This is a genomic window from Variovorax sp. GW821-FHT10D07, from assembly GCF_059415325.1.
In genome coordinates, this window is the sequence record NZ_JBWKMZ010000026.1 from 1 (window position 1) to 57,671 (window position 57,671).

The following is a 57,671-nucleotide window of genomic DNA, read 5'->3' on the forward strand; positions in this document are numbered from 1 at the left end:
GCGAAATCAAGGAGGAGCCGAAGGCGGGGGACATTCGCGGAGGGAAGTACCCGCTGTCCTGTGCACGCGCCCCGAACGAACCGACCCCCAAAAACACCAGCAACCCGCAAGAAACAACGCGGTGGAGCCCTGAAATGCGCGCCCTTCAACGCTCTACACCGATCGCCCTCGCCGTGTCCGCCCTGTTCGGCGCCGCCTTGCTCGTGGCCGCCCAGCGTGCCCATGCCAACGAGGCCGAGGAGACCGCGCTGCTGCCCACGCAGGACCCTTGCGGCAGTTGCAACCGACCCATGGCCCAGGCCACCGGCGGGGTCGCGCCGCAGACCCTGCCCGCGCCGTCGCGCAACACCTCCGCCACCGGTGCCTTCAAGCTCAACGACCTGCGCCTCAATGGCGTGAAGGCGCTGAGCAACGAGGAGCTGCAGTCGATCACCACGCCCTACATCGGCCGCGACGTCACGCTGGCCGACCTCGAAGAACTCGCGAAGGCGATCACCGCGCGCTACAAGGAGCGCGGCTACTTCCTCGCGCAGGCCGTGGTGCCGGTGCAGACCGTGCGCGACGGCATCGTCGAGATCAGCGTGATCGAAGGCCGGCTGGGCCGCGTCGACGTGCTGGTGGCGCCCGAGGCACCGATGACCGAAGCGCGCGTGCGCGGCTTCCTCGCTCCGTTGCAGCCGGGCGAGGCCGTCAACGCGCCCGCCTACGAGCGTGCCATGCTGCTGCTGTCGGACCAGCCCGGCGTCAAGGTCTCGTCGGCGCTGCAGGAAGGCACGCAGCCCGGCACCACCGATCTGTCGGTCGAGGTCGCGGCCGCGCCGCGCTGGGCCTTCACCGCCGAGGGCGACAACCACGGCACCAAGGAGTCGGGCCGCTACCGGCTCGGCGGCACCGTGCGCTGGCTCAGCCCCTTCGGCATCGGCGACAACCTCGATGCGCGCGTCATGGTGTCCGACAGCAATGCGCTGCAGTACGGCCGCATCGCCTATGAGGCGCCGATCGGCACCAGCGGCCTGCGCGCCGGCATGGGCCTGGCGCGCGTGAGCTACGACCTCGGCGGCCAGTTCTCCGACCTCGACGCGCAGGGCCGCGCCGACGTGCTCGATTTTTCGCTCAACTATCCGCTGATCCGCCAGCGCCAGCAGAACCTGTTCCTGCGGCTGACGGCCGACCTCAAGGACCTCAAGGACGAGATCCGCGTCGTCGACTACGACGTGAAGAAGCGCGTGCGCGGCATCGGCCTGGGCTGGGCCTGGGAGCGGCGCGACGACGTCTTCGGCGGCGGCTACTGGGCCAGCACCGGCACCCTGTACCACGGCTCGCTCTCGATCCGCGACCCGCAGACCCTCGCGGCCGACCAGGCCTTCGGCGGCCGCCACACCGAGGGCGGCTTCACCAAGATGAGCTTCCAGCTCTCGCGGCTGCAGTCGATCGTGCCGCGCCATTCGCTCTACCTCGCCATCGGCGGCCAGTGGGCCAGCAAGAACCTCGATGCTTCGGAGAAGCTCGCGCTCGGCGGCGCGCGCGCCGTGCGTGCCTACCCCTCGGGCGAACTGCTGGCCGACCAGGGCGTGATCGGCACCGTCGAATGGCGCTGGTCGGTCAACGAGGAGTTCACGCCCTTCGTGTTCTACGACGCGGCGCGCGGCAAGCTCGCGCGCCGTCCCTCGCCCTTCGACGGCGAGAACTCGCACAGCCTGCGCGGCTACGGCATCGGCATGAGCTGGTCGCGTCCCGGCAATTTCTCGATCAACGCGACGCTGGCCTGGCGTGACGGCACACCGCGGGCACAGACCGACGGCGGCGGCCACAACCCGCGGCTGTACGTCCAGGTTCAAAAGGCGTTCTGACCATGAAGCAACGCACGTCTCCTCTTCTTCGCGCCACCGCGCGCCGCCTGCGGCTGCGGCCGGTCGCTCTCTCGCTGATCTGCGCGGGCGCCGTGCCCGCGATGGCGCAGGTGCTGCCCACGGGCTTCCTGCCCTCGGCGCTGCCGGGCAACATGGTCTCGATGACCCAGGCCGGCAACATCATGAGCATCGTGCAGGGCAGCCAGCGCGGCATCGTCAACTGGACCACGTTCTCGATCGGCGCCAAGAACATCGTCAACATCCAGCAGCCCAATGCCTCGGCGATCCTGCTCAACCGCGTCACCGGCAACGAGCTCTCGACCATCGCGGGCCAGCTCAATGCCAACGGCCGCGTGTTCCTCATCAACCCCAACGGCGTGATGTTCGGTTCCGGTGCCAGCGTCAACGTCGGCGGCCTCGTGGCCTCGACGCTGGGCCTGACCACCAGCGACGCGAACTTCCTCGGTGGCACGACCAACTTCAGCTTCGAGCGGCTGAACGCCAACGCCAAGACGGTGGTGAACGAAGGCGGCATCACGGCCACCGGCGGCCCCGTGGTGCTGATGGGCGCGGGCGTGAGCAACACCGGCACCATCACGGCCGACGGCCAGACCGTGGCGCTGGTCTCGGGCCGCAAGATCACCTTCGACCTCGCGGGCGACGGCCTCACCAACATCGCGATCGCGTCCGACTCGATGGCGACCAACGCCTCGGTCGGCAACACGGGCACCGTGCAGGCCGACGGCGGCAAGGTCGTGATGGTGGGCCAGTCGACCACCCTCGGCGAGCTGGTGGTGAACCAGGCCGGCGTGGTGCGCGCGCGTTCGCTCGGCACGAAGAACGGCGAGATCGTGCTCGGCGGCGGCGCCGACAACGAGGTGCGCGTGGGCGGCACGCTCGACGCAACCTCCACCGGCACGGCGGTCGGTGGCCGCATCTCGGTGGCCGCGGGCAATGTGCGCGTGATGGATGGCGCGCTGGTCGACGCGAGCGGGGATGCCGGCGGGGGTTCGGTGCAGCTCAAGGCGTTGAGCGGGCTGTCGATCGCGTCGGCGCCGCCTGCCGCGCTGCTGGGATCGGGTGCCGTGGTGCGTGCCGATGGCCGGACCGGCAATGCCGCGGGCGGCGAGATCCGCATCGAGCAAGCCAGCTACAGCGCGCTGCCGGGCACCGGCAGCGAGGCACCGCCCGCCACCCGGCTCGGCCTGCACCTGTCGGGCACGCTGTCGGCCAAGGGGGCGGGCTCGGGCGCGGGCGGCAACATCAGCACCAGCGCCGATGCGATCCAGGTCGGCAACGACCTCGCGCTGTCGGCCGCGGGCGGTGCGAACGGTGGCGCCAACGGCAAGTGGACGCTGAATTCCAACAAGCAGATCGTGGTGACGCCCGAGGCGCCGAACTACGACCCCGGCAGCTTTCCCAGCGCCGGCGGCATGGCCTCGAGCCCGATCAGCTCGCAGGCGCTGGGCCGCGCGCTCGGCCAGGGCACCGACGTCACGCTCGCGAGCAACGCGGCCAATGCCGAGGGCGGGCAGGAGCGCTTCGGCGTGCTGTTCGATACCGCGGCCCAGGTGGTCAAGAGCGAGGGCGGCACCGCCTCGCTGCGCGTGGATTCGGCCACCGGCATCGCGATGCTCGACCGTTCGACCCTCCAGTCGACGAGCGGCGCGTTGAACGTGGACTTCAATGTCGATGCCAACGGCACGGTGCCGGGGGCCGGCAACACCCCGATCGTGACCTCCGAAGGCGAGGGGGCCGCGCAGATCCAGATGACGAACGCGCGCATCGAGACCAACGGCGGCAACGTGCGCTTCTACGGGCAGGGCGATGCCGCCAACGGCCGCGCCATCGGCTATGCCTCCGAGTTCGGCGATTCGGGCGTGGGCGCCGGCATCGAGTTGCGCAACAGCCGCATCTCGACCTGCGGCGTCGATGCCGCCAGCTGCACCGAGGGCGGTGTCATCAACCTGCGCGGCGAGGGCCGCACGCTGTTTTCGAGCTCCACGCTCAACGGCAGCTCGGGCGTGCTGATCTCCAGCTCCGAGCTGATCACCGGCAGCGGCGCCATCACCGTCGACGGTGTCGGCGGGCTGGCCGCCAAGGGCGTGGAGATCGGGCGCGAGGCCGGCAGCGTCCCGGGCCCTCGCAGCCGCATCGCCTCCACCGGCGGGGACATCGTGCTGCGCGGCAGCACGCGCGGATGGACCACCGGCGATGCCGTGGGGCGGCTGCGCTTCAACGTCGCGGGCGCGGGCGTGCAGGCCAACGGCGTCGACATCGCCACCGGCGGCAACGTGCGTGTGGAAGGCCAGGGCGCCGACCTCGGAACGCTGCTGGGCACCGACGAATTCGCCAAGCTCTCGGCCTCGGCCACCATCAATGCCTCGCACGGCGTGCTGATCGGCGATACCGGCATCACCGCCGGCCAGGGGCGGCGCATCGACATCGTCGGCACCGCCGGCAGCGCGGGCGTGACCTACGACTTCAACGGCGTGCCGACCCCGCCACCGGCCGGCATCGACGAAGGCGTCACGCCCGCGGCGGTGTGGATCCGTGCCAGCGGCGCCGGCCAGGGCCTGCGTGCGGAAGGCGGACAGATCAACATCGTCGGCGGCAACGGCGACGTGTTGCTGCAGCGCGGCGCCCAGCCCGATGCGTTGCTGAGCACCGCGAGCGGCACGGTGGCCGGCGGCTCCATTGCCGTCACCGGCCGCAACATCTACGGCGGTGGCCTCGCGGGCGCCACCGGCACGCTGGCAGACGCGAGCGGCGCGGGCACCGGCGGCGACATCCGCTTCGAATCGACGGTGAGCGACAAGACCGGCGGCATGCTCGCGCTGGCCACGGGCATGGGCTTGCTCGCGGACAGCGCCTCGGCCAGCGGCAACGGCGGCAACATCCGGCTGCTCGCGGGCAACGGCCTGCGCGCCCACGGCACGCTGTCGGCGCGCGGCGGCAGCACGGGCGGCAACGGCGGCTTCATCGAGACCTCGGGCACGCAGCTCGACCTGACCGGCATCCGCGTCAACGCGGGCGCGCCGGCGGGCACCGCGGGGCAGTGGCTGATCGATCCCTATGCGGTCTCGATCGTCAATGGCGCGGCGGCCGGCACGCTGCCGACCAATCCCTTCGACGCGGTCGCCACCTCGACCATCCAGGACGGCGACATCAATGCCGCGCTCAACGGCGGCGCGAGCGTGAAGATCACCACCGGCACCGGCGGGCCCGGCGCCGGCAGCATCTCGCTCGCGAACAACGTGCTGATCGACTACACCGCCGCCTTCGGTCCGCTGAGCTTCGAGCTGGCCTCGGGCAACAGCATCCAGGGCGGCCTCGGCACGGTGATCCGTTCGTCGGGCAAGGGCGGTCCGCTCACCGTGCTGTTCAACGCGGGCGTCAATCCCGACGGCACGCCTTCCGGCAGCAACGGCTCGATCAACTACAACGGCACCATCGCCACGCGCGGCGGCAGCGTCACGATGAACGCGCGCGGCGACGGCAGCCCCACCAGCGGCTTCATCCAGATGAATGGCGCCTCGGTGCAGACCGATGGCGGCGCGGTCACGCTCTACAGCGGCCAGCCCGGCGCGCCCACCGGCTACGTCACGCTGGTCGACAGCCAGATCGACACCCGCGTGGGCCAGACCGATGCCGGCGCGGGCGGCGCGGTGCAGATCGCGGGCGGCAACGTGACGCTGGCGGGCGCGCAGATCGCGACGTCGACCGGCAACGTCGACATCCGCGGCAGCTCGGCCGACTGGAACAGCGGCGTGGTCATCACCGACGGCCGCACGCCCTCGACCATCTCGACCACCAGCGGCAACGTCACGGTGCAGGGCGTGGCGCGGCGCCAGGCCTCGTCGACCTTCGCGGCGGCGCACGGCGTGCTGGTCAACGGCGGCAGCAGCATCACCACCGGCAGCGGCACCATCGCGCTGCGCGGCTACAACTTCAACAACGACACCACCGTGCCCGCGGCCACGCCCGATTCGGGCGTGCGGCTGGAGAACGGCGCGCGCATCGTCACCACCGGCGGCGGCGACATCGAGATCACGGGCCGTTCGCAGAACGGCGGCACCGGCGTCTCGATCGAGGCCGGCGGCTCGCCGAGCCTGCCCGGCACGGCGCCCGTGGTGCAGGGCAGCCGCAACGTGGTGCTGCGCGCGGTCAACGACGGCAGCACCGACGCGATCGTGATCGGCACGCCGGTCAGCGCGGCCAACGCGATCAACCTGCGGCCCGGCGGCATGGACGCCAACTTCGCGGTGTCGGACAGCACCAATGCGCCGATCGTGCTCGGCGGCGCGGGCACCGGCGGCTTCTCGGTCTCGAGCGCCGAGTTCGCGCGCCTCGCCGCACCCACCATCGTGGCGGGCAGCGCCACCCATGCGGCCGACATCACGGTGGCCGGTGCCATCGCCACGCCGGGCGCGCTCACCCTGCAGAACGACGCGGGCGGCAACATCGCGGTCAATGGCACGGTCAGCGCCTCGCAGCTGGGCCTGTTGTCCGATGGCCGCATCACGCAGTCGGCCGCGGGCGCGATCACCGCCACCGGGCTGCTCGCGCGCTCGAGCGGTGCGAGCGTCGACCTGCAGAACCCCGCGAACAACGTCGCCACCGTGAGCGGCGGCGCCGAGGGCGGCTTCGCCTACGTCGATGCGAACGCCGTGACCATCGGGACGTTCAGCGTCAACGGCTTCAACGCCGCGACCAACCAGCTCGCGCCCACGGCGACCACGTCGATGTCGGCCGGCACCGTGTTCGTGCGCACGCTCGCGGGCGACCTCACGCTGGGCACCAACGTCAATGCGAGCACCAGCGCCGACCTGGTGGCGGCGGCGCGCTTCCAGAACCCGGGCGCCTTCACCATCGGCGCCGGCACCTGGCGCGTCTGGGCCGACACCTGGATCGGCGAGACGCGCGGCGGCCTCGCGGGCTCGGGCCCGCTGCCCAACCTCTACCACTGCGCCTACCTGGGCCTGTGCACGGTGACGGTGCCGGCCACCGACAACCACTTCATCTACGCGCAGCAGCCGACCGCGATCGTGACCGTGGGCAATGCCGCGCGCCAGGAGGGTGCGCCCAACCCCACCTTCACCTACAGCGTCAGCGGGCTGATCCTCGGCGACAACGCCTCGAGCTTCAGCGGCACGCCGGGCACCAGCGCGAACACCGCGAGCCCGCCGGGCAACTACCCGATCGATGGCGCCTTCGCCTCGGCGGCCGGCTATGCGGTGCAGGTGGTGCCGGGCAACCTGCGCGTCGATCCGGGACCGCCGCCACCGCCCGCGCCCCCACCGCCGCCGGTGGCGCCGCCGCCACCGCCGCCCTTCGTGTTCTTCGAGCGGCCCGAGCTGCCCTCGGTGGACGTGGTGCGCGACCAGCCCTCGACCTACCTCTACGACCGCAACATCGGCCAGGCGCCGATCTGCGTGGCGACCGGACCGCTGGACGGCGACCGCGCGGCGCAGGGCGGCGACGTGCTGGCGCGCGAATGGTCGCGCGTGCGTTCGCGGCCGAACCTGCTGAGCTGCGTGAACACCGAGCGGCGCAACGGCTGCGCCGACTTCTAGGGTCAGCGCGTCGGACGCGCCGTGATGACGAACAGCTGCGCCATCAGGTCGGCCAGCAGCCGCAGCTGCGGGTCGTCGGTCAGCGCCGCGTGGCGGTAGCCGGCCACATGGGCCTCGAGGCCATCGATCGGGCCGGCGAAGAACAGCCGGCGCAGCGCACCGCCGAGCGCGTCGTTCTCCGCCGCGCGCGGCCGGTCGTCGATGGTGCTGTGCGCATGGCTCTCGAGCCGCGGCGTGGCGAGGAAGGGCGCGAGCACCGCGGCGCGCAGGCGGCCCTCGGCCACCCAGCGGTTCAAGGCCATGTCGAAGGCCTGCGCGGGGCCCTCGGCCAGCGCCTCGCGCAGCAGCGGCGGCAAGGCGCGCAAGCCCTTCGGCGTGGCGAGGTAGGCGACCGCGCCCCAGTTGTAGAGACCGCGCGCATCGAGCACCTCGATGCCGGCGATCGCATCGCGCGGCGCGGCGGGATCGGCGGGCAGCTGCTTCTTCAGCGCCTGCCACAGCGCGAGCAGGCTGTGGGCCGAGGTGTAGGGCAGGCATTCGAGGAACACCAGGTCCCAGTCGGCCAGCTGCGCGAGCGCCTCGGGCCGCAGCAGCGGCGGCAGCGCGCGGCTCAACAGCGCATCGTCCTCGAGCACCAGGAAGAAGTCATCGGGCGGTGCGCTTTCGAGTGCGCGCGAATGCGAGAGAAAGCACGCGCGTTCGCCGGCGCTGGTGGCGGCATCGGCGGGCACCGCGGGCAGCGTGGCCGCGTCGATCGCCTCGAAGCGCGCCACGCCCTCGATGCCGAGCGCGCGCAGCTGCGCTTCCATGGCCGCGCGGCGATCGCCACTGCGTTGCAGATTGATGAAGCAACCGTTCATGATGCGGGGATGAAGCAGGTCCTGCCATTGTCTCCCTTGTCTTCCGCCATCGCGCCGATCGCCGGAGGGCGGACCGCATGATGCTCAGCGTGGTGCTGCCGTTCTACCGCAAGCGCGCGGAGTTCGAGCGCGTGGCCGCGCTCAACGCGCCGCATTGGTCGCGCCCCGGCATCGAGGTGGTGATCGCGCTCGACGAACCGGCCGAGGAGCAAGGCCTGCTGCAACTGCTCGCGCGCTTCGACACGGTGCGCTGGCGCGTGGTCGTCAACGACCGGCCGCATGGCTGGCGCCCGCCCTGCCGCGCCATCAACGTCGGCGTGCGCCATGCGCGCGGCCGCTTCGTGCTCGTGCATTCGCCCGAGTCGGCCTATGTGGGCGACGGGCCCGCGCTGGCGCTGCAGGCCGCGCTGACGGTCGAGCGCGGCGTGGTGCTGGGCCGCGTGGGCTTCGCGCGCTTCGACGCGATCGACGGACCGCTGGCCGCGCTGTTCGCGCGCCAGGTGCCCGAGGCGCTGTTCCTGCGCACCTTCTACGGCTCGCTGTGCGGCCCGCGCGAGGCCTTCGAGGCGGTCGGCGGCTACGACGAATCCTTCGTCGGCTGGGGCGGCGACGACGACGATTTCCGCGTGCGGCTCGAGATGGCGGGCTGGCGGCTTTCCGCCTGCGCCGAACTGAAGCTGCTGCACCTGTCGTTCGAGACGCGCGACGGCGCCGAGCAGTTCGATCCCGACAACGACTGGCGCAAGTGCACGCCCGCGAAGGCGCGCGCGAACGGCGAGGACTGGGGGCGCGACTTCGCACGCATCGCCCGCGACGATCCGGCACCGGCCGATGCCGGGGCCGTGCCCGCGTGGGGGCAACCCGCGCCCGTGTTCGCGATGGGCTCGCGCCGCCAGTGCGAGCTCTGCGCGCGCATGCTGCACCACGAACCGGTGCCGCACTACTTCTGCCCGCGCTGCAGCGCCGCGCCGCCGAAGCCGCTGGCAGCGCGGCTGCGCATCGTCTGCCTGCTGCAGCTGCGCAACGAGGCGCGGCTGCTCGAGGGCTGCCTCGACCACCTGCGCGACCATGTCGACGGCTTCATCGCGCTCGACGACGGCTCGACCGACGACACCGCGCGAATCCTGCGGCGCGAACCCAAGCTGCTCGAGCTGCTGTCGAACCCGCCGGGCGGCGACTGGAACGAAACGCAGAACAGGCGCCGCCTGCTCGAATGCGCGCAGCGCCATGGCGCGGGCTGGGTGCTGGTCTGCGATGCCGACGAGCGCTACGAGAGCCTGTTCCTGCGGCACCTCGGCGCCATCGTCGATTCGCTGTCCGACACGCAACTGGGTTGCCTCTCGCTCGCCGTGCGCGAACTCTGGGACGCGCCCGACCGCTTCCGCGACGACGGGCCCTGGGGCACCAAGTCGCGCGTGTGCCTGTTCCGGCTGCCGCGCGAGATCGCCTTCGACGCGGCGCCCGCGCTGCACGGGCCCTGGTATCCCGACGCGGTCGCGCAGCATGGCCGGATGTTCCGCAGCTACTTCCGGCTCTACCACCTGCACATGATCCGGCGCGAGGACCGCATCGCGCGGCGCGACCGCTACCGGCGCCTCGATCCCGGGCACCGCTGGCAGGCCATCGGCTACGACTACCTGGCCGAGGAAGGGCCGGGACTGCGGCTCGAGAAGATCGCGCCCGATCGCGGCTACGACCTGGAGACCTTGCCGGCCGATCTGCGTCAGGCCGACGGCCCGGCGCTGGCCGCGAGCGAGCGCGCGTAGTCGCCGCGGTAGGTGCGCGTGCCGGTGTGCGTGAGGCGCGAGCGCGTGTCGACGAAGACCTGGCCGCCGATCGATTGCCAGCGGCGGCAGAAGGCGAAGTCCTCGCTGAGGTAGCGGCCGTTGCCGGGCTCGGCCCAGACGTCGAAGAAGCGATGGTGCGGCCAGGCCGCGGCCGTCTCGTCCTCCATGCGGTCGGGCGTGTAGCGCAGCTCGGGCAGGGCCTGCGCGAGCCGCTCGAACACGGCGCGCTCGATCAGCATGAAGCCGGTGGGCGCATCGAGCACCTCGACGAAGCCGTCGGCATCGATGCGGCCGGCCACCTCGGGCCCCGTGAGGTTGATCGGGAACACCGCGTGCTTGGCCTCGAAGTCCTCGCGCGTGCTGCCCGCGGGCAGCGGCTGCGCGAGGCCGGCGCGCGGCCAGCCGTCGTTCTTCTGCGGATAGGCGCCGGCCACCACCGCGCGGCCGGCCAGCAGCAGGCGCAGCGCGGCCTCGGGCTCGAAGCCGATGTCGGCATCGATCCAGAACAGGTGGGTCCAGCGGCTGTCGGCCATGAACTCGGCCACCAGCCGGTTGCGCGCGCGCGGGATCAGGCTGTCGCCGTCGAGGAAGCGCGTCTGCATCGGGAAGCCATGGCGCCACGCGAGGTTGACCAGCCCGAGCAGGCTGCGCACGTAGTCGCTGGTCATCGCGCCGCTGTAGCTGGGCGTGGCGATGAAGGGGCGGATGTCTTTCAGGGCGTCGATGGGCAGCATCGTGGTGGAGCAATGGGCGTGTTCATGCGGGCTGCGCATGCCGCCGCGTCGACAGCAGCGCCCGAAGCTTCGCCGGTGCCACCGGCTTCGTCAACAGCGTCGCGCCGCTGTGGCGCAGCCGTTGCAGCGCATCGGGCCCGGTGGCGCCCGAGACCAGCACCGCGAGCGCCTCGGGCTGCAACCGCTTGGCGGCGTCGATCACGTCCATGCCGTCGGTGTCGCCGGGCAGCTGCAGGTCGCACAGCACGGCGTCGTAGGGGATGTCGCCGGTGCCCAGCCGCGCGATCGCCTCGGCGCCGGTGGCCACGCATTCGACCTGGCAGCCCCACTGCTCGAGCAGCGCGCGGCTGCCGTCGAGGATGGCCGGGTCGTCGTCCACCACCAGGCAGCGCAGGCCCGCGAGCGGCGCGGGCGCGGGCGGTGCCGGCTGCGGTGGCGCGATGTCGGCGGCATTGGCCGCGGGCAGGGTCAGCGCGAAGGTGCTGCCGGCGCCGAGCGCCGAGCGCAGCGCGATGCGCGTGCCCAGCAGGGTGGCGATGCGCGCGCAGATCGCGAGGCCGAGGCCGAAGCCGCGGCGGCGGTCGCGCTCGGTGTTCGCCACCTGGTAGAACTCCTCGAAGATGCGCTGCTGGTGGATCGGCGCGATGCCCACGCCGTCGTCGCGCACCTCGATGCGCACGCCGCGCCCGCCGTCGGGGCCGTTGCGCGCGCGGCGCGCGGCCACCAGCACGGTGCCGCCCGCGGGCGCGTGGCGCAGTGCATTGGTCACGAGGTTGCCGACGATGCGCTTGAGCAGCGCCGCGTCGCTGCGCACCGCGAGGCCGCGGTCGCTCCAGCGCAGCCGCACGCGCAGCTCGGTGGCGGTGGCCGCATGCTGGGCATCGAGCTGGTCGAACAGCGCGGCCAGCGAGACCTTGGCGATGGCCGGCGTGAGCACCTGCGCATCGAGCCGCGAGATCTCGAGCAGGTCGTCGAGCAGCACGCCCATGAACTCGGTGCTCTCCTGCAGCCGCAGCACGGCCGGGCGCTGCGCCTCGCTGGCGCCGGGCAGCAGGCCGTCGATGAACAGGCCCATGGCATGCAGCGGCTGGCGCAGGTCGTGGCTGGCCGCGGCCAGGAAGCGCGCGCGCGACAGCGCGGCCTGCTCGGCCTCGGCCATGCGCTGCAGCGCGACCGCGGTGGCCTCGCGCACGCGCTCCTCGCTGACCTGGCGGTTGTGCTGCAGCCGCTCGGCCAGGCGGTCGATGTCGTGCGCGAGCATGGCCAGCTCGTGCGTGCCGCGCGAGCCGCCCTCGACCACGCCGCAGCGCATCTCGAAATGGCCGGCCTCGAGCGCCGCCACGGTGCGCGACACGCGGCGCAGCGGCCGCGCCACCGTGCGCGCCATGTGGCGCACCGAGGCCCAGGCCGCGAGCAGCGCCACCATCGCGATGCCGATGCCCGCGAGCAGCGAGCGCGTGCGTTCGCGCGAATAGGCGGTGGTGTCGCGGAAGGTCTGGACCAGGCCGACCGGCGTCTCGCCCGCGGCGGTCGAGCCCGCGGGCGCGAAGGCGCTGGCGCGCGAGGCCTCGCGCAGCGTGACCGGCGCGGTGAACATGCGCAGCTGTGCGAGCGAACCGGCCTTGGGCCCGGCCGTCACGTAGACGCCGGCGCTGTTGCTGATCTCCACGCGCATCACCTGGCCGCCGCGCAGCGCGGCATTGGCCACGTTCTGCAGCGCGGGCAGGTCGCCGGCATAGAGGCTCAGGTCGGACATCGCCGCCACCTGGCGCGCCACCGCCTGACCCTCGGCGTCGAAGGCGGCCTCCAGCGTCTGCAGCCGGTTGTGGGTGAACCAGGCGGTGAGCGCGAGCGCCACCGCCACGCAGGGCACCACGCCGAGGCGGAACAGGTCGCGCTGCAGGTTGCCGCGCACCACCAGCGCACCGGCGGCCAGGCCCGGCGTGGGTGCTTCGGCCGGCGCCGTGGCCGGGCTGGGGTCCGCGCCCTCGGGCGGCCGGGTGGCGCTCATCGCGTGACGGTGAGGCGCTCCGTCAGTTCGCGTTCCTCGGGCAGCCGCAGCCCGAGCCCGCGCGCGACGGTGGGGTTGATGCGCACGGTGGCGGGCGTCGCGGCCTCCACCAGCGGATTGCCGCCGCCGCCCGCGCTGCCGCTGCTCGCGACCTTCTGCGCCAGCAGCCGCGCCTGCTGCGCGAGCTGCGCGGGCGTGGAGACCGCGGCCGCGAGGCCGCCCGAACGCACCAGGCCTTCGCTGGCGCCGAACACCGGCAGGCCGGCGCCGGCACCGGCGCGCAGCACCGACAGCGTGGCGGCCTGGTTGTCGCCGATCAGGTCGGGCAGCACCATCAGCGCATCGCTGCGCGGCACCACGGCGCGCAGCGCGGTGGCGAGCGAGCGCGCGTCGGGCGCGTATTCCACCTGCAGGTCCCAGCCGCCGCCGGGCTGGGCCTGCGCGGCGCGCTGCAGGTCGCGCACCAGCGGTTCGGATTCGGGCGTGGCGACCACGCCGATGCGGTGGCGCTGCGCCGGCAGCACCGCGCCCACCAGCGCGAGCTGGTCGGCCATGGCCGGGTCGCGCAGCAGCACGCCGACGCGGCGGTCGGTGCGGCGCAGCGCGGGGCTGGTGCGCAGGCCTTCGTAGTCGAGCCGGCTCAGCATCGCGAGCACCAGCGGTTCCTGGCCCGGGCGCTCGATGGCGGCGCGCGCGGCCACCGCGCCCACCGCCATGGTCAGCGAGCCGCCCTCGGCGCTCGAGATCGAGGACCGCATGCTGCGCGTGCGCACGCCGACGTTGACGTCGCCGGGCTCGGCCGCCGCTGCGTCGGGCACGCCGGTCGAGCCGGGCGCGAGCCGCACCAGCTCGAAGCGGCTCGCGGGGTCCAGCCCCTGGCGTAGCTGCTGCACGAACTCGGCATGCGCGGCGAGGTCGTCGCCCATCAGCACCGTGAAGCCGGCGGCCGGGCACAGCGCGGCGCCCAGCAGCGCGGCGCAGGCCAGCAACGCGCGGGCGGCACCGCGCAGCAACCGGGTCGTGCAGTGGATCGGGGGAGAGGTTTTCGCGGCGACGGACATGAAGGCTTCTGCCACAAGGGGCGATGGCTCAATGTACGGAAGGGCCCTGCTTCGCGCGATAAGGCGGAGGGCTTATGCCCGCGGCGCGCACCCTGCGGGGCTGTGAGGAAGTTCACGTGCTGACGGCCGCTTGGCCTATCTCCGATGGCGTATCGCCACCGAAGACCGTTGCCAGGAACGCGTTGTCAGGCCTGCACGGCCTGCATCGCGGCCGTGCGCTGCGCGAGGATCGCCTGGCGCAGCACGCGCGGCGACACCGGCTTGTAGAGCACGGTGATGCCCGCGCTCTGCACCTCGCGCAGGCGGTCGGGCTTGGTCTCGCCGGTGACCAGCAGGCGCGCGGTGCCGGTGCCGATGCCGCGCGGATGACGCTCGAGCGCGGCGATCACGTCGAGGCCGTTGTCGCCGCCCTGCAGCAGCAGGTCGCTGACCACCACGTCGGGCGGCACGGGCCAGGTGTCGGCCATGGCGAGCGCCTCGGCGCGGGTCTGCGCGGCCAGCACCGAGGCGCCCCAGTTCGACAGCACCACGGTCAGGCCTTCGAGGATGGTGCGCTCGTCGTCGATCACCAGGATGCGCAGGCCCTCGAGGCAGCGCTCGTCGTTCTCGGGCACGTGCGGCGCGGTCACGGCCGGCGCGGGCAATGCGGCCGGCGCCGAGCGCACCAGCACCCGCACGCAGGTGCCCTTGTTGAGGCGCGAGCTCAGTTCCACGCGCGTGTTGAGCAGCTCGGCCAGCCGCTGCACCGTGGCCAGGCCCAGACCCATGCCGCGCGTGCCGCGCGAGGCCTGTCGGCCCGAGGGCTCGACCTGGTAGAACTCCTCGAACACCCGTGCCTGGTGCTGCTGCGCGATGCCCACGCCGGTGTCGACCACGTCGATGCGCACGCCGCGGCCGCGCTTGCGCGCGCCGATCAGCACGCCGCCCTCGAGCGTGTGGCGCAGCGAGTTCGACACCAGGTTGTTGAGGATGCGCGACAGCATCACGTAGTCGCAGCGCACCCACAGGTCGGTCTTGCGCGCCACCAGCCGCAGGCCCTGCTGCTCGGCCACCGGGCGGAAGTTGCGGCTGATCTCGTCGAACAGCCGGTCGAGCGGGAAGTCGACCCACTGCGGCTGCAGCACGCCGGCGTCGAGCTGCGAGAGGTTCAGCAGCTCGGAGAACAGCCGGTCGAGCGAGTCCACGCATTCGCGGATGTGGCCGATGCGCTGCAGCCGCAGCGGATCGGTCTCGCCGTTGGCCAGGCCGTCGGAGAACAGCGTGAGCGCATGCAGCGGCTGGCGCAGGTCGTGGCTGGCGGCGGCGAGCAGGCGGGTCTTGGCCTGGCTCGCGACCTCGAGCTGCTGGTTCTTGCGCGCCAGTTCGGCCGTGGCCTCGGTGATGCGGCTCTGCAGCAGCCGGTGGCTCTCGGCGAGCGCGCGCGCGGCCTCGTTGAAGCCGCGCTGAAGGTGCTGCACTTCGGAGGTGCCCTCGATCGTCACGCTCGCGGCCTCGCCGGCGCCGAGCCGGTCGACCGCCTTGCCGAGCGCGCGGATCGGCTCGCTGATGCGGCGTGCCGCCCACCAGCCGGCCAGGCCCACGCCGACCAGGCTGGCGCCGAGCACCAGCACCACGTTGAGCCAGACCGAGCGGCGCGCGTTCTGCACCGCGCCGAGGCTGATCTCGACCATCACCTTGCCGCTGGTGCGGCCGTCGTCGCCCACGATCGGCACCACCACCTGCAGGCCCTCGCCGCGCGCGCGGTCCATGGTCTCGGAGTTGGCCACGATCTCGCCGTCGTCCGACCAGATCTGCACCTGCTGCACGTGCGGCTGGTAGGTGCCCGACTGCGCGGTGCGCTGCAGCGCGCGCCGGTCCATGCGCACGATCGGCGCCTGCGCCACCGTGGCCACCTGCAGCGCCACCGTCTGCGCATTGGCGCGCATCAGCTCGGTGAGGTTGTCCAGGTGCTGGCGCGTGAGCACCGTGATCGCCACCAGCGTCGCCGCCATGGCCGGCAGCATCGCCAGCAGGATCAGCTGCTGCGCGAAGGTGAGCCGCGCCAGGCCGCGGACGACGGCGAAGTTCCAGTTCATGGACGCGGGAAAGGCATGGCGGCCGAGCCTACGGAGGCCTTGCAGGGCAGGGAAGACGGGAAAAACATCACGAAAACTGCTTCTGGTTGATATCTAATGGCGTCCGCTTCGCCATGGTAGGGCCTGTTAACCCTATTCAAGGGGTCGCGAAGCTTGCCATAGCCCGCCCATCAAGGCGCGCGACGCCGCGTGTGCGTCCGCACACGCAAGGAGCGCAACGCCGAGGGGCGGGCTATGGCAAGCTTCCCTCCGGGTTGCCCCGCAAAGGGACCGTCTGCGGCGTTGCCCGCGCTTGCAAGGCATCAGCCTTGCTGCGCGCGGGCGCCTTGCATCCGGTCCCTTTGCGGGGCAACGCAACCCCTTGAATAGGGTTAACAGGCCCTTAGACCGGCCGGTTCGTCACGGCCTCTCTCGTCCGTCCAAATATGCCGGCTTTCCTGCGCTGTTCCCAAGGCCTCTCCGAGCCCACCGGTATCCGTCGGCCTCGCTGGTCGCGCTGGCTGGCGGCGGCGCTGCTGGGTGCCTCGCTGCCGTTCGCGGCGCTGGCGCAGACCCCGGCCCCGCCCTCGTTGCCCTCGGTCTCGACCATTCCCCCCTCGACCCAGTCCACGCCGGCCCAGACCGTCAAGGGTGGCTTCACGGCCGCCGGCGGCCATGGCGCCGAGGCCGCGCCGATGCGCTTCGGCATCCTGCCGCTGGGCGGCGCCTTCGAATCGCGCAGCGACTGGGATCCGCTTTTGGCCGAGCTCAGCCGCGCGCTCGGCCGGCCGGTGGCGGTGCTCTCGGTCAATTCCTACGAGGCGCTCGAGCAGGCGATCCAGCGCGACGACGTCGACATGGCCTTCCTGTCGGGCAAGATGGCGCTCGACGCCGTGAGCCAGCGCCGCATGAAGGTGGTGGCGCAGGTGGTGCGGCACGACGGCCTGCCCGGCTACCGCGCGCTGCTGCTGGCGCGCAAGGCGCCGCCGTTCAACACGCTGGCGGGCCTCTTGGCCGACCCCGAGCGCTGGCGCCTCGCGCGCGGCGAGAAGCAGTCGGTGTCGGGCTTCATCGTGCCGCAGCTGCAATTCTTCCTGCCCAACCACATCGCCATGGAGACCCGCTTCGCGAGCGAGGTGGTGGGCACGCACCAGGTCACGGCGCTGGCCGTGGCCAACAACGAGGCCGACGTCGCCACCAACAACACGGCCGACTTCGAGCGCTTCAAGCTGCGCTTCCCGGCCGAGGCCGGCCGGCTGCAGGTGCTGTGGGAGTCGGAGCTGATCCCGCATGCGCAGATCGTGATGCGGCGCGACTACCCGCCCGAGCTGCGCCAGCGCGTGCAGGCCTTCCTCGTGGCCTACGGTCGCGCCAAGGGGCCGCGCGGCGATGCCGAGCGCGTGGTGCTGAAGTCGCTGCACGACCTCGCGGGCTTCGTGCCGGCCGACAACAGCTCGCTGCTGCCCGCGGCCAAGCTGGCCTACCAGCTCGCCACCCAGAACGCCAAGACCGCGCAATGGGTCAACGACGCCGCGCGCCAGGCCCGCCTGCAGCGGCTGGACAGCGGCTATGCCGAGCAGGTCGGCGTGCTGAAGGACGTCTCGCCTTGATCGCCTGGCTGCGTGCCGCGCTGCTGGCCTTCGCGGCCTGCGCCGCGGTGCCGGCCGCGCAGGCCACGCAGCCGGAGCCCGTCAAGGCGATCCGCTTCGGCGTGCTGCCGCTGGGCGGCGCGGTCGAGTCGCGCGCGCTGTGGACGCCGCTGCTGGCCGACCTCGGCCGTTCCATCGGCGTGCCGGTGAGCGCCTACTCGGTGTCCTCGTACGAGGAGCTCGACCGCGCCATCGGCCGCGACGAGATCGACATGGCCTTCCTGTCGGCCAAGATGGCGCTCGATGCCGTGACCCAGGGCCGCATGAAGGTGATCGCGCAGATCGCGCGCCGTCCCGGCATGCCCGAGCACCGCGCCGTGCTGCTGATGCGCAAGGCGCCGCCCTTCAACAGCCTCGAGGCGCTGCTCGCCAGGCCCGAGTCATGGCGGCTCGCGCGCGGCGACAGCCGCTCGGTGACCGGCTTCCAGGTGCCGCAGAGCGAGCTGTTCCTGCCCAACCACATCGCGATGGAGACGCGCTTTCGCAGCGAGATCGTCGACACCCACCAGGCCACGGCGCTGGCCGTGGCCAATGGCGATGCCGACGTCGCCACCAACAACAGCACCGACTTCGAGCGCTTCCGCGAGCAGTTCCCGGTCGAGGCCGAGCGGCTGCAGGTGGTGTGGGAATCGCAGCCGCCGCCGGGGGCGCCGATGGTGGTGCGGCGCGGCTGGCCGCCCGAGTTCCAGGCCCGGCTGCAGTCCTTCCTGACCAACTACGGCCAGGGCAAGGGGCCGCGCGCCGATGCCGAGCGCGAGGTGCTCAAGACCTTGCGCGCCGGCTTCGGCTATGCGGCGGCCGACGACAGCGCGCTGCTGCCGCAGGCCCGGCTCGACCGCCAGCTCGGCCGCCAGCGCGCGATGGCCGCGCAGTGGGTCAACGATGCCGCGCGCGAGCAGCGGCTGCAGCGCATCGAGAAGGTCTACGCCGACCAGGTGCGCATGCTCGGCGGCACGCCCGCGCGCTGACGCGCCGAGGCCGCGCGTCCGTTTCGCGGCGCCATCCCCATCGCTTTCGAGCCCGCATCGGGCCCGCATCTACTCCCTTCGCCGTACGTCCTCGCGCGCCGCCTATGCCGTTAGCTAGGCCTTAAGGCGGATTTGCCCACGACTTCGCGCGCCGGAAACTCACCGCTTCTTACAGGCAGCCCTTGCCGTTGACGGAGTGCGAGCGGATGAGTTGGCGAACAAAAGTGGTCTGGAGCGAGGGGATGCTGCTGCAGCCCCAGCACCTGCAGCAGAGCGAACGACATGCCGATCACGCGCGGCACGTGCTGCTGCGCTCCACCACGCCCTATGCCTGGGGCTTCGCCGAGCTGGAGATCGACCAGGCCGCGCTGACGCTGGGCAAGCTGGCGCTGGTGCGCGCGGTGGGCGTGTTCGGTGACGGCACGGTGTTCGACATGCCGGCGGTCGATCCGCTGCCCGAGCCGATCGACATCCCGCAGGCGATGCGCGACGAGGCCGTGGTGCTGGCGCTGCCGCTGCGCCGCGCCGGGGCGCGCGAGGCCGATGCCGAGGAGTACGAGGAACTGGTGCGCCACCGCGTGCTCGAGTCCGACGTGCCCGACTCCAACACCGCGGGCGAGCGCACCGCGATGCTGCAGCTGGGCCAGCTCCACACGCGGCTGATGCGCGCCAGCGAGGCCACCGACGCCTGGACCACGCTGGGCGTGGCGCGCGTGGTCGAGCGCCGCGTCGACAACCAGGTGCAGCTCGAGCGCGCGATGCTGCCGCCGCTGCTCGACGTGGCGGGCCACGCGGTGATCCGCGCCTGGCTCGACGAGCTGCTCGGCCTGCTGCGCCAGCGCGGCGAGGCGCTGGCCGGGCGCATGACGCAGGGCGGCACCGGCGGCGTGGCAGAGATCGCCGACTTCATGCTGCTGCAGACCGTGAACCGCAACGAGGCGGTGTTCGCGCATCTCGCGAAGAGCGCGATGCTGCATCCGCAGCGCTTCTTCGAGCAGGCGCTGGGCCTGGCCGGCGACCTCGCGAGCTTCCGCGACTCGCGCCGCGTGGCGCGCTTCGGTCCCTACATCCACGACGACCTCGCGCTGAGCTTCCGGCCGCTGATGGACGACCTGCGCCGCAGCCTGTCGATGGTGCTCGAGCAGTCGGCGATCCGCATCGACCTGCACGACCGCAAGCACGGCGTGCGCGTGGCGGTGATCAGCGACGTTGAGCTGCAGCGCAACGCGGTCTTCGTGCTCGCGGTCAACGCCCACATGCCCAGCGAGGCACTGCGCGCGCGCTTCCCGACACAGGTCAAGATCGGCCCGGTCGAGCGCATCCGCGACCTCGTCAACCTCGCGCTGCCGGGCGTCACGCTGACGCCGATGCCGGTGGCGCCGCGCCAGATCCCGTTCCATGCGGGCGCGAACTACTTCGAGCTCGAGACCCGCAACAGCGACCTCTGGCGCCAGCTCGAGCAGTCGGGCGGCGTCGCGATGCACATCGCGGGCGACTTCCCGGGCCTCGACCTCGCGTTCTGGGCGATCCGTGGCTAGCCATCGGCACAGGACGGAAAAACCATGACCACACCCGACCCCTTCGCCGCCTTCGAGTCCGAGCGCACGGTCATCAAGCCCAAGCCGCGCACGCCGGCCAATGCGCCGGCGGCCTCGGCCGCGCCCGCGCCTTTCTTTCCCGCCACCGATCCCACGCCGGTGGCCGACCTCGGCGAGCTCGGCCTGCTCAATCCGCTGGTGTCGGCGGCCGGCAAGCTGCTGGTGCTGATCGGCAAGCTGCGCAACCTGGTGCAGCCGCCCAACGTGCCGGCGCTGCGCGCCTCGACCGCCGAGGCCGTCAACCAGTTCGACCAGAACGCGCGCCGCGCGGGCGTGAGCAACGAATCGGTGCTGGCCGCGCGCTACGTGCTGTGCACCGCACTCGACGAGGCGGTGGCCAACACGCCCTGGGGCGTGCAGGCCGGCTGGAACAAGCAGAGCCTGCTGGTGCAGTTCCACAACGAGACCTGGGGCGGCGAGAAGGTGTTCCAGCTGCTGGCCAAGCTCGCGCAGGACGTGCCCACGCACCGCCAACTGCTCGAGCTGATCTACAGCGTGCTGGCGCTCGGCTTCGAGGGCCGCTACCGCGTGGTCGACAACGGCCGCGCGCAGCTCGACTCGGTGCGCCAGCGGCTGGCCGACCTGATCGCCAAGGACCGCCCCGCGGTCGAGCCCGAGCTCTCGCCGCACTGGCGCGGGCAGGGCGCGGGCACGGTGCGGCTGCGCGAGTCGCTGCCGCTGTGGGTGTTCGCGGCCGGCTTCGCGCTGCTGCTCGCGCTGGCCTGGTTCGGCCTGCGGCTCACGCTCAACTACCGCTCCGACACCACCTACTCGGCGCTGTCGAGCCTGCGCGTGCCCAACATCCAGATCGCACCGCCGGCCGCGCCGGCCAAGACGCCGCGGCTCGCGCGCTTCCTCGAGCCCGAGATCAAGCAGGGCCTGGTCACCGTGACCGACGAGGCCGACCGCAGCGTGGTGCGCTTGCGCGGCGACTCCTTCTTCAGCTCGGGCAGCGCCGACCCGATGGCGCAGTCGCTGCCGGTGCTGCGCCGCATCGGCCAGGCGCTGGCCGAGGTCAAGGGCGAGGTGCTGATCACCGGCCACTCCGACAACCAGCCGATCCGCTCGCTGCGCTATCCCTCGAACTGGCACCTGTCGGCCGCGCGCGCCGACGCCGTCAAGGGCGCGCTGTCGACGCTGGTCGATCCGGCGCGCATGCGTTCCGACGGCAAGGCCGATGCCGAGCCGGTCGCGCCCAACGACTCGCCCGCCAACCGCGCGCGCAACCGCCGCGTCGAGGTGGTGCTGCTGACCGAGCCCGAGCGCCTGGCGTCGGCGCCCGCCGCCGCCGCGCCGCCTGCGCCGTCGCCCGCCACGGGAGCGACCAAATGATCAAGAAAATCTTCGGCTTCCTGTTCAGCCCGCTGCTGCTGACGCTGCTCGCGCTGATCGTCGTCGCGCTGCTGATCTGGTGGATCGGCCCGCTGGTGAAGATCGGCGCGCTGGCGCCGCTCGAGAGCGAGACCACGCGCGCCATCGTCATCGGCGTGATCGTGCTGCTGGTGCTGCTGCGCGCCATCTACCGCCGCTGGCGCGCGCGCCGCGCCAGCCAGCACCTGACCGACGGCCTGATGAAGGCGCCCGCGGCCAAGGCCGGCACGCCGGTGGCGGGCGAGCAGCAGATCCTCGACACGCGCTTCAACGAGGCCGTGGCCACGCTCAAGCAGATGAAGCTGCACGCGGCCGGCAAGAAGCCCGGCTGGCGCGACTGGCTCTCGATCTCGGGCGGCAGCTACCTCTACGACCTGCCCTGGTACGTGTTCATCGGCGCGCCGGGCGCGGGCAAGACCACCGCGCTGGTCAACTCGGGCCTGTCGTTCCCGCTGGCCGAGAAGTTCGGCCCCGGCGCCATCCGCGGCGTGGGCGGCACGCGCAACTGCGACTGGTGGTTCACCGACGAGGCCGTGCTGATCGACACCGCGGGCCGCTACACCACGCAGGACAGCCACCAGTCGGAGGACAAGAACGCCTGGGAAGGCTTCCTCGGCCTGCTCAAGAAGGTGCGCCCGCGCCGGCCGCTCAACGGCGTGTTCCTCACGGTCAGCGTCGGCGACCTGCTGAGCCAGGGCCCGGAGGCGCGCTCCCAGCTCGCGGCCTCGATCCGCGCGCGCCTGCTCGAGCTCGACGGCAAGCTCACGACGCGGCTGCCGGTCTACGTGCTGGTCACCAAGAGCGACCTGCTGTATGGCTTCACCGACTACTTCGACGACCTCGGCAAGGAACAGCGCGCGCAGGTGTTCGGTTTCACCCTGCCGCCCGAGGAGAACCAGCAGGTCGACGAGAAGGGCCTGTCGACCGCGTTCCAGCGCGAGTTCGCGCTGCTGCACCACCGCGTCAACGACGGCCTGATCGCGCGCATGCAGCGCGAGACCGACGGCACGCGGCGTGCCGCGATCTTCGGCTTCCCGGCGCAGTTCGGCTCCATCGGCCCGCTGCTGTCGGACCTGCTCGACCAGGTCTTCACCGGCTCGCGCTTCACCCAGCCGCCGTGGGTGCGCGGCGTGTACTTCACCAGCGGCACGCAGGAAGGCAGCCCGATCGACCGCGTGATGGGCAGCCTGTCGCGCAGCTTCGGCATCGAGCGCGCGATGCTCGCGCCGCAGAAGTCGAGCGGGCGCAGCTACTTCCTCACCACGCTGCTGCGCGAGGTGGTGTTCCCCGAGCAGCGCCTGGCCGGCGCCGACGTCAAGCTCGAGCGCCGCCGCCACACGCTGCGCTTCGCGGCCGTGGCCGCGATGACGCTGCTGACCGCGGGCCTGCTCGCGGCCTGGGGCTACAGCACGCTGCGCAACATGGACTACCTGAAGTCGGTCGAGGCGCGCGTCGAGCCGGCCAAGCAGAACCTGGCCGCGCTGCCGGCGCGGGTGCAGAACCTGGTCGAGGTGGCGCCGGTGCTGCAGAACCTGCGCGACATCTGGCGCACGCCCGAGAACCGCCTGGGCGACGAGCCGCTGGCCATGACCCTGGGCCTCTACCAGGGCGACAAGCTCGATGCCGCCGCCATGCTGGTGCACCAGCGCGCGCTCAACGAGGCCTTCCTGCCGCAGATCGCCAAGCGGCTCGAGGACCAGCTGCGCACCGCGCAGAAGGACAACCTCGAGTACACCTACGAGGCGCTCAAGAGCTACCTGATGCTCTACCAGCCCGAGCACTTCGATCCCGAGGCGCTCAAGGCCTGGATCACGCTCGACTGGTCGCGCAGCCTCGACCGCGGCATTCCCGAGGACCAGCGCAAGCAGCTCGAGGACCAGCTCGACGTGCTGATCGCGCAGGGCCCGCCGCGATCGCCGCTCAAGGTGGACGAGAACCTGGTGCGCAGCGTGCGCGCCGTGCTCGCGAGCTATCCGCTCGAGCAGCGCGTGTTCAGCCGCCTGAAGCGCCAGCGCGCCTCGCGCGACATCCCGGCCTTCAGCGTGGCGCAGGCCACCGGTCCCTCGGGCCCGCTGGTGTTCGAGCGCATCAGCGGCAAGCCGCTGACCGAGGGCGTGCCCGGCATGTTCACCTACGACGGCTACCACAAGCGCTTCCAGAACGAGGTGGTGGTGCTGACCGGCCTGCTCGCGCAGGAGGACCCGTGGGTGCTGGGCCAGGACCGCAGCACCGCCGACCGGCTGCGCGACGCGGCCGCGCTCGGCGAGCTCACCGACCGCGTGCGCCGGCTCTACCTGGCCGAGTACGTCAAGCAGTGGGAGGCGCTGCTGGCCGACGTGCGGCTGATCCGCGTCACCGGCCTCGACAAGAACATCGAGACCGCGCGCATCCTCTCGGGCGTGGATTCGCCGCTCGCGAACTTCCTGCGCGCCGTGGTCAAGCAGACCACGCTGATTCCCGCCGCCGACGCCAACAAGGACGTGGTGAGCAAGGCCTCGGAGACCGTGCGCAACACGCGCAAGGGCCTGGAGGACCTGTTCGGCGGAGACCCCGGCCGCCAGGTCGCGCCCGGCAAGCGCATCGAGAGCATCGTCGACGACCGCTTCGAGTCGCTGCGCCGCCTCGTCACCGCCGGCGGCCCGAACCAGCCGGCGCCGATCGACGACGCGCTCAAGCTGTTCAACGAGGTCTACGTCTACCTCAACGCCGTCGACACCGCGGTCAAGGGCCGCACCTCGCCGCCGCCCGGCGACGTGGCCGGCAAGCTCAAGTCCGACGCCGGTCGCCTGCCCGAGCCGGTGCGCAGCATGATCGAGAACCTGAGCCAGACCGGCGCCACGCAGGCCCAGGTGGCCGAGCGCGGCAACCTGAGCCAGGACCTGCGCCCCGTGGCCGAGTTCTGCGCGCGCGCCATCGCGGGCCGCTATCCCTTCGTGCAGAGCAGCAAGCGCGACGTGCTGCCCGAGGACTTCGGCCAGATGTTCGGCGCCGGCGGCCTGATGGACGACTTCTTCCAGAAGCGGCTGGCCGCCCTGGTCGACACCAGCACGCGGCCGTGGCGCTACAAGCCCGTGGCCGAGCGCGGCGCGATCACCCCGCAGGCGCTGGCGCAGTTCGAGCGCGCGGCGCGCATCAAGGAGATCTTCTTCCGCGGCGGCGGGCGCGGTCCCTCGATGCGGCTCGATTTCAAGCCGGTGGAGATGGACGCGAGCATCACGCAGTTCATCCTCGACGTCGACGGCCAGCTCGTGAAGTACGCGCACGGCCCGGTGGTGCCGATGGCGGTGCAGTGGCCCGGCCCGAAGGGCAGCAACCAGGTGCGCGTGCAGGTGAGCCCGCCCTCGGCCACGGGCAGTTCGGGCTCGGCGGTCGATGGGCCGTGGGCGCTGTTCCGCACGCTCGACGATGGCCAGCTCGAGGCCGGCGACGCGCCCGAGAAGTTCTTCATCACCTTCCAGGTCGGCAACCGGCGCACCCGCTTCGAGGTGACGACCAACAGCGTGCAGCACCCGATCCGGCTGAAGGAACTGCGCGAGTTCTCGTGCCCGGAGGGCTTGTGAACCTTGCCTCGTCCCCGTTGTTCGCTTCCACGCAATTGCCCGGATGGTTCGGCAAGTTGCCGGGGATGGGGGACTTCGCGCATCGCCGCTTGCCCGAATCGTTTCGGGAGGTGTGGGATGCGTGGCTGCAGCGCGGGCTCGCCCGGTTGCGGGATCGGCATGCGGACTGGACTTCGCACTACCTCGAGGCGCCGGTGTGGTGCTTCGTGCTCGGGCCTCGGGTGGCGGGGGAGCGGGGGTGGATCGGGGTGTTGATGCCATCGGTCGATGGGGTGGGGCGGTACTTTCCTTTCACCGTGGCTGTGGAGTTGGAAGACCCGCTGCTCTCTGAGCTCGAGGGGGCTGCGTTGGTGGCTGCCTTGCGGTGGTGGGGGGTGGCTACGCAGGCTGCTTTGGAAGGGTTGGAGCTGGATCTGGATGCGGCGCGGTTTGATGCTGCTTTGGCTCGGTTGTTTGGTGCTTCTGGTTCGGATGCTTCGTCTTCTGGAGGTGCGTTGGCTTTGCCTTTGGAAGGGGCCTCTTTGTGGATTGGGGATCCTTCTGTTGAAAGCGGGCTGCGGATGGTTTGCGTGGGGTTGCCTCTGGATCTGCAGTTCGAGGCGCTGTTTCTTGGGGGAGGGGAGTGAGCTTTGTCTTCCTCTGATTGTTTTTTTGAGGGTGTCGGCCGGGATTTCGCCCCGGCGGGCGAGTCACTTTCTTTTGCTTCGCCAAAAGAAAGTAACCAAAGAAAAGGCGACCCCACTGTCTGTGTCCCTCCGCTTCGCTACGGGCAACCTGCGGTGCTCGGCTACGGCGGGGGTCCGCAGAACTCGCTCCACTGCGTTCCGCTCAGACAGCTGCGGCCCTTATCCCGCCTACGCCTGCGCTCCTCGGCACAGCCAGAGGGGAGTGGTTCGGGCCATCGCTGCGCTCGGCCTCCAAAGCCCTTCGGGCCTTCGCTTCGCTCGGCCGCGGCCTTGGCTATCGGGCGTAACGGTCGTGCTCGCACCCCCCACACAAGGACGCGCCATGGCGCGTTGACCCTGATCCCCTCTGGCTGCGCCGAGGAGCGCAGCGTTTCGCGGACAAGGGCTCGCAGCTGTTTGAGCGAAGCGAGTTCTGCGAGACCCCGCGAAACGCGAGCACCGCAGGTTGCCCGTAGCGAAGCGGAGGGTCGCAGACAGTGGGGTCGCCTTTCTTTGCTTACTTTCTTTGGCGAGACAAAGAAAGTGAGCCGCCCGCCGGGGCGGGACCCGGCCGACAGCCTCCCGCCAGGAGCAAGCCCCGAAGAGGCCCGGAGGACCCGATGACCGAAGAAACCAAACCCGAAGGCAGCGACGACCGCACAAGAGTCGTCCCCCGAACCACCCCCCTGGACGACAGCGCCACAGTCATCACGTCCGGCCAGCCCACGCGCACCAGCAGCCCGCTGTTCGCCCCAACAAACCCACCGACGAACCCCACCACAGGCCCGTCACAAGCTGGAACGCACGAAGCCGGCCTCCTCCCCGTAGGCAGCCGCCTCGCAGAATTCGAGATCACCCGAGTCATAGGCCAGGGCGGCTTCGGCGTCGTCTACGAAGCCTGGGACCACACCCTCGAACGCGTCGTAGCGATCAAGGAATACCTCCCTTCCTCCCTCTCCACCCGCCAGGGCGACGGCAGCGTAGTCCCCCTCTCGGAGCGCCACCGAGAAACCTTCGACCTCGGCATGCGCAGCTTCATCAACGAAGCCCGCCTGCTCGCCCAGTTCGACCACCCCTCGCTGCTCAAGGTCTACCGCTTCTGGCAGGAACGCGGCACCACCTACATGGTGATGCCCTTCTACCGCGGCGACACCCTGCGCCAGGCGCTGGTATCGATCCCCGCGGGCGTCGACGAAGCCTGGCTGGTGCGCATCATGGACGGCGTCACGCAGGCGCTCGGCGTGATGCATGGCGCCAACTGCTACCACCGCGACATCGCGCCCGACAACATCATCCTGCTCGAAGGCTCGGGCCGGCCGGTGGTGCTCGACTTCGGCGCGGCGCGGCGCGTGATCACCGACAAGACGCAGGCGATCACGGTGATCCTCAAGCCGGGCTACGCGCCGATCGAGCAGTACGCCGAGATGCCCGACATGTCGCAGGGCGCATGGACCGACGTCTACGCACTCGCGGCCGTGATGCACGTGGCCGTGTGCGGCCGCGCGCCGCCGCCGTCGGTGGCGCGCCTCCTGTCCGACAGCTACGTGCCGCTCGCGGGCAACGAGATCCTGCGCCAGCGCTACAGCCCGCAGCTGCTCGCGGCGATCGACGCCGGGCTCGGCGTGCGGCCCGAGGCGCGGCCGCAGTCGATGGCCGAGCTGCGCGCGGCGCTCGGGCTCGAGACCAGCCAGAGCATCGCGCCGCCCGCGCATCCCTCGCAGCATGCGCGCGGCACGTCGGCGGCGCCGGGGCCGAACAGCCGCAGCGGCGGTGGCGGCAAGACGGTGGTGCTGCCGCCCGCGCCGGCACCGTCGGCCGGCACGCGCTCCGGCGGCAACAAGACGGCCGCGGCGCTGGTCTCGGTGGCGCTGCTCGCGGCCGCGGCCGGCGGTGGCTGGTGGTGGTTCCAGGGCCGTGGCCATGGCGACACGCCGCCGCCGATCGCGAGCGCGCCGCCGCCGCCCGGCGGCGACACGCAGCAGGTCGCGCAGACACCGCCGCCCCCGCCACCGCCGCCGCCCGCGCCGGCGCCATCGCCGCGCACGCCGCTCGAATCGCTGCAGTCGCTGGCCGGCGGTGCCGCGGCCGGCTTCGAGGTCACGGCCTCGGCGAAGAAGCCCGAGGTGGCGATCGGCAAGGACAAGCTGGCCTTCGAGGTGCGCAGCAAGCGCGACGGCTTCGTCTACGTGTTCCTGCTGTCCAGCGGCGGCGAGATGTTCCTGCTGTTCCCGAACCTGCTCGACAAGTACAACAAGATCACCGCCGGCAGCCCCCTCGCGCTGCCGCGTGCCTCGTGGCCGATGGAGGCCGGTGGGCCCGCCGGGACCAACCAGTTCGCGGTGCTGGTCAGCGAGCACGAGCGCGACTTCGGTGCCTCCGGCGTGCAGAACGAGGGCGTGTTCCCGCAGTTTCCGCTGCCGGTGCTCGCGGCCCTCGAGACCACCCGCGGCAGCGGACCTTCCCCCCTGCTGGGCAAGCCGGTATGCGCGCCCAACACCCCCTGCAACGACGTCTATGGCGTCGCCAATTTCAAAATCGTCGAGAAGTAATCGTCTGTAGAGCGTGACCCGACGGGCCACCTTTCCACGAAGGAGATCTTCACCATGAACAAGCACCTGCCGGCCCTCGCGCCGACGCCCGCGCCGGCCCTGCACCGGGCCGCCGTGGCAGCCGCGACCGCCGCCGCCGCCTTCCTCGCGGGCTGCGCCGTGCCGCCGCCCGCCGCGACCGAGACGCCCGCCGCCAGCACCGACACGGCCGCGGCGGCGCCCGCGCCCGCGCCGGCGCCGCGCCCGCCCTCGAGCGGCAGCGTAGCCGGCCAGGCGCGCACCTTCTCGACCCAGCTCGCCACCTACACCGCGGTCGGCTTCGATGCCGTGCCGGGCTGGACGCGCGACGACTTCGCCGAGAGCTGGCCCGCCTTCCTCGGCAGCTGCAAGGTGCTCAACGGCCGCGGCACCGAGTGGAAGTCGGTCTGCGACCGCGCGGTCAAGGTCGACGGCAAGAGCAATCCCTCGATCCGCAACTTCTTCGAGACCGAGTTCTCGGTCTACCAGATCCGCGACGACGACCGCCGTCCCGACGGCGTGGTCACGGGCTACTTCGAGCCCGAGATCCAGGGCAGCCGCAGCTACGCGCCGCCGTTCATCTATCCGGTGTACGGCCAGCCCGAGGACATGCTGTTCGCCGACGCGCGCAAGCTGCCCGCGGGCGACGGCACCGTGGCCGCGCGCGTGCAGGGCCGCAACGTGGTGGTGCAGACCGGCCTGAGCACGCGCGACATGGGCGCGCCGGGCCTCTACGCGCTCGACCTCTCGGGCATCGTGCGCGACACGCTCGACCGCAAGGTGCGCCTGCGCGTCGAGGGCAAGCAGCTGCTGCCGTACTACACGCGCGAGGAGATCGAGACCAAGGGCGCGCCCAACGCCAAGGTGCTGGCCTTCGTCTCGAGCGCCACCGCGCTCTACGAGATGCAGATCCAGGGCTCGGGCCGCATCCGCCTGGCCAGCGGCGAGATGATCCGCGTCGCCTACGCCGAGCAGAACGGCCAGCCGTTCCGGCCCACGCTGGCGCAGGCCGCCAACGGCAAGCCACGCAGCCCGGTCAAGGTGCGCGGCTCGTCGATCGAGCTCGACCTCGACGACGGCGACGACGACGATGCCGGCAACGTCTCGACCACCATCCGCACGCGCGGCTTCACGCTGGCGCGGCCCGCCACCAGCGGCGCGGTGATGGTGCCCGGCCGGCGCGCGGCCGGCCCGGTGGCCGGCACCGGCATCAAGGACCCGAGCTACGTGTTCTTCAAGGAGGCGACCACGCCCGGCGGCCCGGTGGGCGCCTTCGGCGTGCCGCTGTCGGCCGGCCGCTCGATCGCGGTCGATCCGCGCAGCACGCCGCTCGGCTACCCGGTGTTCGTCTCGACGCGCACGCCCGGCAGCGGCGCGCCGATGCAGCGGCTGACCATCGCGCAGGACACCGGTGGCGCGATCCGCGGCGCGGTGCGGGCCGACTATTTCTTCGGCAACGGCCAGCAGGCCGCGACCAATGCGCGCCGCATGAAGGAACGCGGCCAGCTCTGGATCCTGCTGCCGCGCGGCCTGGCGGTGGCGAGCGCCGCCGTGTCCTCGGCGATCCGCACGCGCGGCGCGCCGGTGGGCGCCGGCCTCGCGCAATGCCTGGTGCCGACCGAGGGTGTCTGCGAGGACGATTGAGGAGATGACAGCGTGAATGCCGCCACGAGGCCCGGCCCCGGCCGTTGAATCCATGCAGGAAACGCTGTCGTCCGAGGAAAGCGGAGAACTCGTGCGCCTGTGGCGCCGGCGCCAGACGCTGACGTCGAACGACATGGGCCGCATGTACCGCATCGTGGGCGACGCGCTGGTGGCCTGCAATCCGCCCGAGCTGCAGGTGCTCGGCGAAGGGCGCCAGGAGCTGGTGGCGCAGTTCATCTACGTCAAGGTGCTGCGGCTCGATGCCGATCCCGACGAGGCCGAGGAGCGCGCGGGCCACAGCGCGCCCTCGACCGCCTTCGCGCTGTGCGCCTATTTCCGCCGCTACCTGATCGACTGCACGCGCTCGGCCGCCTTCAAGCGCAAGCTGTCGATCGGCGACCAGATCACCGAGGCCCAGCTCGAGGACGAACTGGGCGCCGACGAGGACCTCGAGGGCTGCCTGGCCGAGCACGGCCTCAGCAGCCTCGCGGTGCAGCAGGCGGCGCGCGCCTTCATCGCCGAGCTGCCCGAGCCCGAGCGCATCCTGCTGTGCGAGGGCTTCGGCAAGGAGGCCGAGGGCGGCCTGTCGGGCATCGCCTCGCGCCATGCCATCGCCTCCTACCACTACCGCGCGGGCCGGCTCGGCCTGGTGCACAAGCGCGAGGGCCTGACCGCCGACTACGCCAAGACCCGGCTCGGCGGCTGGCTCCAGGGCACGCTGGGCATCGCCATCGAGGCCGACAACATGGCGGCGATCCTGCAGGTTTTCAAAATCCTGGGCGCTGAAGCGTCTTATGCCTGAAGACATAGCCATTCAGGAACAGACGCCATGACCACCCATCTCTGGCCACCGCTCAGCGCGATCCGCAGCGCCTTCGAAACCGGGCCTGGCGCCGCTTCGGCGTTCGCGCCCGAGACGCCCGGGCTCGCGACCGTCGCCATGCCCGGCGCGCGCGGCGCGGCGCCCGAAGCGGCTGCAGCGCCGCCGCCGGTCGACCTGCTGCTGCCGCTGGCCGAGCTCGCGCGCCGCCGCGAGGCCGTGGCGCAGCGCAGCTTCGGCGCGCGCTGGGCGCCGGGCCGGCTGGTCAGCGTGGTGCACGAGGGCCGGCTGCTCGGCGTGCTGCTCGACCGCTGCATCCACGGCGAACTCTGGCAGGGCTGGATGGCGGCCGGCGAGGCCGACTGGGCCTCGGCCTTCGACGTGCTGCTCGAGCCCGACGACGAACCCTTCGAGCCGGCCTTCGGACTGATCCAGGCCTGGAACGTGTTGACGCTCGAGCCGAGCCCGCAACTGGCGGCGCGCGTGCTCGGCGAGGTCTCGGCCACGCGGCTCGCCGCGATCCGCGCGGTCCACGACGAGTGGGCCGCGCAGGCCGCGCCCGCCATCGCGCCCGAGCCCGGCCGCATCGCGCTGCGCACCGTGGGCGGCGTGTTCGCCGTGCTGTCGGGCACGCCGCTGGGCCCGCGCGATCCGCGCGTCGAATACCAGTCGCTGTACCGCGACGCGGCATCGCAGCTCGGCGCGGCCTGGCTGCCGGCCGCGCGCAACGCACCCGGCCCGGCCGCCGCGCCGCGCGCGCGGCCCCAGCCCGGGCCCGAGGGCGGCTGGTGGGGCAGCGTGCGGCGCTGGCTCGGCGCCGACGGCTGGATGCGGCCCGCGTTCGCGGTGCTGGCCCTGTGCGTGGTGGTGCAGAACGCGGGCCTGTTCGGTGGCCACGAGGCGCAGGACGACGTGCGCTTCCGCGCCGTGCCCACGGCACCGGCCGCGGCCGGTGCCGGTGCCGATCTCACGGTGCGCTGGAAGGACGGCGTGCGCGTGGACGAGGCCGACCGGCTACTGCAGGCGATCTCGGCCGACGTGGTCGGCGGCCCCGGCAGCAACGGCGTGTGGCGGCTGCGCGTGCCCGACGTGGAGAAGAGCCTGCAGGTGCTGGCCGCGTCGCCGCTGGTCGAAGCGGCGGGACGGGCGTCGGAGCGACCATGAGCCATGGCGCGCGACCTCCGGCCCGGCTCCCTCCCCCGCTGGGGGAGGGCTGGGGTGGGGGCACGCGGCGTTCGATGGCGGCGCGGTGGCTCCTGCTGCTCGCGCTCGCCTGCCTCGCCCCGCGCGCCTTCGCCACCCAGCGCGCGCTGCTCGTGGGCGTCTCCGAACTCGTCAACCAGCCGCAGTCGCTGTGGCTGCAGGCGCCGCGCAACGACGTGGCGTTGATGCGCGACGCGTTGCTCCGGCAGGGCTTCGGCGCGGGCGACATCACGACGCTGGCCGACGGCGTGAGCGGCGCCGCGCTGCCCGAGTCGCAGGCCATCCATGACGCCCTGTCGCGGCTGCTCGCGCAATCGCGCAGCGGCGACTTCGTGCTGCTCTATTTCTCGGGCCACGGCACGCGCTGGCGCGATGCCACCAAGCGCTACCAGGAGCCCGACGGGCTGGCCGAGAACTTCCTCGCGCGCGACGTGCGCGGTGCCGTCGGCGTCGACAGCGCGCTCGCGGGCGGCGTGCGCGACGTCGACTTCGACGGCTGGGTGCAGGCCTTCCTCGCGCGCGGCGTGTTCGTCTGGTCGGTGTTCGACACCTGCGCCGCCACCTCGATGACGCGCAATGCCGCCGCCGCCGTGCCCGCCGTCGCCGAAGGCCCGGCCGACGACGAGGTGCGCTGGCGCGGCCTGCGCGCGGGCCAACTGCGCGCCGCGCCGGCGGCCGTGTCGTTCGCCGCGCCGCCCGCGCCGCCCGTGACCGAGCGCGTGGCGCGCGCGCGCTACGTCGCCTTCTTCGCCTCCGAGAGCCACCAGATCACGCCCGAGCTGCGGCTGCCGCGCCAGGGCCGCAACGCGCGGCCGCAGGGCCTGCTGACCTGGGCCGTGGCCGGCGCGCTCGAACGCCGGCCCGCCACCTGGCGCGAGCTGTTCGACGGCGTGCTCGCGCTCTACCCGCCGGTGATCGACGAACTGGCGCAGCGCTTCCCGACCCGCGAGCTGCCCTCGCCGGTGGCCGAGGGCAACCTCGACGCGCCGCTGTTCGCCAACAGCGCCGGCGCCGTCTCCACCTTGCCGGTGTGGCGCGCGCAGCGCAGCGGCGACAGCCTGGTGCTGCAGGCCGGCCTGGCCGACGGCCTGCAGCCGCAGCAGGAACTGCGCATCAACGCCACGCTCGAGGACGGCACCGTGCGCAGCGTGCAGGCGCGCGCATCGCAGGTCGACCTCGACGGTGCGAGCCTCGCGGTGCCCGCCGCGCTGCGCGAGCTGCCGGGCGCGGTGCTGTGGAGCGCCTCGCCGCTGGCCGCACCGCCTTCGACCGCGCTGCGCGTGCGCAGCGACGGCCCGCTGCCGCCCGGCATCGGCCTCGACTACCCGGCCTCGGTGGTGCCGGTGAGCGCGGGCGCGCCGGCCGACCTGCGCTGGAGCGACCTCGGCGCGGCCGGCCAGCGCATCGAATGGCAGTCGCCGGCGCTCGGTGCCGGCAGCGAGCGCCTGGGCGACAAGGCCGCGGTGCGGCGCCGGCTCGAGACGCTGGCGCGGCTCAAGTGGTGGCGCCAACTGTGCGCGCTCGGCGAGGGCACGCAGATGCCGATCGACGGCTTCGAGGCCGTGCTCGAGATCTGGAACGGCGACCGGCTCGCGCGCAGCGGGCCGCTGCGCACCAGCGGGCCCGGCCTCCTGCCGCTGCGCGACGGCGAGCGCGCGGCGCTGAACGTGCGCAACACCAGCGGCCATTCGGTCGACATGGTGGTGGCGGGCATCGATGCGCAGGGCCGCCCGCGCGCCGAGTACCCGTCCGACCCCGGCGAGAGCAACCGCTTCGAGCGCGGCACGCGCGAGGCGCCGGCCGCCAAGCGCTTCGAGCTGCCCTGGCTGTCGGCCGAGGGCGCGCGCCTGTTCGTGCTGGCCACGCCGGCCGCGCCGCAGAGCGGGCCGCGGCTGTTCGGCGCCGCGGTCGAGCCGGTGCTGGCCGACCTGCGCGTGCGCGGCCAGGTGGAGCCGCCGCGGCGCCGCCTCTACGCGGCGATGTTGTCCTGGGGCGCCGCGGACGCCGCGTCCCGATGATTTTTTCAAGGAGATTGCAATGAGCTTTTCTGCAGAAGGCGCCCTCGATCCCGACGAGCTGCTGCGCCTGCTCGACCTGATGGCCGGCGAACCGGTCAACGACTTCCTGATGTCGATCGACAACCGCGGCACCAAGGTCAAGGGCGAATCGGAGCGCGGCCTCGAGTTCATCGACATCGGCGGCTACTGCCACCAGATGGAGGTGGTGTCGCCGCCCGGCTCGACCAAGGGCTCGGTGCGCGTGCATCCCTTCGTCATCGTGCGCGAGGTCGATGCCGCCACCGCGTCGATCGCGAGCCTGCTGTTCAGCCAGGAGGCCAACCTCGAGGTCTCGATCTTCGTCTACCGCGCCAGCGGCGACCACCTGCCGTCGCAGCCCTTCTTCGAGGTCATCCTGACCGGCGCGCGCGTCGTGAGCCAGGCCATCCTCACCGGCGGCACGCCGCGCCAGCCGCGCGAGGTGACCGTGTTCGAGAGCCGCAACGTGCAGATCAAGACCGCGCCGCAGCTCGCCTCGGGCATCCGCGGCGCCGTGCGCACCGCGGTCATCGCGGCCACCCAGTGAAGCGGAGCCAGCCATGACCACTGCCGCCGAATTCCTCAAGGCCGCCGATCCGGTGGCCGCCCTCAAGGCGCTGAGCGACGACGTGCGCGCCAAGCCCGCCGACAGCAAGCCGCGCGTCTTCATGGCGCAGCTGCTGTGCGTGCTGGGCCAGTGGGAGCGCGCGCTCAACCAGTTGACGGTCGCGGCCGAGCTCGATGCGCTCGCCGTCCCGATGAAGCAGGTGTACGGCGATGCCGTGCGCTGCGAAGGCCTGCGCGCCGAGGTGTTCGCCGGCACGCGCACGCCCATGATCTTCGGCCAGCCCGACGAATGGCTGGCGCTGCTCATCGAGTCGCTGCTGCGGCAGGGACGCGGTGAGGCCGAGCTGGCCGAAGACCTGCGCCAGCGCGCCTTCGACGCGGCGCCGGCCATCGCCGGCAGCATCGACGGCGTGCCCTTCGACTGGCTGTCCGACGCCGACATGCGGCTGGGCCCGGTGCTCGAGGCCTTCGTCAACGGCAAGTACTACTGGATCCCCTATGCGCGGCTCGCCTGCGTGAAGATCGAGCCGCCCGAGGACCTGCGCGACTGCGTCTGGATGCCCGCGCACCTGGACTTCGAGAACGGTGGCGAGACGCTGGCGCTGATCCCCACGCGCTACGAAGGCACCGAGCGCTGCAGCGACGGCCAGCTGCTGCTCGCGCGCCGCACCGAGTGGCGCGAGCTGCGGCCCGAGGTCTGGGCCGGCCATGGCCAGCGCGTGTTCGGCACCGACGCCGGCGAGTACGCGCTGATGGACGTGCGCGAGATCGTGTTCACGGCCGCCGCGCAGGAAGAAGAAAGCGGCGAAGCGAACGGCGAAGAAAGCGGCGCAGGTGGTTGACCTCACGGCGCAAGAGCGGCTGCAGCCCTCGCTGCTCGACCGGCTGGTCGACAGCGCGCCCGACGAGCAGCGCGAGGGCGACGACAAGCGCACGCTCACCAAGCAGGCGCTGCGCGCGGCCGTGCTGCGTGACCTGAGCTGGCTCTTCAACGCCACCAGCTACGGCCTCGGCATGGACGACCGCCAGTACCCGAATGCCGCGCGCTCCGTCATCAACTACGGATTGCCTATGCTGTCTGGCCAGTTCACCTCGTCGATACAGCGTGTCAGCATGGAACAGGCTCTGAAGAACGCGATCCTGCAGTTCGAGCCACGCATCCTCTCACGCACTCTCGAAGTGGAACTCGTCATGGAAGGCTCCGCCCTGGACTCGCACAACTGCGTCGGCCTGCAGATCCGCGGCATGCTGTGGGCGCAGCCGGTGCCGCTGGAGTTCCTCATGCGCAGCCGGGTCGACCTGGAAGAAGGACGCATCGAGATCGAGGACGCGACCCAGAAGCCATGACGCCGCCGGCCCCGCATCCCGCTTCGTTGCGAGCCGATTCCCGCCTGCCGCGGGCCGCGCGCGGGCCGCTGGCCACCTGGAGGTAGCGCCGCGATGGATCCCCGACTGCTGAGCCTGTACGAGCAGGAACTGCGCTACTTCCGCGAGAGCTCGGCCGAGTTCGCGCGCGCCTTTCCGAAGATCGCCAACCGGCTCGGCATCGAAGGCCAGGAGGTCGCCGACCCCTACGTCGAGCGCCTGATCGAGGCCACGGCCTTCCTGTCGGCGCGCGTCAACCTCAAGCTCGATGCCGAGTACCCGCGCTTCACCGGCCACCTGCTCGACATCGTCTATCCGCACTTCCTCGCGCCCACGCCCGCGATGGCGGTGGTCAGCATGGTGCACGACCCCGACGACGCCAACCTCGCCGTGGGGCCGACCCTGCCGCGCGGCGCGGGCCTGCGCTCGCGGCACGCGGTCGGGCAGAGCACCTACTGCGAGTTCCGTACCGCGAGCGCGATGCGGCTGTGGCCGCTGGAGCTGCTGCGTGCCCAGTACTTCAGCTACGCGCCCGACCTGCCGCTGGCCACGCACCCGCAGTCGCGCGCCATCCGCGGCGGCCTGCGCATGGTGCTGCGCACCACCGCCGACCTGAACTTCAGCCAGATCGCGCTCGACGACCTGGTGCTGCACCTGGGCGGCGCCGACGACGTGGCCTGGCAGCTGCACGAATGCGCGCTGGGCCAGCCCATCGGCGTGCTGGTGCGGCCGCTGGGCGCTGGCGGCGCGCTGCAGGGCGAGGCGCGCAGCCTGCCGCCGAGCGCCATCGGCGTGGTCGGCTTCGAGGACGACGAGGCGCTGCTGCCGGTCACGGCCACCGGCTTCTCGGGCTTCCGGCTGTTGCAGGAGTACTTCGCGTTTCCGCAGCGCTTCCAGTTCCTCAAGATCTCGGGCCTGCAGTCGGTGCTGCCGTCGATGCCGGTGACGCAGATCGAGATCGTGCTGCTGTTCTCGCGCGGCGACGCGGCGCTCGAGAAGCTGGTGACGGCCGAGAACGTGCAGCTGCACTGCGTGCCGGTGGTCAACCTGTTCAACAAGCGGCTCGACCGCGTGCCGCTCAGCGAAGGCGTGAGCCAGTTCCACCTGGTGCCCGACCGCACGCGGCCGCAGGACTTCGAGGTGCACACCGTGACCGAGGTCGTCGGCCACGGCGCGCCGGGCGCGGACTCGGGCTCGGCGGCCGCGGTGGAGCAGCTGTTCCGGCCCTTCTACTCGGCCTTCCACGGCACGCGCCACAGCCATCCCGCCTACTACACGACCACGCGCGAGCCGCGCATGCTGTCGGTGCGCCAGCGCACCGAGGGCAACCGCAGCAGCCACATCGGCTCCGAGGTCTACATGCAGATCGTCGATCCGCAGCAGGCGCCGTACGCGGCCAGCCTGCGCCAGCTCGCGGTGTCGGCGCTGTGCACCAACCGCGACCTGCCGCTGCTGCTGCCGATGGGCCGCGACAACGACTTCGACTGCGTCGACTCCTTCCCCGCGCAGCGCGTGCGCATGGTGCGCGGGCCCTCGCGGCCGGTTTCGCCGGTGGTGAGCCAGGGGCTGGGCTGGCGCGTGCTCGACCACCTCGCGCTCAACTACCTGTCGATCTCCGACAGCACGCCGCAGCAGGGCGCGGCCGCGCTGCGCGAGACGCTGATGCTCTACGCCTCGCATGCCGACGAGATGCGCCAGGGCCAGGTGCGCGGGCTGCTGTCGGTCAGCAGCAAGGCGGTGGCGCGCCGGCTGCCGATGAAGGGGCCGATCGCCTTCGGGCGCGGCCTGGAGATCACGCTCGAGGTCGACAAGGACGCCTTCCACGGCCACAGCGTGTTCCTGTTCGGTGCCGTGCTCGCGCGCTACCTGGCGCGTCATGTCGAGGTCAACCATTTCGTCGAGACCGTGGTGCGCATCGCGGGCAAGGGCGAGAACATGCGCTGGAGGCCGCTGTGCGGGACGCGCCAGATTCTCTAGCCGCGCCCGCCGCACCGGTGGCACCCGAGGGAACGGTGGCGGGGCGCGTCGATGCCGCGCTGCGCCGGTGGTCCGACCAGCCCTGGGCCTACGACTACTTCGCGGTGCTGCGCCGGCTCGAGTCGGCCGCCGCCACCACGCCGCGCTGGGGCCGCGCGCTGCTGCCGAGCGCCGAGCCGGTGCGCGTGGGCCAGGAGCCCTCGTTGTCCTTCGCGCCCGCCGCCTTCAGCCGCTTCGAGCCGGCCGGCGCGCATTCGCCGCCGCGGCTGCGCCAGCACTTCTTCGCCTACATCGGCCCCAACGGGCCGCTGCCGGTGCACCTGAGCGACTTCATCCGCGAGCGCAGCCTGAACCACGGCGACCCGACCTGGCTCGCCTTCCTCGACAGCTTCCTGCACCGCTTCTCGCTGCACTTCTACCGCGCCTGGGCGCAGGCGCGGCCCGCGGTCGCGCTCGACCGGCCCGGCGAGGACCGCTTCCGGCTGCAGATCGGCGCGCTGGTGGGCATCGGCACGCCGGGGCGCATCGGGCGCGACGAGATCCACGACGACGCGCGGCTGCACTTCTCGGGCTGGCTCGCGCGCCGCGTGCACAGCGCCGAGGGCGTGGAGTCGGTGCTGTGCAGCTACTTCGGCGTGCCGATGAAGCTCGAGCGCTGGGTCGGCCACTGGATGAGCCTGCCGGGCGCCGAACTCACGCGGCTGGGCCGCGGCGAGAGCTCGCGCGCCATGGGCATGGGCGCGATGCTCGGCACCCGCGCCTGGGACCGCCAGCACCGCGTGCGGCTGCACGTCGGGCCGCTCGACCTCGCGCGCTACCGCATGTTCCTGCCGATCGGCGACGCGCAGCCCGTGCTGCAGCGCTGGATGCTGCAACTGCTGGGCGGCGAGCTCGAGTGGGATGCCGAACTGGTGCTGCGCAAGGAGCAGGTGCCGCCCACGCGGCTCGGCCAGCAGCGCGGCAACGCGCCGCGGCTGGGCTGGATCTCGTGGCTCGGCGAGCGCCCGCGTTCGCGCGACGCGAGCGACGTGCGCATCGCGAGCCGACCCGGTGGCGAGGCGCATCCGCGCGCGCCGGCCTTTCAATGAAACCCCTTTCGTTCGTCTTGAAGAGATACGGAGTCCTCCATGAGTGAAATCAGCCGCACCGCCCTGTTCGGGAAACTCAATTCGCTGGCCTACAAGGCCATCGAAGGCGCGACCGTCTTCTGCAAGATGCGCGGCAACCCATACGTCGAGCTCGAGCACTGGTTCGCCCAGCTGCTGCAGGCGCAGGACTCCGACCTGCACCGCGTGATCCAGCACTACGGCCTCGACGTCTCGGTGATCGCCAAGGACATGACGGCCGCGCTCGACCGCCTGCCGCGCGGCGCCACCGCCATCAGCGACTTCTCGCCGCACATCGAGAACGCGATCGAGCGCGCCTGGACCTACGCCACCCTGCAGTTCGGCGAGGCGCAGGTGCGCACCGGCTACCTGCTGGTGGGCATGCTCAAGACGCAGAGCCTGCGCAACCCGCTGTTCGGCCTGTCGAAGCAGTTCGAGAAGGTCAAGGTCGAGGACCTGGCCGAGAACTTCGTGAAGATCTGCGATGCCTCGCCCGAGGCCCAGATGCGCGCGCAGGACGGCACCGGCATGGGCAGCGGCGCGCCCGGCGAGGACGCGGGCGCGATGGCGCCGGCCGCCATGGGCAAGGGCGATGCGCTCAAGAAGTTCGCGGTCGACCTGACCGAGAAGGCCAAGAAGGGCGAGATGGACCCGGTGACGGGCCGCGACGAGGAGATCCGCCAGATCGTCGACATCCTGATGCGCCGGCGCCAGAACAACCCGCTGCTGACCGGCGAGGCCGGCGTCGGCAAGACCGCCGTGGTCGAGGGCTTCGCGCAGCGCCTGGCGCGCGGCGACGTGCCGCCGCAGCTCAAGGACGTGAAGCTGCTCACGCTCGACATCGGTCTGCTGCAGGCCGGCGCCAGCATGAAGGGCGAGTTCGAACAGCGGCTGCGCCAGGTGATCGACGAGGTGCAGAGCTCGCCCACGCCGATCATTCTCTTCATCGACGAGATCCACACGCTGGTGGGCGCGGGCGGCGCGGCCGGCACCGGCGACGCGGCCAACCTGCTCAAGCCCGCGCTGGCGCGCGGCAACCTGCGCACCATCGGCGCCACCACCTGGGCCGAGTACAAGAAGTACATCGAGAAGGACCCGGCGCTGACGCGGCGCTTCCAGGTCGTGCAGGTGCCCGAGCCCGACGAGACCAAGGCCATCCTGATGCTGCGCGGCGTGGCCAGCGTGCTCGAGAAGCACCACCGCGTGCAGTTGCTCGACGAGGCCATCGAGGCTGCCGTGAAGCTGTCGCACCGCTACATTCCCGCGCGCCAGCTGCCCGACAAGGCCGTGAGCCTGCTCGACACCGCCTGCGCGCGCGTGGCCGTGAGCCAGCATGCGACGCCGCCCGAGGTCGAGGACTGCATGCGCCGCATCGAGGGCCTGACGGTCGAGCAGGAGATCATCGGCCGCGAGGAGGCGATCGGCATCGACGTCACCAAGCGCGCGGCGCAGGTGTCGACGCTGCTGGCCGAATCGAAGGCGCAGCTCGAGGTGCTCAATGCACGCTGGCAGGAAGAGAAAGGCCTGGTCGACCGGTTGCTGGAACTGCGCGCGAAGCTGCGCACGGGGAACAAGCCGGTGGATGCGGCGGCCGCCGGCGAAGCCGCGCCCGCCGAGGCCGCGCCCGACCGCGCCGCGCTGCTGGCCGAGCTGCACGAGCTGCAGGCGAAGATCCACGCGGTGCAGGGTGAGTCGCCGCTGATCCTGCCATCGGTCGACGAGCAGGCCGTGGCCTCGGTGGTCGCCGACTGGACCGGCATCCCGGTCGGGCGCATGGTCAAGAACGAGGTCGAGGCGGTGCTCAAGCTCGCCGACACGCTGAACCAGCGCGTGATCGGCCAGAAGCACGGCCTCGAGATGATCGCGCGCCGCATCCAGACCTCGCGCGCGCGGCTGGACAACCCGCAGAAGCCGATCGGCGTGTTCATGCTGTGCGGCACCTCGGGCGTCGGCAAGACCGAGACCGCGCTGGCGCTGGCCGAGGCGCTGTACGGCGGCGAGCAGAACATCATCACCATCAACATGAGCGAGTTCCAGGAGGCGCACACCGTCTCCACGCTCAAGGGCGCGCCCCCGGGCTACGTGGGCTACGGCGAGGGCGGCATCCTGACCGAGGCCGTGCGCCGCCGGCCCTACAGCGTGGTGCTGCTCGACGAAGTGGAGAAGGCGCACCCCGACGTGCACGAGATCTTCTTCCAGGTCTTCGACAAGGGCTGGATGGAGGACGGCGAGGGCCGCATGATCGACTTCAAGAACACGATCATCCTGCTGACCACCAACGCCGGCAGCGAGCTCGTCATGAGCATGTGCCGCGACCCCGAGCTGCTGCCCGACCCGAATGCGCTGGCCGATGCGCTGAAGGCGCCGCTGATGAAGGTGTTCCCGCCCGCGCTGCTGGGCCGCATCGTCACCATCCCCTACTACCCGCTGTCGCCCGAGATGATGAAGAAGATCGTGCGGCTGCAGCTGGGCCGCATCAAGAAGCGCGTCGAGACCAACCACGGCGTGCCCTTCGAGTACAGCGACGCGGTGGTCGACCAGGTGGTCGCGCGCTGCCAGGACCCGGAGTCGGGCGGGCGCGTGATCGACGCCATCCTGACCAACACCGTGCTGCCCACGATCTCGGTCGAGTACCTGCAGCGTCTGGCCGTCGGCGGCGAGATCCGCCGCGTCGCGCTCGACGTCAAGGACGCCGACTTCACCTACGCCTTCGATTGACCTGGCGCCGCGGCCGGCACGCTGAGGCGCTCCCAACCAGAAAGACAGCAAGATGGCCGAGCACGAGTTCCGCATCGACAGCGAATCACCCGTCAACAAGGACCTGATGTTCTGGCGCATCGTGGGCCACGAGGGGCTGTCGCGCCCGTCGTCCTACGAGCTCACCGTGCTGTCGCAGGACCGGACCATCGATCCGCGCCAGATCCTGGGCCACGCCTTCGACGTGGTGATCGGCTTCGCGGACGCCGACGACCAGAAGCACGAGCGGCATGCGCGCGGCCATGCGGTGCGCGTGGTGCGCGGCGGGCAGGTCGGGCGCTTCTTCGAATACCGCATCGGCCTGCGTTCGTGGTTCGGCCTGCTGACCAAGCGCATCAACTCGTGCATCCTGCAGGAGAAGCCGGTGCTCGACGTGCTCGATGCCGTGCTGACCGACAGTCCCATCAAGGCCCATGCGAAGACCGAGCCCGCGGGCGTGATCGGCGTGCACGAGGCGCGCCGCTACTGCGTGCAGTTCCAGGAGAGCGACTACAACTTCCTGTCGCGCATCCTCGAGGACGAGGGCGTCTACTACTGGTTCGATTCCTTCGACTCGCCGGGCGTGATGCACCTGGCCGATTCCACCGGCATGGCGCACGGGCCGCTGCCGGCCAAAGGCGTCCTGAACTACGCCGGCGACGGCGCGAGCGAGGCGCGCTTCAACGAGATCGAGCGCTGGGTCAGCGCGCGCCAGCTGCGCTCGGGCAAGTACGAGTCGCGCGACGTGAACTACAAGGCGATCAACACGCTGCTGAGCACGCACGGCGAGATGGTGCCCGCGCACGAGCTGGCGGACCTGGAGGTGTTCGAGTACCCGGGCGGCTTCTTCACGAGCGAGCAATCCGATGTCGTGCTCGAGGTCCGCGCGGGCGAGCTGCCGGCGCGCCAGACGCTGCACTGGGCCGTCACGCGCTGGCCCGATGTCGCGGTGGGCCACACCTTCACCTTCAAGGGCGATCCGGACGGCACGCGCGACGGCGACTACCTGATCGGCGGCTGCGTCTTCGTCGCCACCCATCCGGGCTACGAGGGCATGGGCACCTTCGTCGCGCCGCGGCCGACCGCGGAGCTGCTGCGCGAGGCGCTGCGCGACGACGCGGTCAATGCCGGCTGCACCGATGCCCTGCTCGAGCTGATCGACACCACGCCCACCCTGCGCGAGGGCGTGCGCGGCACCAGCGCCTTCCTGATCACCGCGCTGCCCGCCGACCACATCTTCCGTCCGCCGCGGCTCACGCCGCGCGTGACCATGCCGGGCCCGCAGAGCGCCATCGTCGTGGGCGGCAAGGGCAAGGAGCACGACGTCGATCCCATGGGCCGCGTCAAGGTGCACTTCCACTGGGACCGCAAGGATTTCCGCGACGACCGCTCGACCGCCTGGATCCGCGTCTCGCAGCCCTGGGCCGGCAAGGGCTGGGGCGGCTACTTCGCGCCGCGCATCAACCAGGAGGTGATCGTCGAGTTCATGAACGGCGATCCCGACCGGCCGATCGTCACCGGCCGCGTCTACAACGACGACCAGCCGATCCCCTACAAGTCGGCAACGCAGAGCGGCTTCAAGACCCGCTCCACGCCGGGCGGCGGGCCTTCGAACTACAACGAGATCATGTTCGAGGACAAGAAGGGGGGCGAGCTGGTCAATATCCATGCGGAGCGGAACATGTCGACCTCGGTGGAGGTGGACGATTCGCTGAGCGTGGGGCGCGACCAGACCGAGACCGTGGACCGCGACCGCACGGCGCTGGTCAAGCGCAACGAGAAGAACACGGTGGCGGAGATCCAGACCAACATCGTCGGCATCTCGCAGAGCAACACCATCGGCTCGGGCGGGCAGAAGACCCAGGTGCAGGGCTACCAGGAGAACATCTTCCATGCGAGCCAGAAGACCTCGGTCGTCGGCATGCAGGACCTGATCGTCACGGCGAACCAGAACGTGGCGATCGGCGGGTTCCAGAAGACGGTGGTGGGTGCCAACCACGACATCGGCGTGGTCGGCTTCCAGACCACCTCCGTGGGCGCCGACATGGCCTACCTGGTGACCGGCAACAGCAAGATGCAAAGCGGCGGCGAGCGCAACGACGTCACTGGCGGCAAGCACGCCATCATGGCCAACCAGGTCAAGCTGATCGCCAACTCCTCGATCGACATGATCGCGGTGGGCGACATCAACGCCACCTCGATCGGCTCCAACACCACCGTGCTGGGCTCCAACTCGAGCGGCTACATCGGCTCCAACAGCGAGGCCAACCTGGGCATGAACCGGTCGACCTTCATGGGGCTCAACATGAGCAACGCGCTGGCGGTCGACATCGCGAACTTCGCTGGCGTGCAGATCGAGAACACGGCCGCGGCGCGGCTGACCAACGTCGCCTCGGTGAACCTGAGCCAGAACGGCGTGGACCTCGACCTGCAGACGATGAAGATCATCTCGGGCGGCGGCGGTGCCGGCGCCGCGGCCAGCGGCGGCACCGCGGGCATGGTCACGGGCTTCGCCATCGGTGCCGCGGCCCTGATCGCGGGCCTGTTCGACGTGAACGCCACCTTCACCCAGTACGAGACGGCCAAGACCGAGCTCAAGAAGGCGGCCGAGGAGGCCGCCGCCCAGGGGCTGACGAGCCTGGCCGCCCGCCTGGGCGACATGGCGGCCATCGCCGAGCGGCGCGCCTACGAAGGCAAGCTGTCGATGATCCCGCTGGTGGGCGGACTGGGCATGGCGGGCGCGGAACTGCTGGGCGGAACCTACGGCCGGCGCACCGCCGATGCCTTGAGCAAGGCGGCGCCCGAGACCGCGGGCAAGGCCCCCGTGGTGCCCGCGGCGCCGGTCATTCCGGACGCGCCGCCGATGCCGCCGCTGCCGCCGCGCTACGTCCCGCCCCACGGCGGCACCTGAGGCCGGCCGCGCATGCAAGTCACCAAGCCCCAGGCGCTGGGCCTGTCGACCCGTCCGGTGGAGTACCGCAAGCGCTTTGGCCTGTGCGTGACCGCGAGCCTGCACGTGCCCTTCGAGCAGGGGCCGTCCGGGGCGCTGTGGAGCGAGCAGTCGATGTGGGAGTTCCTCGGCCAGGAGATGGCCGTGCCGATGATCGACGAGGGCGTGGCCAAGCTGACGGCCGAGTTCCTGGTCCACGGGCGCGCGTTCGCACCGGCCGACCAGCCCACGGGCTGCGCGGTGCGCGCGCGGCTGGGCGCGCGCGAGAAGACCCTGCTCGTGTTCGGCGAGCGTCACTGGAACGGTCAGGACGCGAGCGCGCCGCTGCCCTTCGAACAGATGCCCATCGACTGGGCGCATGCCTATGGGGGCGCGGACTTCGCGGCCAATCCGGCCGGCACGGGCCGCGAGGTGCGCGAAGGCGTGCAGCGGCTGCCCAACGTCGAGTGGCCCGGCACGCGGCTGCTGCGGCCCGACCACGCGGTGGCGCCGGCCGGCTTCGGCGCGCTCGCGTCGACGCACCCGCAGCGCGCCCAGTACCGCGGGACCTACGACGCCGACTATCTGCAGGCGCACGCGCCGGGCTTCGCGCCCGACCTGGACTGGCGCCATTTCAACCTGGCACCGCCCGACCAGTGGTTCGAGCAGCCGCTGCGTGGCGACGAGCCTTTCGCGTTCGACCACCTGCATGCGACGCGGCCGCGCATCGAGGGCCAGCTGCCCGGATTGCGCGCGCGCGTCTTCGCCGGCTACGCGGTGGCCGGCGCCAGCGAACCGAAGCTGCGCGAAGTGCCGCTGCGGCTCACCACGGCGTGGTTCTTCCCGCATGCCGAACGCGCGATCCTGCTGTTCCAGGGACTCGCGGAGGTCGACACCGACGACGGTTCCGATGTCGTCTCGCTGGTCGGGGCGGTGGAGCGGCTCGGCGAGCGTCGCCCCGACGAGCACTACGTGGACGCGATCGCGCGGCGCGGCGATCCGCGCCTGGGTGCCGTCCACATGCTGCACGACGGCGACCTGCTGCCCGAGGGACTGAATGCCGACGATCCCGCCGTCGAGGCGGCGCGCGCGGCCTTCGCGATGGACGGCCTGCAGGGCGATGCGCAGTACCTGCGCGCGCGCGCCGAGGTCGAGGTGGCCCGCGAGCAGGTCCGCGAACACGGCGGCGATCCGGACGCGCTCGGCATCCGCCTGCCCGAGCGCGAGAAGGTGCCCAAGGGCGCCGAACTCGCGCCCTACATCGAACGCAAGATGAAGGAGGAGCAGCGCCAGCAATGGGCCGTGCTCGACGATGCGCTGACCCAGGCCGAGAAGGCGCTGGCATTCGCCGCCGAGCAGGGGCTGCCGCCGACCTCGCTGGCGCATCGCGGGCCGCCGCGCTTCAGCGCCGAAGCGAAGCTCGACGAATTGCGCGCCGCCTTCGCCGCGCAGGGGCAGGCGCTGGACACCGCCAAGGTCTATCCGGCGCTGATCAAGCAGCAGGCGGCCGAGCGGCTGGGCTATCTGCAGTCGGCCCATGCCCAGGCGCCCGCGGCGCCGATGGAGGCCGAAGCCGCCAAGGCACTGCGCGAGGAGATGAAGCGCGCGGTGGCGGGCGGCCTGCGCCGCTTCGCGGACCTCGACCTCACCGGCGCCGACCTGTCGGGCCTCGACCTGCGCGGCACCAGCTTCGCCGGCGCGTGGCTCGAAAGCGCCAACCTGTCGAAGTCGAACCTCTCGGGCGCGGATTTCTCGCGCGCCGTGCTGGCCCATGCGGACCTGCGCGGCGCCATCGGCGCGGGAACGCTGTTCGCCGAAGCCAACCTGGGCGCCTCGCAACTCGCCGGCGCGATGTTCGACGAGGCCGACCTGCGCGGCGCCGTGCTGAACCGCTGCGTGCTTGCCGAGACCCAGCTGCGCCGTGCGCGGCTGGAAGGGGCCTCGCTGCTCGAGACGCAGTGGGGCAGCGCGGACTGGAGCGGCGCCCACGGCACCCGCCAGATCTTCTACAAGCTCGACCTGCGGGGGCTGTCGCTCGCCGAGGCGGAACTGGCCGAATGCAGCTTCGTGGAGTGCGACCTGAGCGGCTGTGACCTGCAGGGCGCGCGGCTGCGGCACAGCAGCTTCGTCGGCTGCAAGCTCGACGGCGCGCGGCTCGTCGGCGCGCAGGCCGAGGGCGCGGTGTTCGTGCAGCAATGCAGCCTCGCCGCGGTGGACTTCAGCGGCGCGGTCCTGGCAGGGTGCAACCTCGGCGAGGCCATCCTCGATGGCGCGAAGCTGGTGCGCGCGAACCTCGACGGCGCCAACCTCACGAAGGCCTCGTTGGCGCGCTGCGACCTGCGGCTCGCGCGCGCCCGCGGCGCGATGCTGCGCAAGACCAGCCTGCGGCAGGCCGCGATGGCGGGCATGGACCTGTCGAACGCGGTGCTGCACCACGCGGACCTGCGTGGTGCCGACCTGCGCCGCGCGAACCTCTTCGGCGCCGACCTGTCGCGCGTGCGCCTGGATGGCGACGCGCGCTTCGAGAACGCGCTGCTGCAGCGCGCGCGCACCTGGCCGCGCCTCACGCCCGAACAGCAGCAGGCCGCGCCATGATGAGTCCCGAACTGCTGTCCATGGCCGTGGCCATCGGCGAGCCCGTCATCGGCATGGACCTCGCCAAGGGCGTCTTCGGCGGGGCCCAACTCGGCGGGGCGGTCTTCTCGGGCGCGCGGCTCAGCGAGGCGGACCTGCGCGGCGCCGACCTGCGCGAGGCGGTGTTCGAGCAGTGCGACCTGCGCGGCGCACTGCTGGCCGGCGCCAACCTGCGGCGCGCCGTGTTCGATCGCTGCACGCTCGACCATGCCGACCTGCGCGGCGCCAACCTGCACGCCGCCGTCTGGACCGACTGCCAGGCGCCCCATGCCCAGCTCGCCGGGGCCCAACTGAGCATGGCCATGCTGACGCGCTCGCGTCTGGACCATGCGGTGCTGCGCGGCGCCGACCTCGACGCGGCCGTGATCGACGGATCGAGCCTGATCGACGTCTGCGCCGACGAGGCCCACTGGCGCCAGACCACCGTCATCGGCTGCGACCTCTCGCTGCTGACCTGGACCGGCGCGACGCTGGTGCGCGTCGCCTTCATCGATACCGGGCTGCAGAACCGTTCCTTCGCCGGACTGCGGGTCGAAGGCTGCCAGTTCCTCAAGGCGAACCTGTCGGGAGCCGACTTCTCCGGCGCCGACATGCGCCAGTGCAACTTCCAGGAAGCCGTGCTCGACGGGGCCTGCCTGGCCAAGGCGCATGCGCCGCTGGCCCTGTTCTGCGAGACCCGGGGCGAGCAGGTGGACTTCTCCGGTGCGCGGCTGCGCCAGGCGCTGTTCACGGGCGCGAAGCTGCCGGGCGCCAACTTCGCCGGCGCCGACCTCTACCAGACCCACTTCGCGGGCGCGCAATTGCCCCGGGCGCGGCTGGTGTCGGCCGAACTCACCTATGCCGACTTCCGGCACGCGGACCTGTCGGGCGCCGACCTGCAGGACGCGTCGATGTTCCGCACCGTGCTGCATGGCGCGAACACGCAGGAGGCGCGCATGTCCGACCGCGGGCGTGCGATCGAGCAGGACCCCGAACTGGCGGCCGCGGAACGCTGGCAGCCCATGGAGCAGAAGACATGACGACCTCGAAAGCAGCCCCGTCGCGGCGCCGTTCGCGCCGCGCCGCCCATCCCCAGGCCGCGCAGCCGGCCCAGCCCGCGCAGGCCATTGCCGCCGGCTGGTGCGTGGGCACCGTGTGCGAATGCGGACCCGCCGGCTTCACGGTGCTGAGCGGTACGCTGCGCCGCAGCGGCCAGCGCGCGGTCAGCTGCCTGCTCGAGCCGCGCGCCGGCGACAGCGTCGCCTGCCTGCAGGTCGCGCCGGACGAACTCTGGATCCTGGCCGTGCTCCAGCGCGAAGGCGAGACGCCGCACGTGCTGCAGCTGCGCGGAGACACGCAGCTGCAGGTCGACGGCCGTCTCTCGCTCACGGCGCCGCAGTTGCGCATGAGCAGCGACCAGCTCGAAGTGCGCGCCCGCGAGGCGCGCGTGGCGCTGGATTCGGCCGAGCTCACGGGGCGCCACCTGAGCGTGGTGGGCAGCGTGGTCAAGCTCGTCGGCTCGGTGCTCTCGACGGTCATGGACCGCGTCAGCCACTACAGCCGGCACCACGTGCGCACCACGGAAGGCACGGACCGCGTGGCCGCGACGCATGTCGAATGCGAGGCCCGTCAGCTGCTGCGGCTGTCGGGCGAGCACACGCTGGTGAACGGCGAGAAGCTCGTCAAGACGCGCGGCGGCCAGATCCACTTCGGCTAGGAGCACGCACATGTTCGCCAACTGCCAGATGATGGGCACCGACATGGGCTTTCCCGATGTGTGCCTGACGCCCACGCCCGCGGGGCCCGTGCCCATTCCGTACCCGAACATCGCGATGGGGCCGATGGCCATCCCGAACTGTCCCACCATCCTTTTCATGGGGGCCCCCGCGCACAACCTGGCGACCTCGATCCCCATGACCAACGGCGACAACGCCGGCGTGAACATGGGCGTGGCCTCGGGCACCGTCATGGGGCCGTCGCGCCATGTGACCGGCGCGTTCACCGTGCTGCTCAACGGCATGCCGGCCAGCCGACTGACCAGCGTGTCGCTGCAGAACAGCACCAACTGCCCCGGGGTGCGCGTCGTGCCGAGCCAGGCGCTGGTGCTGCTGCTGGCGCCCTAGCGCGGCGCTCTCCATCGCCTTCCGATGCAAAGACATACCTCTTAAGGCGAGATTGCCAAGCCGTCCCACGGAATGAATACTCCTTCCGAGTTTCGTCGCAAGCTCGCGCACAGCTGTAGGGGCGTCGCCCTGGGGGCCGGTTCATGATCCAAATCACTGTTGTCACCCGCCAAGGCGTCCCGGCGGGCCCGTCCTTGTCGGCGAATTTCGGCCCCGAGGGCGGCACCATCGGCCGCGCCGACACCAACACGCTGGTCCTCGACGATCCCGACCGCACCGTCTCGCGCGTGCATGCCCAGGTGCTGTGCCGCGACGGCCAGTACTTCGCCATCGACCGCGGCAGCAACCCGATGCAGTGCAACGGCGTGTCGCTGGGCTCGGGCAAGGAAGCGGCGCTGACCGATGGCGCGCGCCTGGTGGTCGGCAGCTTCGAACTCGTGGTGCGCGTGCAGGCCGCCGCGCCCGCACCGGCACCGGCCGCCGCACCGTTCGCGATCCCCGAAACCATCATGGGCCTGTCGGGCGCGGCGCCGGCATCTGCCACCGCGACCAGCGACGATCCCTTCGCCGACTTGCTCGCGGGCCTGGGGTCGCCGCCCGCGCCCGCACCCGCGCCGGGCCGGTCGCCCGCGTCGTCGCCATCCTCATCGTCGTCATCGTCGTCAGCCGACTCGCTGCTGTTCCCCGACCCCATGGCCACCGGCTCGCGCAACGCGCAGGCCGCGCAGATCGATCCCTTCGCCAACCTGCTCGGCCCCGACCCGGCCTCGGCACCGGCCGGCGGGCTCGGTGCGCTCGACGACTTCTCCGACCTCGGCGCGCCGCCCGCGCACGGCAAGGCCGCGGGCATCGACGAGCTGTTCGGCGGCGCGGCCGGTGGCGGCGGCATCGGCGGCGATCCGCTCGCGCTGTCGCCGCTGGCCGATCCGCTGCTGCAGCCCAACACCGCGAACGATTCCGATCCGTTGGCCGCGCTGCAGCGCGCCGCGCCGGCCACGCCGATGGCGCGTTCCGACCACCTGCCGATCGAGCAGTTCGGCTTCACGCCGCCGAAGGCGATCACGCCGCCGCCACCGGCCGCGGTGCCGCCACCGCCCGCGCCCGTCGCGGCACCCATCCCCGCGCCGCGCGCCGCGCCGCTGCCCGAGCTGCCCGCCTTCGACGACATGACGGGCCTGCCGATCCGCATCAGCGGCCCCGACACCGCGGGCCGCCCCCTGCCGCCGCTGTCCGCGTCGCCGCCGGCACCCGCGCCGCGCGCGCCCGCGCCCGTTGCGGCTGCGCCCGTCGAGCGCATCGCGAGCGACGACGAGCTGCTGGCCGCCTTCCTGCGCGGCCTCGGCGGCACGCACCAGCCGCCCGAGATGCTCACGCCGGGCCTGATGGAGCGCATCGGCTCGATGCTGCGCAGCGCCACCGAAGGCACGCTGCAGCTGCTGCTCACGCGCCAGGAGTTCAAGCGCGAGGTGCGCGCCGAGGTCACGATGATCGCGGCGCAGGCCAACAACCCGTTGAAGTTCTCGCCCACGGTCGAGGTCGCGCTGGCGCACCTGCTGGGGCCGGGCGTGCGCGGCTTCATGCCGGCCGAGGCCGCGATGCGCGATGCCTTCAACGACCTGCGCGCGCACCAGTTCGGCGTGATGGTCGGCCTGCGCGCGGCGCTGGCGCATGTCATCGCGCGCTTCGAGCCCGAGGAGCTCGAGAAGAAGATCAGTTCGAAGTCGGCGCTCGACGCGCTGTTCGCGGCCAACCGCAAGGCCAAGCTGTGGGACCAGTTCGTGGCGCTGTACGGCGGCATCGCGACGGAGGCCGAGGACGACTTCCACAACCTGTTCGGCAAGGCCTTCCTCGAGGCCTACGAGGCGCAGATGGCGCGCCTGAAATCCGACGACTGAGGCGCGCGCGACCGCTGCACCGCAGAACAAGAACCCACGACACGCACGACCGACGCGAGGAGCCCCGCTTGGAAATCGAAATCGTCACGCTGTCCCGCCAGGGCGGCCGCAGCTACAACGAAGACGTTCACGGCCATTGGCACGACGAGCGCCATGTCGCCTGCCTGGTGGCCGATGGCGCCGGCGGCCATGGCGGCGGCGACGTGGCGGCGGCCACGGTGCGCGCGAGCGTGCTGGGCGCGTTCTCGGCCGGCCCCAGCCTCGACGCGGGCGTGCTGCGCGCCCTGATCGAGCAGGCCAACCGCGACGTGGTGACGCGCCAGGCCGAGGGCGGCACGCTGGCGGGCATGCGCTCGACGGTGGTGTTCGCGGCCATCGACCTCGAGGTCCATGCGCTGGCCTGGGTGCACAGCGGCGACAGCCGGGCCTACCTGTTCCGCGGCGGCGCGATCGTCGCGCGCACCACCGATCACAGCCTGGTGCAGCAGATGGTGGCCGGCGGCATGCTCGACGAGGAGGGCGCGCGCCTGCATCCGCAGCGCAACATGCTGCTGTCGGCGCTGGGCTCGCTCGAGGAAGAACCCGACATCGCGGTGTCGGACCGCATGCGGCTGCTGCCGGGCGATGTGCTGCTGTTGTGCAGCGACGGCGTGTGGGAGCCGCTGGGCGACGAATGCCTGGTCGAGACCCTGCATGCCTCGCGCACGCCCAGCCAGTGGGTCGAGCAGATCGAGGCGCAGATCGTCGCGCGCGCGAAGCCGGGGCACGACAACTACACGGCGCTCACGCTGTGGGTGATCGACGCCGCCGAGGACGAGACGCGGCTGCTGCCGGTCGAGGCGCAGCCCGAGCCGCGCGATCCGGACGACACCGTCCTCGGTTGACGGAACGGGCGGCGGCGCGCGCCGCCTCCTCTCCCTTTTCTTTTCTCCCGCACCAATAGAAACGGCCCGCGATGCCCTCGAGCAGAGGACGCGGGCCGAATGGCGTGGAGCTTGCCGCGCTCGCGCGGCGAAGTCCGGGCAGATCTCAGCGGGTTTCGGTGGTGGCCACGTTCCAGCCGAACTTGACGTCGCCGGTGGTGGCGCCCTTGTCGTTCTGGGCCTTGTAGGCGAACTCGATGTCCTTGTAGGTCACGACCACGTTCTCGAGCACGTCGCCGCCTTGCGAACCGGCCGGGGCCACGTTCGAGATGAAGACTTCCTTCATCGTGACCTTGAGGTACTCGCCCTGGCCGTCGCCGGACTTGCGGCAGGTCAGGACCGCGTCCTTGAAGTGCTTGCCGCTGACGCAGTTCTTGGCCAGCACGGGCGAGGCCTTGTCGAAGATGTGGACGAAGTTGAAGAAGCCGGGCTGCGCCTTGCCCTTGCCCGAGCCGCCGCCCGATGCCGCGCCGGAGGTGTTCGCCACGTCCCACGACCACGACAGGATCTCGATCTCGTCCTTGTGATCCTTGTGGGTGGCCTCGCCGGTGACGCCGTCGAACTTGATGTGGAAATCGGATGCCATCTTGCTACTCCTGTGATGCCTGCGATGCGCGGGCGATGGTTGACGAAAGAGAAAGTTTTTTGGGGCTACCGGCCGCTGCGGGTGGGGCTTCGGCCGGTAGTGATCTCAGAACGAAGAAGCGGGCGGGATTTCAAACCCACCCGATGGCCTATGCCGCGCCCTTGGCGGACGGCAGCTTGGAGACCAGGCGCAGCGAGACCGTCAGGCCCTCGAGCTGGTAGTGCGGGCGCAGGAAGAACTTGGAGGAGTAGTAGCCGGGGTTGCCCTCCACCTCCTCGACCACCACCTCGGCCGCGGCCAGCGGCTTCTGGGCCTTGGTGACTTCGGACGAGTTCGCCGGGTCGCCGTCCACGTAGTTCATGATCCACTTGTTGAGCCAGCGCTGCATCTCGTCGCGTTCCTTGAACGAGCCGACCTTGTCGCGCACGATGCACTTGAGGTAGTGCGCGAAGCGGTTGCAGGCGAACAGGTAGGGCAGGCGCGCGGCCAGGTTGGCGTTGGCGGTGGCGTCGGGATCGTCGTACTCGGCCGGCTTGTGCAGCGACTGGGCGCCGATGAAGGCCGCGAAGTCGGAGTTCTTGCGGTGGATCAGCGACAGCAGGCCGGCCTTCGAGAGTTCGGCCTCGCGCCGGTCGCTGATCGCGATCTCGGTCGGGCACTTCTGGTCCACGCCGCCGTCGTCGCTCGGGAAGGTGTGCAGCGGCAGGTTCTCGACCGCGCCGCCCGACTCGATGCCGCGGATGCGCGAACCCCAGCCGTAGAGCTTGTACGAGCGGTTGATGTTGGTGGCCATCGCATAGGCCGCGTTGGCCCAGGCGTACTTGCTGTGGTCGGCGCCGGCGGTGTCTTCCTCGAAGTCGAACTCCTCCACCGGGTTGGTGTTGGCGCCGTAGGGCGTGCGCGCCAGGAAGCGCGGCATGCACAGGCCCAGGTACTTCGCGTCGTCCGACTCGCGCAGCGAGCGCCAGCCGGCGTACTCGGGCGTGAGGAAGATCTTGGTCAGGTCGCGCGGGTTGGCGAGCTCCTGCCACGACTCCATCTGCATCAGGTTCGGGCTCGCGCCGGTGATGAAGGGGGCGTGGGCCGAGGCGGCGATCTTGGCCATCTCGCCGAGCAGCTCGACGTCGGGCGGGCTCTGGTCGAAGTGGTAGTCGCCGACGATGGCGCCGAAGGGCTCGCCGCCGAACTGGCCGTACTCCTGCTCGTAGATCTTCTTGAACATCGGGCTCTGGTCCCAGGCCGCGCCCTTGAACTTCTTGAGGTTCTTGGCGAGCTCCTGCTTCGAGATGTCCATCACCCGGATCTTCAGGTTCTCGTCGGTCTCGGTGTTGTTCACCATGTAGTGCAGGCCGCGCCACGCACTCTCGAGCTTCTGGTAGTCGGGGTGGTGGATGATCCGGTTGACCTGCTCGGTGAGCTTGGCGTCGATCGCCGCGATCATCGACTGGATCGACTTCGTGACGTCCTTGCCGATGACCTCGCTGTTGGCCAGCGCCTGCTGGGCCAGCGTGAGCACGGCGGCTTCGACCGCGCTCTTGGCTTCGTCGCTGCGCGGCTTGAATTCCTTCTGCAGCAGCGACGAAAAGTCGCTGCCCGCGTACGCGACGTCTTTCAACGCGCTCTGTTCGAGTGCTTCGGCCATGGTGGGTTACTCCTCGTGAACCGGATGTGGAAGTCGGAATGGGACAGGGATCAGGCGGCCGGCGGGGTGGTGCCGTCCTCGGGCTTCTTGGTCGCGGCCAGCGACTGCAGCAGCGCCGGGTCCTCGAGCACCTTGGCCAGCAGTTCCTCGGCGCCGTTCTTGCCGTCCATGTAGGTGACGAGGTTCGACAGCTGGGTGCGCGCCTCGAGCAGCTTGTTGAGCGCGCCGACCTTGCGGGCCACGGCGGCGGGCGAGAAGTCCTCCATGTTCTCGAAGGTCAGCTCGACCTTGAGCTCGCCCTCGCCGGTCAGCGAGTTCTCGACCGCGAAGGCCGCGCGCGGCTTCATGGCCTTCATGCGCGAGTCGAAGTTGTCGACGTCGAACTCGAGGAACTTGCGGTCGGTCACGGGCGCCAGCGGGTCGGCGGGCTTGCCCGACAGGTCGGCCAGCACGCCCATCACGAAGGGCAGCTGGATCTTCTTCTCGGCGCCGTAGAGTTCGACGTCGTATTCGATCTGCACCCGGGGCGCCCGGTTGCGGGCGATGAATTTCTGACTGCTCTTGGCCATGGCGATGCTCCTTGCGGGGGTGAAACGGGGTGGGTCGATCCAGGGATGGAAAGGGGAGGGGAGGAGGGGGAGAGGCGGCGCAACGGCCTCAGTCCGAGGCGCGGCGACCGGTCACGTTCTCGATCGTGTCGAGCGCGTTCGGCGCGAGGTTGGCCATGATCTCGAGGAAGCTCACGCCGATCAGCTTCTTGGCGCGCTCGATCAAAAGCGGCGCGGGATTGCCGGGCTCGGTGGTCTCGAGGAAGCGGATCACGCGGTCGAGCATCTTCAGCGCGTCCTCGCGGGTCTGGATCTCGCCGCGCGCGGCCGCGGGGCGTGCACCGCCTCCGCCCGCCGCGGCTTCGCCGCCGTCGTCCGTGCCCGCCGCGCCGGCTTCCTCGGGCACGCCGATCGCGGCGCTGCAGGCCTTCTGCACGGTGCGCGCGATGGTGCGCAGCGCGCCCAGGTCGATGGCGTCGGAACGGCCGGTGCGCTCCACCAGCAGCGCCTGCAGCTGGTCGATCAGCGCCGGCGCGGCGATCGCGGCCTCGATGCGCTCGGGCTGCGCGGCCTGCAGGGCCTCGAGGCCGGCCTGCAATTGCGGCGCGGAGTAGAGCGGCTCGCCGTTCGCCGCGAGCGTGCCCTGGACCACCGCGATGTCGCGCACGCGGATCGAGCCCACGCCCGGCGCCGCGCCCACCTGGGCGTCGTAGAGGTCGCGCAGCACCATGGTCTCGTCGTTCAACGGCGCGAGCGCGTTCAGGCGCATCGTCGGATCGTTGTCGTCGTCGGCATCGAGCGTTGGATGTATGCCGTCCCAGAAGCGGTCGAGCAATCCGGTCAAAAGGCGCAGGCCGGCGACGAAGCCGGGCACGCCCTGCAACCGGGTGGCGGCACGCAGCATCAGCACGGCGGCACGCACGTCCTTGCTGCGGCGCAGGATGGCGTCGGACTGCTCGGCCACGCTGCGCCAGTCCGGCTCCACCGCGGGAATGACGGTGTCGCCGAACTGCTGTTCGGGCTTGCCCTGCGACGCGGTCACGAGCGCGGTGAAGTCCGCGTCGTACTCGAGGTCGGTGCCGCTCGGCGCGCTGTCGCCGATCGGTGTGAGCAGTGCATCTGCGAGTTCGTTGGTGAGCATGTTGCCTGTTGAATGTGGCTGGTGATAATCAAAGATGCCTCTCAACCGGTCAATGCAACGAAGGGAATAGCATGCGAGCGCTCGGTACACACCATTCGTCCTATGGAGGCCTTCCGGCCACGGCTTCGCGCCGGCACGTGGCGGCCTTCGGCCTCGCTGCCGCAGCGCTCTTTCTCGCGGGCTGCGCGAGCAAGCCGCCCCCCGAAGTGAAGACGCCCGTGTCGCTGACGCTGGTGGCGGGCCCCGATGCCAATCCCGACGCGCGCGGCCGCGCATCGCCGCTCACGGTGCGCGCCTACGTGCTCAAGACGCCGGGTGCCTTCGAGAGCGCCGACTTCTTCTCGCTGTTCGAGAAGGACCAGGCCACGCTCGGCGCCGAGCTGGTGCAGCGCGAGGAAACGCTGCTGCGTCCCGGCGAGAGCCGCAAGTTCGATTTCGTGCTGCAGCCCGACGCCAAGATGATCGGCGTGATGGGCGCGTTCCGCGACCTCGACCGCGCGCGCTGGCGCGAGGTGCGGCCGCTCGAGGTCGGCAAGATCAACACCATCACCGTGACCTACGGCGCGCGCCAGATCCGCATCGATCAGAAGGCGGAGCCGATCAAGGAGAAGTAGGCGCCGCGCGGCGCGGGGGCTGGCGGCGTTCACATCGCGTCCAGGCCCGTGTCGCGGTCCGCGGGCGGCAGCCGGCCGGGGCGCACCAGCGAGGCGTCCGCCGGCAGGAAGCGATGGAACAGGTCGCCCGTGAAGGCGCCATTGCCGCCCGCCGCGCCGCCGGCCACCGTCAGGTAGAGGCCGCGCCAGCGCAATCCCCGGGCCTCGCGCGCCTTGCGGCCATGGCTGTCGAACAGCGCCTCGGCCGCCAGCCTGAGCCCCGGCTGCAGGCTTCGTACCCCCTCCACGAACGAATGCACCGCGAGCCGGCCCGAAGCGCCCGACTGCTCGCGCAGCAATCCCATGCGCAGCGCATGCAGCCGCACGGCGATCGGCTCGAACACCGCATCGAGCCGGTCGGCGGCGCTGCCGGCATCGGGCATCGGCTGTTCCGCCGCCAGCCGATGGCCCAGGGCCTGCGCCAGCACCTCGGGCGGCAGCGTGCCGCGCAGCGCGCCATAGCCGTCGAGCCCTTCGAGGCCCGTGACCACGAGGTAGAACGGCAACTGCAGCCGCAGGGTGCGGCCGGCCTCCTCGACCAGCCGGCGCAGCCGCGCGATGCGCATGCGGAAGGCGATCGCGTCGGCCGGCGCCTCGCGCAGCGCCTGCGCCCCGATGCAGGCCACGATGCCGTGCAGCGGTAGACGCTCGCGGCGCTCGGCCAGCGCCAGCAATGCCGCGAGCCAGAGGGCGCGCGAGTGCGGCGCGTCGGCCGGGTCCTCGAGCACGCGCGCATCGATCTCGATGGCGGCCATGGCACCGCCGGTCCACCAGCGCCAGCCGCTGCGCACCGGGCCGGTCGGCGCGTCGTCCGACGGGTCCGCGTCGAGCGGCGAGGCGGCGAGCAGCCCCG

38 protein-coding genes (1 of these 38 running past the window's edge) are annotated in these 57,671 nt (G+C 71.5%); 28 read left to right on the plus strand and 10 right to left on the minus strand.

From position 1 onward, the window contains the following. Positions 1–173 precede the first annotated feature (173 nt). Both AC07PU_RS40490 and AC07PU_RS40495 read left to right on the plus strand, forming a co-directional pair. Entirely contained in the window at positions 174–1,850 is a 1,677-nt protein-coding gene (locus AC07PU_RS40490; protein ID WP_495323463.1) for a ShlB/FhaC/HecB family hemolysin secretion/activation protein, read from the plus strand. A 2-nt stretch (positions 1,851–1,852) separates the two neighbouring features. Continuing rightward, a complete protein-coding gene (locus AC07PU_RS40495) occupies positions 1,853–7,426 on the plus strand; it encodes a two-partner secretion domain-containing protein (RefSeq protein ID WP_495323464.1) in 5,574 nt (1,857 codons plus the stop codon). A 2-nt stretch (positions 7,427–7,428) separates the two neighbouring features. Here AC07PU_RS40495 and AC07PU_RS40500 read toward each other — a convergent pair whose 3' ends face one another. Continuing rightward, a complete protein-coding gene (locus AC07PU_RS40500; RefSeq protein WP_495323465.1) occupies positions 7,429–8,286 on the minus strand; it encodes a glycosyltransferase family 25 protein in 858 nt (285 codons plus the stop codon). Between the two features lie 77 nt (positions 8,287–8,363). Between AC07PU_RS40500 and AC07PU_RS40505 the strand changes: the two genes are divergently transcribed. Continuing rightward, positions 8,364–10,052, plus strand: coding sequence for a galactosyltransferase-related protein (locus AC07PU_RS40505; protein ID WP_495323466.1), 1,689 nt, complete (start codon positions 8,364–8,366; stop codon positions 10,050–10,052). Here the strand turns inward: AC07PU_RS40505 and AC07PU_RS40510 are convergent. The 4 genes from AC07PU_RS40510 to AC07PU_RS40525 all read right to left on the minus strand — a co-directional run bounded on the left by AC07PU_RS40510 (position 10,010) and on the right by AC07PU_RS40525 (position 15,954). Next, a complete protein-coding gene (locus AC07PU_RS40510) occupies positions 10,010–10,807 on the minus strand; it encodes a hypothetical protein (RefSeq protein WP_495323467.1) in 798 nt (265 codons plus the stop codon). The genes AC07PU_RS40505 and AC07PU_RS40510 overlap by 43 nt on opposite strands. A 22-nt stretch (positions 10,808–10,829) precedes the next feature. Further along, positions 10,830–12,818 carry a hybrid sensor histidine kinase/response regulator gene (locus AC07PU_RS40515; RefSeq protein WP_093350789.1) on the minus strand — a complete coding sequence of 663 codons (1,989 nt, stop codon included), beginning with the start codon at positions 12,816–12,818 and terminating at the stop codon, positions 10,830–10,832. After that, the gene (locus tag AC07PU_RS40520; RefSeq protein ID WP_495323468.1) at positions 12,815–13,879 is read right to left on the minus strand and encodes an ABC transporter substrate binding protein; all 1,065 of its coding nucleotides are present in this window, start codon (positions 13,877–13,879) and stop codon (positions 12,815–12,817) included. The genes AC07PU_RS40515 and AC07PU_RS40520 overlap by 4 nt, the downstream gene beginning before the upstream one ends. Before the next feature lie 185 nt (positions 13,880–14,064). Beyond that, entirely contained in the window at positions 14,065–15,954 is a 1,890-nt protein-coding gene (locus AC07PU_RS40525) for an ATP-binding response regulator (RefSeq protein ID WP_398499025.1), read from the minus strand. A gap of 425 nt (positions 15,955–16,379) precedes the next feature. Here AC07PU_RS40525 and phnD point away from each other — a divergent pair, with 425 nt between their 5' ends. The 24 genes from phnD (at position 16,380) to AC07PU_RS40645 (ending at position 52,209) form a co-directional block, all read left to right on the plus strand. Continuing rightward, positions 16,380–17,543 (plus strand): phosphate/phosphite/phosphonate ABC transporter substrate-binding protein, encoded by a 1,164-nt coding sequence (phnD, locus tag AC07PU_RS40530; protein ID WP_495323469.1) that lies wholly within the window; start codon positions 16,380–16,382, stop codon positions 17,541–17,543. After that, positions 17,540–18,550: a phosphate/phosphite/phosphonate ABC transporter substrate-binding protein gene (locus AC07PU_RS40535; RefSeq protein WP_495323470.1), complete on the plus strand. Its 1,011-nt coding sequence runs from the start codon at positions 17,540–17,542 to the stop codon at positions 18,548–18,550. Before phnD ends, AC07PU_RS40535 begins: the two co-directional genes overlap by 4 nt. Before the next feature lie 206 nt (positions 18,551–18,756). After that, positions 18,757–20,088, plus strand: coding sequence for a type VI secretion system baseplate subunit TssK (tssK, locus tag AC07PU_RS40540; RefSeq protein WP_495323471.1), 1,332 nt, complete (start codon positions 18,757–18,759; stop codon positions 20,086–20,088). A 24-nt stretch (positions 20,089–20,112) separates the two neighbouring features. Further along, entirely contained in the window at positions 20,113–21,480 is a 1,368-nt protein-coding gene (locus AC07PU_RS40545) for a DotU family type VI secretion system protein (protein ID WP_093350802.1), read from the plus strand. Next, positions 21,477–25,079: a type VI secretion system membrane subunit TssM gene (gene tssM, locus AC07PU_RS40550; protein WP_495323472.1), complete on the plus strand. Its 3,603-nt coding sequence runs from the start codon at positions 21,477–21,479 to the stop codon at positions 25,077–25,079. Before AC07PU_RS40545 ends, tssM begins: the two co-directional genes overlap by 4 nt. 17 nt (positions 25,080–25,096) lie before the next feature. Then, positions 25,097–25,705, plus strand: coding sequence for a type VI secretion system-associated protein TagF (gene tagF, locus AC07PU_RS40555; RefSeq protein WP_495323473.1), 609 nt, complete (start codon positions 25,097–25,099; stop codon positions 25,703–25,705). Positions 25,706–26,364: 659 nt separating this feature from the next. Next, positions 26,365–28,293, plus strand: coding sequence for a protein kinase domain-containing protein (locus AC07PU_RS40560; RefSeq protein ID WP_495323474.1), 1,929 nt, complete (start codon positions 26,365–26,367; stop codon positions 28,291–28,293). A 54-nt stretch (positions 28,294–28,347) separates the two neighbouring features. Then, positions 28,348–29,955, plus strand: a complete 1,608-nt coding sequence (gene mltA / locus AC07PU_RS40565) for a murein transglycosylase A (RefSeq protein WP_093350812.1) — start codon at positions 28,348–28,350, stop codon at positions 29,953–29,955. Positions 29,956–30,007: 52 nt separating this feature from the next. After that, on the plus strand, positions 30,008–30,757 hold the full coding sequence (locus AC07PU_RS40570) for a hypothetical protein (protein ID WP_093350814.1): 750 nt from the start codon (positions 30,008–30,010) through the stop codon (positions 30,755–30,757). Between the two features lie 27 nt (positions 30,758–30,784). Beyond that, positions 30,785–31,939: a hypothetical protein gene (locus AC07PU_RS40575; RefSeq protein ID WP_495323475.1), complete on the plus strand. Its 1,155-nt coding sequence runs from the start codon at positions 30,785–30,787 to the stop codon at positions 31,937–31,939. Positions 31,940–32,013: 74 nt separating this feature from the next. Further along, positions 32,014–33,996 carry a caspase family protein gene (locus AC07PU_RS40580; protein WP_495323476.1) on the plus strand — a complete coding sequence of 661 codons (1,983 nt, stop codon included), beginning with the start codon at positions 32,014–32,016 and terminating at the stop codon, positions 33,994–33,996. Between the two features lie 19 nt (positions 33,997–34,015). Continuing rightward, on the plus strand, positions 34,016–34,561 hold the full coding sequence (locus tag AC07PU_RS40585; protein WP_093350822.1) for a type VI secretion system tube protein Hcp: 546 nt from the start codon (positions 34,016–34,018) through the stop codon (positions 34,559–34,561). 13 nt (positions 34,562–34,574) lie between these two features. Then, positions 34,575–35,423, plus strand: coding sequence for a type VI secretion system accessory protein TagJ (locus AC07PU_RS40590; RefSeq protein ID WP_093350824.1), 849 nt, complete (start codon positions 34,575–34,577; stop codon positions 35,421–35,423). Then, positions 35,416–35,928 carry a type VI secretion system baseplate subunit TssE gene (tssE, locus tag AC07PU_RS40595; protein ID WP_093350827.1) on the plus strand — a complete coding sequence of 171 codons (513 nt, stop codon included), beginning with the start codon at positions 35,416–35,418 and terminating at the stop codon, positions 35,926–35,928. The genes AC07PU_RS40590 and tssE overlap by 8 nt, the downstream gene beginning before the upstream one ends. A 93-nt stretch (positions 35,929–36,021) precedes the next feature. Continuing rightward, positions 36,022–37,923 (plus strand): type VI secretion system baseplate subunit TssF, encoded by a 1,902-nt coding sequence (tssF, locus tag AC07PU_RS40600; RefSeq protein WP_093350829.1) that lies wholly within the window; start codon positions 36,022–36,024, stop codon positions 37,921–37,923. 17 nt (positions 37,924–37,940) lie between these two features. Further along, on the plus strand, positions 37,941–39,011 hold the full coding sequence (gene tssG, locus AC07PU_RS40605) for a type VI secretion system baseplate subunit TssG (RefSeq protein ID WP_495323477.1): 1,071 nt from the start codon (positions 37,941–37,943) through the stop codon (positions 39,009–39,011). A 39-nt stretch (positions 39,012–39,050) separates the two neighbouring features. Beyond that, on the plus strand, positions 39,051–41,747 hold the full coding sequence (gene tssH, locus AC07PU_RS40610) for a type VI secretion system ATPase TssH (RefSeq protein ID WP_495323478.1): 2,697 nt from the start codon (positions 39,051–39,053) through the stop codon (positions 41,745–41,747). 52 nt (positions 41,748–41,799) lie between these two features. Next, a complete protein-coding gene (locus AC07PU_RS40615; protein WP_495323479.1) occupies positions 41,800–44,676 on the plus strand; it encodes a type VI secretion system Vgr family protein in 2,877 nt (958 codons plus the stop codon). 12 nt (positions 44,677–44,688) lie between these two features. Continuing rightward, on the plus strand, positions 44,689–47,289 hold the full coding sequence (locus AC07PU_RS40620; protein WP_495323480.1) for a DUF2169 family type VI secretion system accessory protein: 2,601 nt from the start codon (positions 44,689–44,691) through the stop codon (positions 47,287–47,289). Next, the gene (locus AC07PU_RS40625) at positions 47,286–48,347 is read left to right on the plus strand and encodes a pentapeptide repeat-containing protein (RefSeq protein ID WP_495323481.1); all 1,062 of its coding nucleotides are present in this window, start codon (positions 47,286–47,288) and stop codon (positions 48,345–48,347) included. Before AC07PU_RS40620 ends, AC07PU_RS40625 begins: the two co-directional genes overlap by 4 nt. Further along, a complete protein-coding gene (locus tag AC07PU_RS40630; RefSeq protein ID WP_093350845.1) occupies positions 48,344–49,024 on the plus strand; it encodes a DUF3540 domain-containing protein in 681 nt (226 codons plus the stop codon). The genes AC07PU_RS40625 and AC07PU_RS40630 overlap by 4 nt, the downstream gene beginning before the upstream one ends. Positions 49,025–49,034: 10 nt before the next feature. Then, positions 49,035–49,430 carry a DUF4150 domain-containing protein gene (locus tag AC07PU_RS40635; RefSeq protein WP_093350847.1) on the plus strand — a complete coding sequence of 132 codons (396 nt, stop codon included), beginning with the start codon at positions 49,035–49,037 and terminating at the stop codon, positions 49,428–49,430. Positions 49,431–49,624: 194 nt separating this feature from the next. Further along, positions 49,625–51,325: a type VI secretion system-associated FHA domain protein TagH gene (tagH, locus tag AC07PU_RS40640; protein ID WP_495323482.1), complete on the plus strand. Its 1,701-nt coding sequence runs from the start codon at positions 49,625–49,627 to the stop codon at positions 51,323–51,325. 68 nt (positions 51,326–51,393) lie between these two features. Continuing rightward, positions 51,394–52,209, plus strand: coding sequence for a PP2C family protein-serine/threonine phosphatase (locus AC07PU_RS40645; protein WP_495323483.1), 816 nt, complete (start codon positions 51,394–51,396; stop codon positions 52,207–52,209). A 145-nt stretch (positions 52,210–52,354) separates the two neighbouring features. Here AC07PU_RS40645 and AC07PU_RS40650 read toward each other — a convergent pair whose 3' ends face one another. The 4 genes from AC07PU_RS40650 to tssA all read right to left on the minus strand — a co-directional run bounded on the left by AC07PU_RS40650 (position 52,355) and on the right by tssA (position 56,165). Continuing rightward, complete coding sequence (locus AC07PU_RS40650; protein WP_093350855.1) at positions 52,355–52,834, minus strand: Hcp family type VI secretion system effector; 480 nt, start codon at positions 52,832–52,834, stop codon at positions 52,355–52,357. 148 nt (positions 52,835–52,982) lie between these two features. Further along, positions 52,983–54,476 carry a type VI secretion system contractile sheath large subunit gene (tssC, locus tag AC07PU_RS40655; RefSeq protein ID WP_093350857.1) on the minus strand — a complete coding sequence of 498 codons (1,494 nt, stop codon included), beginning with the start codon at positions 54,474–54,476 and terminating at the stop codon, positions 52,983–52,985. Positions 54,477–54,526: 50 nt separating this feature from the next. Then, positions 54,527–55,045, minus strand: coding sequence for a type VI secretion system contractile sheath small subunit (gene tssB, locus AC07PU_RS40660; protein ID WP_093350860.1), 519 nt, complete (start codon positions 55,043–55,045; stop codon positions 54,527–54,529). 88 nt (positions 55,046–55,133) lie between these two features. Continuing rightward, entirely contained in the window at positions 55,134–56,165 is a 1,032-nt protein-coding gene (tssA, locus tag AC07PU_RS40665) for a type VI secretion system protein TssA (protein WP_495323484.1), read from the minus strand. A 71-nt stretch (positions 56,166–56,236) separates the two neighbouring features. On the opposite strand from tssA, the gene tssJ reads away from it, so the two are divergent. Then, positions 56,237–56,779 (plus strand): type VI secretion system lipoprotein TssJ, encoded by a 543-nt coding sequence (gene tssJ / locus AC07PU_RS40670; protein WP_208508480.1) that lies wholly within the window; start codon positions 56,237–56,239, stop codon positions 56,777–56,779. A 29-nt stretch (positions 56,780–56,808) separates the two neighbouring features. Here tssJ and AC07PU_RS40675 read toward each other — a convergent pair whose 3' ends face one another. Next, on the minus strand, positions 56,809–57,671 hold the 3' portion of the coding sequence (locus AC07PU_RS40675; protein WP_495323485.1) for a type VI secretion protein IcmF/TssM N-terminal domain-containing protein. Its footprint extends 337 nt past the window's final position; the window shows 863 of its 1,200 coding nt (coding positions 338–1,200); its start codon lies beyond the right edge, outside the window — the gene reads right to left on this strand; it ends in the stop codon at positions 56,809–56,811.

Excerpts from the sequence above, each read along its gene's own strand:
- AC07PU_RS40495 (WP_495323464.1), top strand. The coding sequence starts at position 1,853 with ATGAAGCAACGCACGTCTCCTCTTCTTCGCGCCACCGCGCGCCGCCTG.
- AC07PU_RS40500 (WP_495323465.1), bottom strand. The coding sequence starts at position 8,286 with ATGAACGGTTGCTTCATCAATCTGCAACGCAGTGGCGATCGCCGCGCG.
- AC07PU_RS40505 (WP_495323466.1), top strand. The coding sequence starts at position 8,364 with ATGATGCTCAGCGTGGTGCTGCCGTTCTACCGCAAGCGCGCGGAGTTC.
- AC07PU_RS40510 (WP_495323467.1), bottom strand. The coding sequence starts at position 10,807 with ATGCTGCCCATCGACGCCCTGAAAGACATCCGCCCCTTCATCGCCACG.
- AC07PU_RS40515 (WP_093350789.1), bottom strand. The coding sequence starts at position 12,818 with ATGAGCGCCACCCGGCCGCCCGAGGGCGCGGACCCCAGCCCGGCCACG.
- AC07PU_RS40520 (WP_495323468.1), bottom strand. The coding sequence starts at position 13,879 with ATGTCCGTCGCCGCGAAAACCTCTCCCCCGATCCACTGCACGACCCGG.
- AC07PU_RS40525 (WP_398499025.1), bottom strand. The coding sequence starts at position 15,954 with ATGAACTGGAACTTCGCCGTCGTCCGCGGCCTGGCGCGGCTCACCTTC.
- phnD (WP_495323469.1), top strand. The coding sequence starts at position 16,380 with ATGCCGGCTTTCCTGCGCTGTTCCCAAGGCCTCTCCGAGCCCACCGGT.
- tssK (WP_495323471.1), top strand. The coding sequence starts at position 18,757 with ATGAGTTGGCGAACAAAAGTGGTCTGGAGCGAGGGGATGCTGCTGCAG.
- AC07PU_RS40545 (WP_093350802.1), top strand. The coding sequence starts at position 20,113 with ATGACCACACCCGACCCCTTCGCCGCCTTCGAGTCCGAGCGCACGGTC.
- tssM (WP_495323472.1), top strand. The coding sequence starts at position 21,477 with ATGATCAAGAAAATCTTCGGCTTCCTGTTCAGCCCGCTGCTGCTGACG.
- AC07PU_RS40560 (WP_495323474.1), top strand. The coding sequence starts at position 26,365 with ATGACCGAAGAAACCAAACCCGAAGGCAGCGACGACCGCACAAGAGTC.
- mltA (WP_093350812.1), top strand. The coding sequence starts at position 28,348 with ATGAACAAGCACCTGCCGGCCCTCGCGCCGACGCCCGCGCCGGCCCTG.
- AC07PU_RS40570 (WP_093350814.1), top strand. The coding sequence starts at position 30,008 with ATGCAGGAAACGCTGTCGTCCGAGGAAAGCGGAGAACTCGTGCGCCTG.
- AC07PU_RS40575 (WP_495323475.1), top strand. The coding sequence starts at position 30,785 with ATGACCACCCATCTCTGGCCACCGCTCAGCGCGATCCGCAGCGCCTTC.
- AC07PU_RS40580 (WP_495323476.1), top strand. The coding sequence starts at position 32,014 with ATGGCGGCGCGGTGGCTCCTGCTGCTCGCGCTCGCCTGCCTCGCCCCG.
- AC07PU_RS40585 (WP_093350822.1), top strand. The coding sequence starts at position 34,016 with ATGAGCTTTTCTGCAGAAGGCGCCCTCGATCCCGACGAGCTGCTGCGC.
- AC07PU_RS40590 (WP_093350824.1), top strand. The coding sequence starts at position 34,575 with ATGACCACTGCCGCCGAATTCCTCAAGGCCGCCGATCCGGTGGCCGCC.
- tssF (WP_093350829.1), top strand. The coding sequence starts at position 36,022 with ATGGATCCCCGACTGCTGAGCCTGTACGAGCAGGAACTGCGCTACTTC.
- tssH (WP_495323478.1), top strand. The coding sequence starts at position 39,051 with ATGAGTGAAATCAGCCGCACCGCCCTGTTCGGGAAACTCAATTCGCTG.
- AC07PU_RS40615 (WP_495323479.1), top strand. The coding sequence starts at position 41,800 with ATGGCCGAGCACGAGTTCCGCATCGACAGCGAATCACCCGTCAACAAG.
- AC07PU_RS40620 (WP_495323480.1), top strand. The coding sequence starts at position 44,689 with ATGCAAGTCACCAAGCCCCAGGCGCTGGGCCTGTCGACCCGTCCGGTG.
- AC07PU_RS40625 (WP_495323481.1), top strand. The coding sequence starts at position 47,286 with ATGATGAGTCCCGAACTGCTGTCCATGGCCGTGGCCATCGGCGAGCCC.
- AC07PU_RS40630 (WP_093350845.1), top strand. The coding sequence starts at position 48,344 with ATGACGACCTCGAAAGCAGCCCCGTCGCGGCGCCGTTCGCGCCGCGCC.
- AC07PU_RS40635 (WP_093350847.1), top strand. The coding sequence starts at position 49,035 with ATGTTCGCCAACTGCCAGATGATGGGCACCGACATGGGCTTTCCCGAT.
- AC07PU_RS40650 (WP_093350855.1), bottom strand. The coding sequence starts at position 52,834 with ATGGCATCCGATTTCCACATCAAGTTCGACGGCGTCACCGGCGAGGCC.
- tssC (WP_093350857.1), bottom strand. The coding sequence starts at position 54,476 with ATGGCCGAAGCACTCGAACAGAGCGCGTTGAAAGACGTCGCGTACGCG.
- tssB (WP_093350860.1), bottom strand. The coding sequence starts at position 55,045 with ATGGCCAAGAGCAGTCAGAAATTCATCGCCCGCAACCGGGCGCCCCGG.
- tssA (WP_495323484.1), bottom strand. The coding sequence starts at position 56,165 with ATGCTCACCAACGAACTCGCAGATGCACTGCTCACACCGATCGGCGAC.
- tssJ (WP_208508480.1), top strand. The coding sequence starts at position 56,237 with ATGCGAGCGCTCGGTACACACCATTCGTCCTATGGAGGCCTTCCGGCC.